The organism is Trinickia sp. Y13 (assembly GCF_029522115.1).
GTDB lineage: Bacteria > Pseudomonadota > Gammaproteobacteria > Burkholderiales > Burkholderiaceae > Trinickia.
In genome coordinates this window covers 402,471-460,141 of record NZ_JAKWFK010000001.1, presented here as the reverse complement: position 1 = coordinate 460,141, position 57,671 = coordinate 402,471, and the positions used below count along the sequence as shown (strand labels likewise).

General features: G+C 63.0%; 51 protein-coding genes (2 of these 51 cut by a window edge). 18 read left to right on the top strand and 33 right to left on the bottom strand.

The genetic code is table 11. The features are described 5' to 3' along the window. Both MMB74_RS01945 and MMB74_RS01940 read left to right on the top strand, forming a co-directional pair. Positions 1-543, top strand: the final stretch of a protein-coding gene (locus MMB74_RS01945) for a dihydrolipoamide acetyltransferase family protein (protein ID WP_277426902.1). The gene continues 603 nt to the left of window position 1, outside the view; 543 of the gene's 1,146 nt are visible here — the last part of the coding sequence; the start codon falls outside the window, past its left edge; it ends in the stop codon at positions 541-543. Then, entirely contained in the window at positions 540-806 is a 267-nt protein-coding gene (locus MMB74_RS01940) for an acyl carrier protein (RefSeq protein ID WP_277426901.1), read from the top strand. Before MMB74_RS01945 ends, MMB74_RS01940 begins: the two co-directional genes overlap by 4 nt. Here the strand turns inward: MMB74_RS01940 and MMB74_RS01935 are convergent. Then, on the bottom strand, positions 788-2,089 hold the full coding sequence (locus MMB74_RS01935; RefSeq protein ID WP_277426900.1) for a DUF3326 domain-containing protein: 1,302 nt from the start codon (positions 2,087-2,089) through the stop codon (positions 788-790). The two genes, MMB74_RS01940 and MMB74_RS01935, sit on opposite strands and share 19 nt — an antisense overlap. A 285-nt stretch (positions 2,090-2,374) precedes the next feature. On the opposite strand from MMB74_RS01935, the gene MMB74_RS01930 reads away from it, so the two are divergent. After that, a complete protein-coding gene (locus MMB74_RS01930; RefSeq protein ID WP_277426899.1) occupies positions 2,375-3,058 on the top strand; it encodes a phosphoribosyltransferase family protein in 684 nt (227 codons plus the stop codon). On the opposite strand, the gene polX is transcribed toward MMB74_RS01930, so the two are convergent. Further along, entirely contained in the window at positions 3,012-4,772 is a 1,761-nt protein-coding gene (polX, locus tag MMB74_RS01925; RefSeq protein WP_277426898.1) for a DNA polymerase/3'-5' exonuclease PolX, read from the bottom strand. The genes MMB74_RS01930 and polX overlap by 47 nt on opposite strands. A 415-nt stretch (positions 4,773-5,187) precedes the next feature. Here polX and MMB74_RS01920 point away from each other — a divergent pair, with 415 nt between their 5' ends. Next, on the top strand, positions 5,188-5,634 hold the full coding sequence (locus MMB74_RS01920; protein ID WP_277426897.1) for a TCP-1/cpn60 chaperonin family protein: 447 nt from the start codon (positions 5,188-5,190) through the stop codon (positions 5,632-5,634). Here the strand turns inward: MMB74_RS01920 and MMB74_RS01915 are convergent. The 4 genes from MMB74_RS01915 to MMB74_RS01900 form a co-directional block, all read right to left on the bottom strand. Further along, positions 5,561-6,448: an amidohydrolase gene (locus tag MMB74_RS01915; RefSeq protein ID WP_277427120.1), complete on the bottom strand. Its 888-nt coding sequence runs from the start codon at positions 6,446-6,448 to the stop codon at positions 5,561-5,563. The two genes, MMB74_RS01920 and MMB74_RS01915, sit on opposite strands and share 74 nt — an antisense overlap. Before the next feature lie 103 nt (positions 6,449-6,551). Continuing rightward, the gene (locus tag MMB74_RS01910; RefSeq protein ID WP_277426896.1) at positions 6,552-7,568 is read right to left on the bottom strand and encodes a substrate-binding domain-containing protein; all 1,017 of its coding nucleotides are present in this window, start codon (positions 7,566-7,568) and stop codon (positions 6,552-6,554) included. A 30-nt stretch (positions 7,569-7,598) separates the two neighbouring features. Beyond that, positions 7,599-8,594, bottom strand: a complete 996-nt coding sequence (locus MMB74_RS01905; RefSeq protein WP_277426895.1) for an ABC transporter permease — start codon at positions 8,592-8,594, stop codon at positions 7,599-7,601. Positions 8,595-8,625: 31 nt separating this feature from the next. Continuing rightward, complete coding sequence (locus MMB74_RS01900; RefSeq protein WP_277426894.1) at positions 8,626-10,152, bottom strand: sugar ABC transporter ATP-binding protein; 1,527 nt, start codon at positions 10,150-10,152, stop codon at positions 8,626-8,628. 319 nt (positions 10,153-10,471) lie between these two features. Here MMB74_RS01900 and MMB74_RS01895 point away from each other — a divergent pair, with 319 nt between their 5' ends. The 5 genes from MMB74_RS01895 to MMB74_RS01875 all read left to right on the top strand — a co-directional run bounded on the left by MMB74_RS01895 (position 10,472) and on the right by MMB74_RS01875 (position 15,577). Next, positions 10,472-11,359 (top strand): LysR substrate-binding domain-containing protein, encoded by an 888-nt coding sequence (locus MMB74_RS01895; protein ID WP_277426893.1) that lies wholly within the window; start codon positions 10,472-10,474, stop codon positions 11,357-11,359. Positions 11,360-11,473: 114 nt separating this feature from the next. Next, positions 11,474-12,223, top strand: coding sequence for an SDR family NAD(P)-dependent oxidoreductase (locus MMB74_RS01890; RefSeq protein ID WP_277426892.1), 750 nt, complete (start codon positions 11,474-11,476; stop codon positions 12,221-12,223). Between the two features lie 151 nt (positions 12,224-12,374). Further along, positions 12,375-13,700, top strand: coding sequence for an MFS transporter (locus tag MMB74_RS01885; RefSeq protein WP_277426891.1), 1,326 nt, complete (start codon positions 12,375-12,377; stop codon positions 13,698-13,700). 36 nt (positions 13,701-13,736) lie between these two features. Next, positions 13,737-14,582 (top strand): transketolase, encoded by an 846-nt coding sequence (locus MMB74_RS01880; RefSeq protein WP_277426890.1) that lies wholly within the window; start codon positions 13,737-13,739, stop codon positions 14,580-14,582. Then, entirely contained in the window at positions 14,579-15,577 is a 999-nt protein-coding gene (locus MMB74_RS01875; RefSeq protein WP_277426889.1) for a transketolase C-terminal domain-containing protein, read from the top strand. Before MMB74_RS01880 ends, MMB74_RS01875 begins: the two co-directional genes overlap by 4 nt. Positions 15,578-15,707: 130 nt before the next feature. Here MMB74_RS01875 and MMB74_RS01870 read toward each other — a convergent pair whose 3' ends face one another. From MMB74_RS01870 to MMB74_RS01850, 5 genes are all read right to left on the bottom strand, one after another. Then, positions 15,708-16,823 carry an alpha/beta fold hydrolase gene (locus MMB74_RS01870; protein WP_277426888.1) on the bottom strand — a complete coding sequence of 372 codons (1,116 nt, stop codon included), beginning with the start codon at positions 16,821-16,823 and terminating at the stop codon, positions 15,708-15,710. 220 nt (positions 16,824-17,043) lie between these two features. Further along, the gene (locus tag MMB74_RS01865; protein ID WP_277426887.1) at positions 17,044-17,964 is read right to left on the bottom strand and encodes a LysR family transcriptional regulator; all 921 of its coding nucleotides are present in this window, start codon (positions 17,962-17,964) and stop codon (positions 17,044-17,046) included. A 98-nt stretch (positions 17,965-18,062) separates the two neighbouring features. Continuing rightward, positions 18,063-19,523 carry an MFS transporter gene (locus MMB74_RS01860; RefSeq protein ID WP_346780661.1) on the bottom strand — a complete coding sequence of 487 codons (1,461 nt, stop codon included), beginning with the start codon at positions 19,521-19,523 and terminating at the stop codon, positions 18,063-18,065. A gap of 91 nt (positions 19,524-19,614) precedes the next feature. Further along, positions 19,615-20,556, bottom strand: coding sequence for a hydroxymethylglutaryl-CoA lyase (locus tag MMB74_RS01855; RefSeq protein ID WP_277426886.1), 942 nt, complete (start codon positions 20,554-20,556; stop codon positions 19,615-19,617). After that, complete coding sequence (locus MMB74_RS01850) at positions 20,553-21,746, bottom strand: CaiB/BaiF CoA-transferase family protein (protein WP_277426885.1); 1,194 nt, start codon at positions 21,744-21,746, stop codon at positions 20,553-20,555. The genes MMB74_RS01855 and MMB74_RS01850 overlap by 4 nt, the downstream gene beginning before the upstream one ends. A gap of 222 nt (positions 21,747-21,968) precedes the next feature. On the opposite strand from MMB74_RS01850, the gene MMB74_RS01845 reads away from it, so the two are divergent. Beyond that, positions 21,969-22,160 carry a hypothetical protein gene (locus MMB74_RS01845; RefSeq protein ID WP_277426884.1) on the top strand — a complete coding sequence of 64 codons (192 nt, stop codon included), beginning with the start codon at positions 21,969-21,971 and terminating at the stop codon, positions 22,158-22,160. 2 nt (positions 22,161-22,162) lie between these two features. Beyond that, positions 22,163-22,414 (top strand): DUF1488 domain-containing protein, encoded by a 252-nt coding sequence (locus tag MMB74_RS01840; protein WP_277426883.1) that lies wholly within the window; start codon positions 22,163-22,165, stop codon positions 22,412-22,414. A gap of 434 nt (positions 22,415-22,848) precedes the next feature. On the opposite strand, the gene arcC is transcribed toward MMB74_RS01840, so the two are convergent. From arcC to MMB74_RS01780, 12 genes are all read right to left on the bottom strand, one after another. Further along, positions 22,849-23,796: a carbamate kinase gene (gene arcC / locus MMB74_RS01835; protein ID WP_277426882.1), complete on the bottom strand. Its 948-nt coding sequence runs from the start codon at positions 23,794-23,796 to the stop codon at positions 22,849-22,851. Between the two features lie 12 nt (positions 23,797-23,808). Further along, positions 23,809-24,810, bottom strand: a complete 1,002-nt coding sequence (locus tag MMB74_RS01830; RefSeq protein WP_277426881.1) for an ornithine carbamoyltransferase — start codon at positions 24,808-24,810, stop codon at positions 23,809-23,811. A gap of 62 nt (positions 24,811-24,872) precedes the next feature. Beyond that, a complete protein-coding gene (locus MMB74_RS01825; RefSeq protein WP_277426880.1) occupies positions 24,873-26,096 on the bottom strand; it encodes an arginine deiminase in 1,224 nt (407 codons plus the stop codon). Positions 26,097-26,114: 18 nt separating this feature from the next. Then, positions 26,115-28,454 carry an ornithine decarboxylase gene (gene speC / locus MMB74_RS01820; RefSeq protein WP_277426879.1) on the bottom strand — a complete coding sequence of 780 codons (2,340 nt, stop codon included), beginning with the start codon at positions 28,452-28,454 and terminating at the stop codon, positions 26,115-26,117. 63 nt (positions 28,455-28,517) lie between these two features. Beyond that, complete coding sequence (locus MMB74_RS01815; protein WP_277426878.1) at positions 28,518-30,005, bottom strand: basic amino acid/polyamine antiporter; 1,488 nt, start codon at positions 30,003-30,005, stop codon at positions 28,518-28,520. Positions 30,006-30,376: 371 nt separating this feature from the next. Then, entirely contained in the window at positions 30,377-30,769 is a 393-nt protein-coding gene (locus MMB74_RS01810; protein WP_277426877.1) for a transcriptional regulator, read from the bottom strand. A 77-nt stretch (positions 30,770-30,846) separates the two neighbouring features. Continuing rightward, complete coding sequence (locus MMB74_RS01805; RefSeq protein ID WP_277426876.1) at positions 30,847-32,109, bottom strand: MFS transporter; 1,263 nt, start codon at positions 32,107-32,109, stop codon at positions 30,847-30,849. Between the two features lie 3 nt (positions 32,110-32,112). Next, entirely contained in the window at positions 32,113-34,023 is a 1,911-nt protein-coding gene (locus MMB74_RS01800; RefSeq protein WP_277426875.1) for an IucA/IucC family protein, read from the bottom strand. Beyond that, positions 34,020-35,201 carry an NAD/NADP octopine/nopaline dehydrogenase family protein gene (locus tag MMB74_RS01795; RefSeq protein WP_277426874.1) on the bottom strand — a complete coding sequence of 394 codons (1,182 nt, stop codon included), beginning with the start codon at positions 35,199-35,201 and terminating at the stop codon, positions 34,020-34,022. Before MMB74_RS01795 ends, MMB74_RS01800 begins: the two co-directional genes overlap by 4 nt. Next, entirely contained in the window at positions 35,198-36,247 is a 1,050-nt protein-coding gene (locus tag MMB74_RS01790) for a cysteine synthase family protein (protein WP_277426873.1), read from the bottom strand. The genes MMB74_RS01795 and MMB74_RS01790 overlap by 4 nt, the downstream gene beginning before the upstream one ends. Further along, entirely contained in the window at positions 36,234-37,676 is a 1,443-nt protein-coding gene (locus MMB74_RS01785) for a Y4yA family PLP-dependent enzyme (protein ID WP_277426872.1), read from the bottom strand. The genes MMB74_RS01790 and MMB74_RS01785 overlap by 14 nt, the downstream gene beginning before the upstream one ends. A 12-nt stretch (positions 37,677-37,688) precedes the next feature. Continuing rightward, positions 37,689-39,620, bottom strand: coding sequence for a TonB-dependent siderophore receptor (locus MMB74_RS01780; RefSeq protein ID WP_277426871.1), 1,932 nt, complete (start codon positions 39,618-39,620; stop codon positions 37,689-37,691). 620 nt (positions 39,621-40,240) lie between these two features. On the opposite strand from MMB74_RS01780, the gene MMB74_RS01775 reads away from it, so the two are divergent. Next, complete coding sequence (locus MMB74_RS01775) at positions 40,241-40,612, top strand: YciI family protein (RefSeq protein ID WP_277426870.1); 372 nt, start codon at positions 40,241-40,243, stop codon at positions 40,610-40,612. After that, positions 40,609-41,880, top strand: coding sequence for a DUF6596 domain-containing protein (locus MMB74_RS01770; RefSeq protein WP_277426869.1), 1,272 nt, complete (start codon positions 40,609-40,611; stop codon positions 41,878-41,880). The genes MMB74_RS01775 and MMB74_RS01770 overlap by 4 nt, the downstream gene beginning before the upstream one ends. A gap of 51 nt (positions 41,881-41,931) precedes the next feature. On the opposite strand, the gene MMB74_RS01765 is transcribed toward MMB74_RS01770, so the two are convergent. Beyond that, positions 41,932-42,318, bottom strand: a complete 387-nt coding sequence (locus MMB74_RS01765; protein ID WP_277426868.1) for a DUF302 domain-containing protein — start codon at positions 42,316-42,318, stop codon at positions 41,932-41,934. A gap of 553 nt (positions 42,319-42,871) precedes the next feature. On the opposite strand from MMB74_RS01765, the gene MMB74_RS01760 reads away from it, so the two are divergent. Next, positions 42,872-42,997, top strand: coding sequence for a hypothetical protein (locus tag MMB74_RS01760; protein WP_277426867.1), 126 nt, complete (start codon positions 42,872-42,874; stop codon positions 42,995-42,997). A gap of 223 nt (positions 42,998-43,220) precedes the next feature. Further along, positions 43,221-44,753, top strand: coding sequence for a PLP-dependent aminotransferase family protein (locus MMB74_RS01755; protein WP_277426866.1), 1,533 nt, complete (start codon positions 43,221-43,223; stop codon positions 44,751-44,753). Positions 44,754-44,852: 99 nt separating this feature from the next. Here MMB74_RS01755 and MMB74_RS01750 read toward each other — a convergent pair whose 3' ends face one another. From MMB74_RS01750 to MMB74_RS01725, 6 genes are all read right to left on the bottom strand, one after another. After that, the gene (locus MMB74_RS01750) at positions 44,853-45,803 is read right to left on the bottom strand and encodes a DmsC/YnfH family molybdoenzyme membrane anchor subunit (protein ID WP_277426865.1); all 951 of its coding nucleotides are present in this window, start codon (positions 45,801-45,803) and stop codon (positions 44,853-44,855) included. 45 nt (positions 45,804-45,848) lie between these two features. Beyond that, complete coding sequence (locus tag MMB74_RS01745; RefSeq protein ID WP_277426864.1) at positions 45,849-46,592, bottom strand: 4Fe-4S dicluster domain-containing protein; 744 nt, start codon at positions 46,590-46,592, stop codon at positions 45,849-45,851. Beyond that, a complete protein-coding gene (locus tag MMB74_RS01740) occupies positions 46,589-49,549 on the bottom strand; it encodes a molybdopterin oxidoreductase family protein (RefSeq protein WP_277426863.1) in 2,961 nt (986 codons plus the stop codon). The genes MMB74_RS01745 and MMB74_RS01740 overlap by 4 nt, the downstream gene beginning before the upstream one ends. A 137-nt stretch (positions 49,550-49,686) precedes the next feature. Further along, positions 49,687-51,114, bottom strand: a complete 1,428-nt coding sequence (locus MMB74_RS01735) for an amino acid permease (protein ID WP_277426862.1) — start codon at positions 51,112-51,114, stop codon at positions 49,687-49,689. A 217-nt stretch (positions 51,115-51,331) separates the two neighbouring features. Continuing rightward, the gene (locus MMB74_RS01730; protein WP_277426861.1) at positions 51,332-52,747 is read right to left on the bottom strand and encodes an FAD-binding oxidoreductase; all 1,416 of its coding nucleotides are present in this window, start codon (positions 52,745-52,747) and stop codon (positions 51,332-51,334) included. 11 nt (positions 52,748-52,758) lie between these two features. Next, positions 52,759-52,893: a hypothetical protein gene (locus MMB74_RS01725; RefSeq protein ID WP_277426860.1), complete on the bottom strand. Its 135-nt coding sequence runs from the start codon at positions 52,891-52,893 to the stop codon at positions 52,759-52,761. Positions 52,894-53,204: 311 nt separating this feature from the next. Here MMB74_RS01725 and MMB74_RS01720 point away from each other — a divergent pair, with 311 nt between their 5' ends. Continuing rightward, complete coding sequence (locus MMB74_RS01720) at positions 53,205-54,017, top strand: IclR family transcriptional regulator (protein WP_277426859.1); 813 nt, start codon at positions 53,205-53,207, stop codon at positions 54,015-54,017. A 62-nt stretch (positions 54,018-54,079) separates the two neighbouring features. On the opposite strand, the gene MMB74_RS01715 is transcribed toward MMB74_RS01720, so the two are convergent. From MMB74_RS01715 to MMB74_RS01705, 3 genes are read right to left on the bottom strand one after another with little or no spacing between them, the layout of a single operon-like run. Beyond that, on the bottom strand, positions 54,080-54,817 hold the full coding sequence (locus MMB74_RS01715) for an ABC transporter ATP-binding protein (protein WP_277426858.1): 738 nt from the start codon (positions 54,815-54,817) through the stop codon (positions 54,080-54,082). A 28-nt stretch (positions 54,818-54,845) separates the two neighbouring features. Beyond that, positions 54,846-55,865: an ABC transporter substrate-binding protein gene (locus tag MMB74_RS01710; RefSeq protein WP_277426857.1), complete on the bottom strand. Its 1,020-nt coding sequence runs from the start codon at positions 55,863-55,865 to the stop codon at positions 54,846-54,848. A 24-nt stretch (positions 55,866-55,889) separates the two neighbouring features. Then, the gene (locus MMB74_RS01705) at positions 55,890-56,750 is read right to left on the bottom strand and encodes an ABC transporter permease (protein ID WP_277426856.1); all 861 of its coding nucleotides are present in this window, start codon (positions 56,748-56,750) and stop codon (positions 55,890-55,892) included. A gap of 355 nt (positions 56,751-57,105) precedes the next feature. On the opposite strand from MMB74_RS01705, the gene MMB74_RS01700 reads away from it, so the two are divergent. Next, entirely contained in the window at positions 57,106-57,510 is a 405-nt protein-coding gene (locus MMB74_RS01700) for a nuclear transport factor 2 family protein (RefSeq protein ID WP_277426855.1), read from the top strand. Positions 57,511-57,670: 160 nt separating this feature from the next. After that, position 57,671, top strand: a 1-nt sliver of a protein-coding gene (gene xsc / locus MMB74_RS01695; protein ID WP_277426854.1) for a sulfoacetaldehyde acetyltransferase. 1,817 nt of this gene lie beyond the right edge of the window; a 1-nt sliver of its 1,818-nt coding sequence is all that appears in the window; the start codon is cut by the window's right edge — 1 of its three bases falls inside, at position 57,671; its stop codon lies off the right edge, out of view.

The window sequence follows — 57,671 nt, the reverse complement described above, 5'->3', positions numbered from 1 at the left end:
AAACGGTCGATCAGCGAGCGGGTGCTTCCGGTTGTGCTGCTGCTTAAGGCGGTGGCCGTGACCCTCAAGCGTTTCCCCGAATTGAACGGCTTCTATCGTGAGGGCGCTTTTACGGCGGCTCGGCAGGTTCACATTGGCGTAGCGATTTCGCTGCGCCAAGGCGGGCTGATCGCGCCGGCTCTGCTCGATACCGATATCAAGCCGATGACGAAAATCATGCACGAGTTGATGGACCTTACTGCGCGCTGCCGGGCGGGGTCGTTGAAGAGTTCGGAGCTCTCGGAACCCACCATCACGGTGACGAACCTAGGCGAACAGGGCGCCACCGAGGTCTTCGGCGTCATCTACCCGCCCCAGGTCGCACTGGTGGGATTCGGCCGCATCGCGGAGCGGCCGTGGGCGGAAAACGGCGGACTGAAGGTCATGCCCGCGGTGACCGCCAGCCTTTCGGCCGATCATCGCGTATCGGACGGGCACCGCGGCGCATTGTTCTTGCTCGAGCTCAGCGAAGCGCTGCAGCACCCCGAGGAGTTGAATCGATGAACGATACCGATGTCCGCACCATCGTGGTAGCGACCTTGAAATCCATCGCACCAGAACTCGAGGCGCCGTCGCTACGCGACGATCGCCCGCTTCGCCTTCAGGTCGACCTCGATTCGATCGACTGGCTCAACTTCCTGTTGAGACTGCATGAACGGCTCGACGTCGAGATCCCCGAAGCCGATTACCAGAAGCTCGTCACGCTCGCCGATATCGTGACTTACCTCGTGAACAAGGTGAACTCGCCTCACAAGTCGGGCAGATAGTCGGGCTCGGGCAGCGCTGCCCCAGGCCGCGTTGCGCGTTCCGGCGCGTGGGCCGGCCTGCCCACATGCAGCGCCGGTAGCGGCCGCCGTAATGTATCCGGCGCGATGCCGCCCTTCAATGCCGCGATCACCCCAGCCGCCTCCAGATAACTGTCGACTTCGTGGAGTTGGCCTCGCGCCCACGGCAAATCGGCCAGCCGGTTGTGCATCATGCTGGTATTGCCACGCACCGCGATCACCGGGATGCCCTGCTCGAGCGCTGCCAACGTCGGCAGTCCGATGCAGCCTTCCGGGATCACGAGGCAAGACACGTCCATCGAAGTGAGCACGCCGAGCGCACGCATGGAAGCCTTGTCCACAACGATCCGGGGACTGCGCTGCAGCCCCTTGAGCACGCACATGAAGAAGCCGATCGATATCGCTTCTGCCGCCATACGCGCGTCGACGACGCCCACGTCCTCGTGCGCGACGGCAACGGACTCGTACATCGGCGCGTGCGCGGCGGGGATATCCAGCAGCGTCGACACGGCGTGTGTCAGCAAGGCCTCGACCCCGCCCCAGGGATTGACCAGTTCGCCGTGGCTCCGGTAGTAGGCCGCACGGCAAGCGGCGTCCACCTCGATGCGCGTCGAGATGGCAAGCGCGTCGAATTGGCCGCGCCTTGCTCGCACCACATCGAGCAGGCGGTCCAGATGCAGAACGACCCCGCTCGCCCGCCCCGCTGGCGTCATACGCGACGCGAGCTTTAGCGCCGGATCGATCAGGACCACGCCCGTGGACGAGAGGCCAAAAGTGGCGACGGCCGCGGCAACCGAGTTGAGCGCCGCGTTCAGCACGGGGGCTTGCTCATGCGCTTCCACAGCGGCGAGCACGCGATTGGCGCGCGTGGGACGCAGCCCCGCCGTCCCCATCAAGAGCCGGGACAGCGTGCTGCCTTCCACGTAGAGCGCGTTGGCGGGCAATTCGTTCAGGTCCGACGCATTGACCGCGTTCGGGTGTGTAATGAGCGTGTCGCACACCGACGCCAACAGCTTCGCCACGGGATTCGCGTCGCCCGCGTGCCCGCCGATCGTGCAGGCGATGCCGGTTGGAATCACCAGCGCAACGTTGAATGCCTGCGTATTTTCCGCCTCGCGTTTCCTGAATTCAAAGAGGCAGTGCGAGCGCGCGGTCAACTCGGGCGCCACGCTCTCCACGACTGCAACGTCGCATCGCCACGACGTCTCACCGATAGCGTTGACGACGAATCTGACGGGGATCGAAGCGGCCCCGATCTGCGTCATTACCTTTTTTTCGAGCCAGGAAAGGGATGGCGCCGATGACGAGTCGACCGGAACGTCAAGTCCGAATTCTCGCACTTGCATGGCTGGCCTCCCGAGGGCAAACAAGGCGTCAAAATGGATTATGGGCGCGGGGAGAACCGTGGGATTGACACACATCAACACCACAGAACGCGCGGCGCATACGCTCGATGCAGTGGGCCATGCCGTTGTGCCTATGGCGGCGGACGCGTTCCACGCAGGCCGTCTGCCGGGCGAAGCGCGCGGCCACATCGAAGGAGAGCGTCCATGATATTCGCCGACCGCAAAGATGCCGCTGAACAGCTCGCGTTGAGCCTGGATCGATACCGCGGCCATCGCCCGTTGGTCCTCGCGATACCGCGCGGCGCGCTGGAGATGGGCAGCGTGCTTGCGGCGCGCTTGCAAGGCGAGCTCGACGTCGTTCTCGTACGCAAGCTGCGCGCGCCCTTTCAGCCCGAATTGGCGATCGGCGCGATCGACGAAACCGGTTGGACCTATTTATCTGAGCACATCGCCGATCTTGGCATCAGCGACCGCTATCTCGAAGCAGAAAAACAGCATCAACTCGAAGTGCTTCACATGCGCCGAAGCCAATACTCGGCAGTGCGTCCGCCGGCCGACCCAGCCGGGCGCATCGCCATCGTCGTGGACGATGGGCTAGCGACGGGCGCAACCATGATCGCCGCGCTTCACGCCGTTAGAGCGGCGAACCCGGCAACGCTCATATGCGCCGTACCGGTGGCGGCGCCGGAGAGCTTGGAGCACGTCAGGCGATTCGCCGATTTGGTCGTCTGTCTTCAGACCCCTCCCGCCTTCTACGCGGTTGGCGAGTTCTATCGCTCGTTCTCTCAGGTCGATGACGATGAAGCCATTCAAATGCTGAAACAGGCCGCGTTGCTCGAACTCAACCGCGCAGATTCGAAGCCGTCGCCATCGCCGGGCGTCGAATGAGCGGCCGCAGTTCATCGAGCGTTCGCGTGTTCAGCACGTCGCGCTTTTCGAGCCAACCACGCCGAGCTTCGTCGATGCCGTAGCGCAGGTTGTCGAAATCGATCCGGCCGTGCGCATCCGAATCGATCGACACCAGCACGCCTTCCGCCTTCGCCATCTGGCAATACGTGTCGGCCAAATCGAGCCGCTCCGGATGCGCGTTCAGCTCGAGATGACATCCGCATTCGCGTGCCTTGCGAATGACGCGCACGATATCGATGTCGCACGGCTCTCGCTCTTCGATCAATCGTCCCGTCGGGTGCGCAAGGATCGAACAACACGGATGCTCGAGCGCGCGCAGCACGCGCTCGGTCTGTTTCGCGCGAGGCAAGTCGAAGTGGCTATGGACCGCAACCACGACGACGTCCAGACGCATCAGGATCGCATCGGGCAAATCCAGGCTTCCGTCCTCCAGAATATCGACCTCGATGCCTTTGAGCAGGGTAATGCCGTCCAGCGTACGGTTGACCCGATCGATCTCTTCGATTTGTTTCGCGAGGCGCTTGGCATCGAGACCATGCGCGACTGCCAAGCGGCGCGAGTGGTCGGTGATCGCGAGATAGGACAGGCCGCGCTCGCGCGCCGCGAGCGCCATGTCGAGCACACTATCGTGCCCGTCGCTGGCGCTCGTATGCGCGTGAAGATCGCCCCGCAGGTCGCCGCGCTCGATGAGCGCCGGTAGACGATGCGCGCCGGCCGCTTGGAGTTCGCCGCGGTTTTCCCGCAATGGCGGAGGAATCCACGGCAGCCCGATTGCGTCGTACACCGATTCCTCGGTCTCGCCGGCGATACGTGTGTCTTTCCGAAATACCCCGTATTCGTTGATTTTCAACCCGCGCGCCTGAGCGATACGGCGCATGGCGATGTTATGCGCCTTCGAGCCCGTGAAATACACGAGCGCGGCGCCGAAGCTTGCGGGGGCGATCACGCGTAGATCCACCTGCATACCATTGCGCAACGTGACGCTCGCGCGCGTCTCGCCGCGCGACAACACCTCGGCGACCTCGTCGTAGCGCACGAAACGTCGCATGACGGCGGCCGCGGCAGCGGCATCATGCGCGGCGACGAGAATGTCCAGATCGCCCACCGTTGCGGCGCGGCGCCGAAAGCTTCCCGCAGCGACAACCTCGTCCGCGCCGGGCGTCGCGCTCAGATAAGCCATGAGCGGCTGCGCGTACTGCTCCGCCAGCGCCAGCTTGAAGCGGCGCGATTTGTGCAGATGCGCTTCTATCGTCTCGACGATGTGCGCCTCCGTTTTTTCGCCGAAGCCGGGCAGAACGCGAATTTTCCCTTCCTTCGCCGCACGGTATAGCGCATCGATCGTCTGCACGTGAAGCGCATCGTGAATGGAGCGGACGCGCTTCGGTCCCAGCCCCTGCACCTGCAGCAGCTCGGTGATCGCCGCCGGCATCTCGTGATGCAGCTGCTCGAGCAAATCGCACTTCCCGCTTGCGGCGATCTCTCGCATTTTGCTCTCCAGGTCGTCGCCGATGCCGGGGATCGCCTTGAGGTCTTCGTTCTGCTCGATCATCTCCGCCACGCTCTTGCCGAACTCGCCCACCGACCGCGCCGCGTTGCGGTAAGCCCGTATGCGAAACGGATTTTGCCCCTGGATTTCGAGCAGGTCTGCGATCTCTAGAAAGATCGAGGCAATGTCGGCGTTGTGAAGCGGCATGACGGCACGACCGCGCTAGCGTCGCGAGCCTGCGCTCAACCGATGGGCGCCGGGATCGTGTTCGTGTTCGGGATCGACGGGCACACGCTCGCCGCGTCCGAACGATCTCGTGCGAGCATTCATGGCGCGCCCCTCGCTAAAGTATGAACATCGCCGCACCGCCAGTGCCTTGCCGGCGGGCATTCGTGTTCAGCGTAGTCCCCATGTCCCGGTTCATATTGACGTGAGTCAACGAACGGCAGCCGCGCGATCGGACTCGCTCGCGCGCGCCCACGCTAGGTCTTGATCGTCGTGAAGCCTGGCCGCGCGCGATTGCGGAACAATGATCCGTCGACACGGCGTGATGTATCGGTTCGCGTCGATTCACTGAAGAAAGCCCAGTCAACGCCGACGCGCCATCCATCGGAGCGCGGTCATGCAGGGAAAAGCCATCGTCTTTCATCAGGAAGCGCGTCAACTTCTCCTCCGGGGCGTGAATACCCTGGCCGAAGCGGTCAAGGTGACCCTCGGCCCCGCCGGCCGCACTGTCATCGTCGAGCACGAGGGGCATTTGCCGACCGTTGCGAACTCGGGCGTCATCGTCGCCAACTCGGTCGACGCGCCGGATCCGTTCGAGAAGATGGGCGTGCAATTGTTGCGTGACGTGGCCGCCCGAACGAGCGAGGTGGCCGGCGACGGCACCACGACCGCCTCCACCCTTGAGCAAGCCATCATTGTCGAATCACGCTGCCGAGTTCGGCGGCTTTTTCCGAACCCGCTCCCCTTCGCGCGCCGCAGGGGCCATCTATTTACAACCGATACACGCGCTCGGCATTGTCATGAAATAACGCACGCCGCTCATCCGTGGAAAAATCCTTCGTGATCGCTTTGAACGCGTCGAACACATCGTCATAGCTGCTAAAGAGCTTGTCGACCGGAAAGTTACTCGCGAACATGCATCGCTCTACGCCGAACGCTTCGATCGCGTGCAGCACGAACGGGCGAATGCTATCGACGGTCCATGTCCAATCGCCCATACCCAGCCCCGAAATCTTGCAAGAGACGTTGGGTGCAGAGGCCAACAGTTTCATGCTCTTTTTCCATCCATCGATTTCCTCGGGGGCGCGATCGACGGGCATCCCCGTATGATTGAGCACCATCTGCGTATTGGGGAAATCGCGCGCGAGCGCGAGCGCCTCCTCCATCTGCGTGTAATAGAGCTGCAAATCGAACGATAGGCCGTAGCGCTCGAGAAGCGCATAGCCGCGACGCCAACGGCGCTCGCTCATGAGATGCCGATCGTCGATGAACGTCTTCACCGGATCGCGATGAAAGTTCAAGCATTGCCGAATGCCTCTCACATTGGAGTATTCGCAATGTGCCTCGAGCACGGACTGCACGCCGTCCGAAGCCAGATCGGCAAAAGCGACGATGCCGTGCGGGTAGCCATGACGATCCGCCACGCTTTGCAGCCAGCGTGTCTCGGCCACCGGGTCGTTGTGGTCGTACTCTACCTGCAAGTGCACGGTCTTCACCACGTTTTGGCGCTGGATATCCGCCAAGAAATCTTCGATTAGATAGTCTTTGCGAATCGCCGAATAGTCGCCGAACACGCGTTCGAGCATCGGCCCCTGCAGCCACGGGTAGTTCCCCGTGCGCAAATCGTAGAGGTGATGATGCGGGTCGATGATGGGCAAGCTTTCCATGACTTCTCCTGAACGTGTCGTTTCGCTGCGAACGAAGCGCCGCCGCGGCAGCGCGGCGGTCGCACATCGCGTGATCGATCAATCCGTCAATCGGTCAATAGCTCCCGGCCGAGGGCGGATAGACACGCTTGAGCTTGGCTTGCGCGTCGGATCGATCGATCGTGTCATGCGTCACGAGCGGCTCGTTCAATGCGACTTCTCGCGTCGTCGGCTTGTGGTTCAGTGCGTTATAGACCTGCGTGGTGGCGTCGATCCCTTGGCCGACTGCTTCTTGCAGAAACACGCCTTGGATCACACCCTCTCTCAACAGACGGATGGTCGTCGGGCTGCCGTCGGCGGTGACGACGGCAACCTTGCCCGCCAGCCCTCTCGTTTGCAGCGCTTTCGCCGCACCGATCGCGGCTTCGTCGTACATGCCGTAAATCGCTTTGATATCCGGGTGCGCCGTCAGCACGTCATTGGCCTGGGCGATCGCTTCATTGACGGTCAAGCCATGCGTCTGCAGCACCTGGACCAGGTCGCACCCATCCGCTTTGAACGATTCCTGCGCACCCTTCATGTACTTCTGTGCGTTTTCTCTGTCGAGTGGCAGCGACAACATCGCGATTTTGTTGCCGCCCCGTTCCTTCGCCAACTTGCAGACGTAAGCGCCCTGCGCCTTGCCGGTTTCATAGTTGTTGGCCGTGACGGCCGAGGTGAAGTCGGTCTGCCCTGCTGCTGGCCCGATACCGGCAAATGCGATCGGCACCGACTTTTCCTTCAGCACGCGTAGGACAGGCGGTGTGCTCGTCGAACTGACCGGCCCCATGACGATCGCGCTGACGCCGCGCGTGAGCGCCGTATGCACATTGTCCATTTGCTTCGCGGGCGAGTTCTCCGATGTGAGTTCGACGTAGTTCATCCCCAGTTCCTGGGCGCGCTGCTTGACGCCGTAGGCCACCCATTGCCAATACGAAATGTCCAACGACGGCGCAATGTAAGCAACGGTCGGCTTGCTTTGCGCGAACGCCGTTTGGGGTAGCGCGGCGCAGGCCAGCAACGCGGTTGCCGCTATCAGGCTCTTCAACGACTTTCCCGATCCACTACCGTTGTTCGAAAGAGTGAGGTTCACGCTTGTCTCCTTTAGCCTCGTTGATACGGCTTAGCGCCGCGCTTTGGTCATGCGGTCGACCAGCACCGCGATCAGAATGACGACGCCCGTCACGGCGCCCTGCCAGAAGCTGTTCACGCCGATCAGGTTGGCGCCGTTTTGGATGACCGTGATCATCAGCGAACCCAGCAGCGCCCCGATTGCGGAACCCGTCCCGCCGAATAGGCTCGCGCCGCCGATCACCACGGCGGCGATCGCCTGCAGCATCAGGCTCGAACCGGCCGTCGCCTCGGCATTGCTCACGTACGACACGCTGACGATGCCCGCGAACGATGCCAGCAGGCCCGATAGCAGATAAGCGGCGAGGCGCACGCGATCGACTGGGATGCCGATGACCCGCGCGGAGGAACTGCTGCTACCGACCGCATACAGCCAGCGACCGGCCACGACTTTGCGCAGGGACAGTTCGATCGCAACGAGCAGCAGCAAGCACCACAGCAGATAGTTCGGCACGCCCGGCACCAGCGCGCCGGCATCGAGCAGCCAATAGTCGGGATTGGAAATCGGCAGCGAATTGCCGTTCGTGACGATGAACGCCAGGCTCCCGGCAATGGCGTAGGTGCTCAAAGTCACGACGAATGGCGCAAGGCCCACGAACGTGACGAGCGCTCCGTTGATCGCCCCAATGAGCACGCCCACCGACAACCCCGCCAGGCTACTCGCGATTGCGCCGTACCCATGCGCCATGGCAAGGCCCGTCACCATGCCCGTCAACGAGAACACGGAGCCGACCGAAAGATCGATACCGCCCGTGATGATGACGAGCAGCACGCCGAAGGACATGATCGCGAGCGGCGCGCAGGCCTGCATGACGTTGGCGATATTGCCGCCGGACAGCGCGGCCGGCACGAGCGCGCCAACCGCCAATTCGACGATCGCGATGGCGATCGCTATCGCGATTTCCGTGCGGTACGTCGACAGCAAGCGCCGAGCGTATCGGCGTGGCTGGTCTCGCTCGCTGGCAAGGGCATGGGTGACCGACTTCATCGTTGTCTCCGATTGGAATAGCGAGGGGGCCCTAGGCCGCCATGCCTGTTGCGCGGGCCAGGTCCGTTTCGTTCACGCGGGCGTCGTTCAGCACACCCGTCGGGCGACCGTCCAAATCGAACGTCAGCACCGTCTCGCACAACTCGACGAGCTCGACGTATTCCGTCGACCACCAAAGCACCGAGGTCCCTTGCGCCATCAACTTGCGGATCAAGGCGTAAATCTCGCGTTTGGTGCGGATGTCGACGCCCCGCGTGGGCTCTTCCAGCACGAGCAATTTGGGTTTGAGCGGCAGCCAGCGCGCAATCAGCAGCTTCTGTTGCGTCCCGCCGCTCAATGTCGCGGGCAAATCCCACAGCGAACGCGCCCGGATATTCAGCGCTTCGATCAAGCGTGCACTGCGCTCGGCTTCCTCGCCGCGTGCGATACCGCGTCGCTCGACGATGCGCCGCGCAGCCATGAGGTTGTCGATGATCGGCAGCGTGGCGAGGATGCCCTTGTTCGCTCGGTCGCCCGAAACGAAGCCGATGCCGGCGCACGCCGCCGCGGCGCAACTCCCATATCTCATCGGTGCGCCGTTACGCGTGATCGACCATTCGCGGCGAACCGCTTGTCCGGTCAACGCTTCGATCAACGCAATCGGGCCGGTTGGCGCGCCGGCTAGTCCCACGATCGAACCGCCGGGAATCGTCAGCGTGATGTCCGAGCATGCGAGGGCGAACTCATCGCCCTGCGCCGCGTGTTGGACAGCGCCTGCGCCCGACGACGCACTCGATTGCGCTTGCGCTCGCGATCCCGAATGCGTTTCAGTCGCAACGCTCTGGCCCATGCGCTCGACGATTTCGCCGTCCGTGATCGCGCTCAGCGCTACCCGGTCTACGGAGGTCTTTCCGTCGCGAATGATCGTGCAGACGTCAGCAATCTGCCGAATCTCGCGCATCCTGTGCGAGACGAACAGCACCGAAAGGCCTCGCTCCTTCACGAGCCGCCGTATCACCGCAAACAGACGTCCCGTCTCCGCCGCCGTCAAATTCGCCGTGGGCTCGTCGAGCAGAAGAAGCTTCGCACCCGAGCCCAGCGCACGCGCGATCTCGACGAGTTGCCGCTCGTGCAACGTCAGATCGCCAACCAAACGGCCAGCCGCTTCGCGCGCAAAGTGCGGATCGATCAGCGCGAGCGCTTCGGTCGCGAGCGCTACCGACGCATGTTCGCTGTACTTTTGCGCCGCTCGCCTGAACCGCGGCATCGCGATGTTTTCCGCCACCGACAAATGCGGCAGCAGCGCGAGCTCCTGGTTCACGACGGAAATCGCGCCGTCCGCGACTTGCGTGGCGGCCGCTCTGCCAAACCGCTTTCCGTCGAATTCGAGCGTTCCGCCGTCGGGTTCATACTGACCCGAGACGATTTTGATGAAGGTCGACTTACCTGCGCCGTTGCCGCCGAGAAAGGCATGCACCTCGCCTGGCGCAATCGACAGATCGCACCCTTTCAGCACGCTCGTCGGGCCGAAGCGTTTTACGATCGAGCGCGCCGACAATACATACGGCAATTGCGCCATTCGAAGTCTCCCATCGCAGCGGATTGGCGGTGCGCGCGCGGCGCCATGCAGCGGGCGCGAATGATTCGAGCGGGGATCGGAACGACAAGCGGAACGCGAACCGCCCTCCTGTGCAAGCCGAGTCACACGATTGCTTGCCTACATGCTGGCGGGCGCCGGCGTTCGCGCAATGGAAGCGAAATGCGGATAATGCATCGAAGTCTCCTGCGCGGTTGTGCGCCGCGTCATTGGTGTCTGTTTGGTGTAGGCACAGAATGGCAGCGTCGACCGCGGGCAAGCAACGCGGTTTCGTTCAACTAAGGCTGAAAAATATTTCACGATGCGTATCCCACCGCTCAAAGCCATCATCGCGTTCGAGAGCGTCGCGAGAACCAAAAGCGTCAATCGCGCAGCCGAGGAGCTCGGCTTGACGGCCTCTGCCGTCAGCCACCAATTGAGCAACTTGGAATCGATCATCGGCCAACCGTTGTTCCAACGGTCGGGGCGCGGCCTCGCGCTGACGCCAACCGGGGAACGCTACCTTGCCGACGTGACGGGCTCCCTGGCCGATTTGAGCCGTGCCACCGAGCGGGCCTCGAGCCGCAGGGAGGTCGACATCTTGCGCGTGCATTCCAGCCCGAGCTTCGGGCTGATGTGGCTGCTGCCGCGACTTTCCTCGTTCCAAGAGGCGAACGGCGACATCCAACTGAATCTGGCGTGTTCGTATGAGGACATCTCGTTCTCGAACGGCTACTACGATGTCGATATCCGGCACGGTTACGGCAATTGGAGCAACCTCGAAGTGAGGACGATTCGAGGCGAGTACATCGCCCCGCTGGCTTCGCCCAGCTACCTCGAACGCAACCCCGTTCACACACCGGCCGATTTGCTCACGCATCGCCTGATCTATTCGGAGACGCCGCTCGTCCAGTGGAAGCAGTGGTTCGGCCGCACCGGCGTGCCCGCGGCGCAGAAGACTTTCGACTTCTCGTTCGACCGCTCGTATATGTCGATCGAAACGGCTGCGCTCGGCTTGGGCATTGCGCTCGAAAGCCTGATGCTTGCCTCCGTGAAGATGCGAGAAGGACTGTTGGTGCCTGTTTTCGACCAAGCGCAGGCGGTCGAAGTGGGCGCACATCACCTCGTTTACCCGAATCAAAACGCCGACCTACCGCGCGTCGAACGGTTTCTCGCTTGGATGGAGCGTGAGGCATCCGCGCGCTCGTAGGCATCGCGCATCGTCATCTGAATTTTTCTCAGCGATGGTTGAGCGTTTCCGCGTTGTTTCGGCCGGCCCTTCAGCGAAAACTACGGGCACCAATCAACACCCAGGAGACAATCTATGTTGCTCGAGAACAAAGTCGTCATGGTCACCGGCGCGGCCTCGCCGCGCGGGATCGGCAAGGCAACGGCGAAGGCGCTGGCCGAACAAGGCGCTCACGTGGTCGTGATCGATTTGCGCAAGGAAGACGCGCAAGCCGCCGCGGCCGATCTGGGCAAGACGCATCTCGGTCTCGCCTGTGACGTCACGGATAAAGCCGCGTGCGTTGCCGCGGTGCGCGCCACGCTGGAACGCTTCGGCCAAGTCGACGGCCTCGTCAACAACGCAGGCATCACGCAACCGGTGCGTACGCTCGAGATCGGCGCCAGGGATTTCGACGCCATCGTCGACGTCAATTTGCGCGGCACCCTCTACATGTCGCAAGCCGTGATCCCCGCAATGAAAGAGCGCAAGCGCGGCAGCATCGTTTGCATGTCCTCGGTCTCCGCGCAGCGCGGCGGCGGCATCTTCGGCGGCCCGCACTACAGCGCCGCGAAAGCCGGCGTGTTGGGATTGGCCAAAGCGATGGCGCGCGAATTCGGCCCGGACCATATCCGCATCAATTCGATCACGCCAGGGCTGATCCAGACCGACATCACGGGCGACAAACTCTCGCCTCAGATGCGCGAGGAAATCATCAAAGGGATTCCGTTAGGCCGGCTCGGCGATGCGGCCGATGTGGCCAATGCATGCGTCTTCCTCACGAGCGATCTGTCGACGTACCTGACAGGCATCACGCTGGACGTGAACGGCGGCATGCTGATCCATTGACAAGCCCGCCGCACCGATGCGGCTTTCGTGACTGACACCCGGGACAACACGGGAATCGGGTAGCCGACGCACCGCGCCTGGCTGCGTGCTACGCCGCAGCGAGCGATCACAGATCGACAGCGCCCGGGGCTCGGCCCACAGGAGACAAAAGATGAAATCCACTTACGCGGCATCACCCGCCGCCGATGCGGCTGCCGATAGCGAGTCGGCGACATTCGAGGCTAGAACCTACGCGAAGGTCAGCCGTAGAATCATTCCGTTCCTCATGCTCTGCTATCTCGGCGCGTACCTCGACCGCGTCAACGTAGGCTTCGCGAAACTGCAGATGCTCAGCGATTTGCGGTTTAGCGAAACGATCTACGGCATGGGCGCGGGGGTGTTCTTTCTCGGTTACTTCCTGTTCGAAGTGCCGAGCAACGTCATTCTTCATAAAGTTGGCGCACGCAAGTGGCTCGCTCGCATCATGCTGACCTGGGCCGTCATTTCCGCCAGCTTCATCTTCGTGAAATCGCCGACGGCCTTCTACGCGCTTCGCTTTCTGCTAGGCGTTGCCGAAGCGGGTTTCGCGCCGGGCGTCATTCTCTATCTCACCTATTGGTACCCGAGCGCACGCCGCGCGAAGGCGCTCTCGATCTTCTTCATGGCGATCCCGCTCGCGGGCATTCTCGGCGGGCCCCTCTCGGGATGGATCATGCATTCGCTGCAGGGCGTGATGGCGCTCACCGGGTGGAAATGGCTGTTTCTACTCGAAGCACTGCCTTCCCTCGTGCTCGGCGTCGTGATCCTGCTCTATCTCGACGATGGCATTGCAAGCGCGAAGTGGCTCACCGAAGCGGAAAAGCATCTGCTAGCCCGCAACGTCGCAGGCGATAACGCACACAAAACCGCCCACGCTTCGATCAAAGCGTTCATCGGCGACCGCCGCTTGTGGCTGCTGGCGGCGATCTATTTCTGCGTCGTGCTCGGTCAATACGGACTGACGTTTTGGCTGCCCACCATCATTCGCAAGACAGGCGTCTCGGATCCGTTGTGGGTTGGCCTGTTCACCGCCATTCCGTATCTGTGCGCCATCGTCGCACTGCCGCTCGTCGGCATGAGCGCCGACCGGCTACGCGAGCGGCGCTTTCATCTGGCCGTGCCGATGCTCGTTTCGGTCGCGGGCTTCGCCGCCCTGCCCTTGCTTGGAAGTGTCGGCGCATCGATCGTTTGCCTGAGCATCGCATCGGCTGGGATTCTCGCCGCATCGTCTCAGTTCTGGTCGCTGCCGACCGCCCTGCTCGGGGGCGTATCGGCCGCGGCAGGAATCGCCGCCGTCAACTGCTTCGCCAATCTCGCAGGCTTCTTTTCCCCGGCCATCGTCGGCTGGCTCAACGATCTGACGGGCAAATCGACCGCGGGCCTGATCTTCATCTCGCTCTCCGTCACGCTGGGCGCACTGCTCGTGTTCCTCGTCCCGGCGAAGTCGGTCAATCATTGAAAAGCCGCGAATCTTTCGATATCACAGGAGTCATGGATGGATAACACAGCAATCGCGCCGGAGGTTTCGCTTGCCGAGCGCGCATACAGGATCCGAAGAAACGCGTTGTTGATGGGCGAAGTGCAAGGACAGGGCTATATCGGTCAGGCGCTCGACATCGCCGATGTATTGGCCGTCGCCTACTTCGGCGCCATGCGCTACCGGCCCGAAGATCCCGAATGGGAACGCCGCGACCGCTTCCTGCTCTCGAACGGGCACTACGCGATCGCGCTCTATGCGGCGCTGTTCGAAGCGGGTATTTTGCCGGCCGATGAACTCGAAACCTACGGCAGCGACGATAGCCGCCTGCCGATGTCCGGCATGGCCAGCTACACCCCGGGCATGGAAATGTCGGGCGGCTCGCTGGGACAGGGGCTGACCATCGCCGTCGGGCGCTGTCTGGGCCTCAAGCGCAAAGGCTCCGACGCATTCGTCTATACGCTGCTCTCCGACGGCGAGCTCGACGAAGGCGCGGTGTGGGAAGGCCTGATGTCCGCATCGCACTGGAAGCTCGACAATCTCATCGCGGTGGTCGACGTCAACAATCAGCAAGCCGACGGCCCGTCCACGCATATCATGGCGTTCGAGCCGCTGGTTCCGAAGCTCGAAGCATTCGGTTGGTACGTGCAACGCGTCGATGGCAACGACCTCGATGCCGTTGCGCGCGCATTCGAGCGCGCACGCCAGTACGACGAACCGCAACCGCGCATCATCGTCTGCGACACGAAGATGGGATGCGGCGTCCCCTTCCTCGAACAACGAGAGAAGAACCATTTCATTCGAGTCGATGCGCATGAGTGGCAACTCGCGCTCGAAGCACTCGAAGCCGGGAGACAAGCATGAGCACGATCGCAAAAGCACCTCGCCTCAAAACTTCCGCGATGATCGCTTCGATCGCGGCGGAAGGCCAGGCTACCCGTTCCGCCCCGTTCGGTCACGCGCTGGTAGAGTTGGCGCGCACGAAGGCCAGCGTCATCGGCATGACCGCCGATCTAGGCAAGTACACGGATCTTCACATCTTCGCCAAAGCGTTTCCCGATCGGTATTACCAGATGGGCATGGCGGAACAATTGCTGATGGGCGCAGCGGCGGGTTTCGCGCACGAGGGCGCTCAGCCGTTCGTCACGACCTATGCCGTCTTCGGGACGCGGCGCGCATACGACTTCATCCATCAAACCATTGCCGAGGATAACCTCGACGTGAAGCTCGTGTGCGCGCTGCCGGGCTTGACGACGGGCTACGGGCCGAGTCACCAGGCGGCGGAAGACCTAGCGTTGATGCGCGCGATGCCGAACATGACCGTAATCGACCCGTGCGATGCCCTCGATATCGAGCAGATGGTGCCGGCGATCGCCGCGCACCCGGGGCCCGTCTACGCACGGCTGCTGCGCGGCAACGTGCCCGCGGTGCTGGACGAGTACGACTACCGGTTCGAGCTCGGCAAGGCCAAGCTTCTGCGCGACGGCAAAGACGTGCTCCTGATTTCGTCGGGCATCATGACGATGCGCTCGGTCGAAGTCGCGAAGGCGCTGCAAGCCGATCATGTCGATGTCGCCGTGCTGCATGTGCCGACCATCAAGCCACTCGATACGGACACGATCGTGCGCGAAGCCAAACGCAGCGGCCGCATGGTGGTGGTGGCGGAAAACCATACGGTGATTGGCGGGCTCGGCGAGGCCGTCGCATGCGAGCTCGTGAAGGCAGGCTTCACCGGCACCTTCCGGCAGATCGCGCTGCCCGATGCCTTTCTCGATGCGGGCGCGCTGCCCACGCTCCACGCGCGCTACGGCATCTCGACCGAAGTCATGGCCAAAAACATCAAGGGATGGCTCGGCTGATCGATCGGCACGGTTGCCGTTGACGGGTACCGTCGACCCAATTGCTTTCCGCGCCGGTCGCGCGGCCCGTCATCGCATCCGATTCAGCGCTATGGCAATCGCGCGTATCGCCCGGGCGCGTCGATATTGACTACGAGTGACTCACCCATTGCGCGATTTGCGGCCAATATTGCGCAAGCGTGCGCTGCCCCATGAACAATCCGATATGGCCGCCCGGCACGGTTTTCTTGACGATGCGCTCTTTCGGCGCACCGAGGTATTTCTCCGCATCGAGAACCTGTGCAGGCGGCGTAATATCGTCGGCCGCACCCGCCAGAAGATAGACCGGACACGTGATGTTGCGTAGATCGAGCTTGCGCCCGAGCCCGACGAACTGCCCCTTTGCGAATCGATTCTCCTTGAAGAGTTGGCCAATGACTTGCAAGTACCAACGTCCCGGCAAATCGATCGGGTTCTCGTACCAGCTTTCGAACGCCTCTTCCTTCGCAACGTAGGCAGGATCGTCGATGTGCTCGTAAAGATCGATCTGTTCCTGCACGTAATGCTGCTCGGGATGCATGTTCTTCCAACCCTGCAGCATGAACTTGCCCTTCATGAGCCCGCCGCCGAGCGCGACCAACTCTTCATAGAAGGACAACGGCGACTCATGCACCATCCGGGTAATCGGCGCATCGCCGACATCCGTATCGATGGGCGCGCCGGCCAGCACGAGCGAATTGACTTTCTCAGGAAAGCGGGCCGCGATCATCGCCGACACCCAGCCGCCCTGACACAACCCAATGAGATTGACGCGGCCGCCCAAATCGTCGATCGCCACGACGATTTCGGCCAGATAATTGTCGATCTCCAAATCCTTCATGTCGTACGTCGCGCTCTTCCAGTCGGTCAGTGCGACATGACCCACGCCATTCGACAAAAGCGTCTGCACCAAGCTCTGCCCGTCCCTGTAATCGGCGATCATCGCGGTGTGGCCCGCATAAGGCGCGTTGACGAGCGTGGGTATTCCTCCAGGCGTTCCATACTCGCGTAGAACCATGGTCCGCAGATCGAGGCGCACGCGATTAGGTGTCGCCATCGACGGCCTCAGTTCCTCGTTGATCTTGATTTCCTCGTCGACGAACTTCAGATTCTTCGCGTACAACTGCACGCCCTGCTCGAATAACGCGGCCGCCATCGCCATTGGCCAGAACGCCGGCACGCTCGATAGCGCGAAATCCTTGGATTTGATCGATCGTTGTTTCGGCATAACGGTTCCTTTCATATGCACGCAGCCGGCTAGGCGCTTGCGCCGCAACGCTCGGATCGGGTTGGGCGCGCGGCACGCGTATGGCACTGCGGGATTCGACGCGGGCGGCAGACAACGCACGGCATTCGAGCGTAGTGCGTGGACGCAGACGATGGCTTGATCGATATCAACCATCGTCGCAAGACGCATTGGTTCGGATCTGTGTGCGTCGCCTTTAAGCTCAGCCCTGCGCGGCCTGCGCGCAACGCAGGTGATCGAAGAGCAAGCGGCTGACGGGCGACAAAGCATCGACATCGCGCACTACGAGCATCAGCTCGCGCCGCGCCCAATCGTCTTCGAGTGCGACCGCGGCGAGGCCAAGCGGGCGGCCCATGATTTGATAGACCTTCAGCGGCAGCACGCCGACACCCATGCCCGCCTGCACCATCCGACATACCGCATCGAAGCCCGGCACGTGGATGCGCAGCTTCAAAGGCCGGCCCGCCTGTTGCGCGGCGAGGTGCGTGCGCGCATTGATGGAGCTGGCCGAATGCAAGCCGACGTGATCGCCGTCGAGCGTCTGTGCGAAACCCACGCTCTCGCGCAAGGCCAGCGGATGGTCGTCTCGCACGACCACCACGAGCTCATCGTTACGATAATGCGTGGTCTGCAGGCCGTGCGGGTCGGCGTCGCCCGAGCAGATGCCGACGTCGGCGAGATGATCTTGCACCGCTTGAACCACGCCACCGCTCGGCCGTTCTTCGAGATCGATCTTGACGCGCTCGTGGTTTGCCTGAAACGCACGCAGATCTTCTGGAAGGAATTCGACGATCGCCGACAGGTTCGCGACCATCCGGACATAGCCGCGCACACCGCTCGCGTGCCCGGCCAGCTCGACGCCGATACTCTCGATATCGCGCATGACGCGACGCGCGTAATGCAGCAGCGTCTCGCCTGCTGGGGTCAACGTCATGCCGCGTGCGTTTCGGCGAAAAAGCGACGCACCGACCGCTTGCTCCAACTCGAGCAGCCGCTTGCTCGCGGCGGACACGGCAATCGCCTCGCGCTCGGCGGCGCGCGTGAGCGTGCCCTCCTCGTGTACCGTCAGGAAGAGCTTGAGTGTCGTGAGGTCGAGCCGTCGCAACAGGTTTTTCGGAACCATGGCCAAGTCGTGCCGGACATCGGCGAAAGCCGCCATGAGGCGGCAAAGCATTCTGGAGGAAGCGCCCCCCGCGCGCAATACGGGCGCCCCCTCAGCCGTCAACGACTGATTGCTTCAAGCGAGCGGCCTCGGGTCGACGGTCCCAGGAGGACCATGCAAACGCCGACAAGCATCGAGACGGCGATGAAGCCCGCCACGCCCGGCACGCCGTATCCATGCAGCAAGATGCCGATGGCGAGCCCGGCGAACGCGGCGGAAATCCGGCTCCACGAATAGACGAAGCCGATGGCCCGAGCGCGGATGCGCGTGGGATAGAGTTCGGCCTGGTACCCGTGGAAGGCGTACGACATGATGTTCGCTGCCAGCGTGAAGAGGACGCCGAGCACGATCAGCAACCACGGCGCGGATGCCTGAGAAAAGATGGCGATCACGACACCCATCGTGATTAGACTGCCGCAAATCTGAGTCTTACGTTCGAGCTTATCGGCGAACCAAACACCGAGCAGCGGACCGAACGGGTTCGCGATCGCAATGATGAACGCATACCCGAGGCTGGCCGTGACATGAATGCCTCGGTTGATCAGGAGCGTCGGCACCCAAGCCGCAAAGCCGTAAAAACCAATCACTTGCGCGATATTGAAGATCGACAGGATGATCGTGCGAGCACGGTATTGCGGCCCGAAGATTTCCTTGTACGACCCTTTGCCCTGCTGCTCGAGCGAAGCCGATCGCGGCGCGGGCAGCAATATGCCCTTCTCCGCAATCACCCGGCGTTCGATGTCCGCCACGATGCGCTCGGCTTCCTCGATGCATCCGTGACGCGCAAGCCAGCGCGGGCTTTCGGGAATCTTGTGACGCAAAATCCAGACGATCACAGCGCCGACCGAACCGATCAGCATGACAACACGCCAGTAGTCCAAGCCGAAGGGCTGCGTGCCTTTGAGCACATACGCGAGAAACGCGACGAACGGCACGACCGAGAACGTGATGAACTGATTGACGGCGTAGGCTCGGCCCCGCTCGCCGCTCGGAATCAGCTCGGAAATATACGTATCGATCGTCACGAGTTCGACGCCGATCCCGATCCCCGCGATGAGGCGCCAAATATCGAGCGCGAAGCCGGACGTTTGAAACGCCATGATCGCCGTGCAGACCATGTACCACAGCAGCGATCCGGTGAAGACGAAACGGCGGCCGAAGCGATCCGCGACGAAACCGAATACGAGCGTGCCGATCCAAAGGCCGGCGAACGTAGCAAAGACGAACGTGCCGAAGCCAGCGACGGCAAGCGGCTGCAGCGCCGCGAAAAAGCCCAGCGATTCGGGCTTGAACAGCCCCGATGCGATCATTCCGGGCGCGACATAGCCGGTGAAGAACAGGTCGTAGAATTCGAATACACCGCCAAGCGAAATCAGGATCACCATCGTCCAAACGGTGCGCGAGGGCGGCAATCGATCGAATCGCGCCGCGATCTCGGCTGCCTTGCGCATCGATAGGCTCGCGTGGGCCTCCTGCGCGCGTTCCTGTTCGCCTACCGTGGCGACTGCTGGCTTACTCATCATCGTCTCCAAGCCGAACTGGGCGATGCCGTCCGGTCCAATATCGTTGTAGAAGGTCAAAAAGGGGAAGCGGTAAAACGGCGAACGCCGGTCAAAGGTTGCGAACGTATTCGGGCACCGGATGCAGATCACAGTTGCGTCCGGCTTTTGCGACTTGCCCGGGAACGTCATGCCCGAGCAACGCCGGCAGCCCGCGCGATAACGCGATCAGTTGCTGGAGATCGATCCCGGTGGGGATGCCCATTTCCTCGCATAAGTTGACGAGGTCCTCGGTGCAGATGTTTCCCGATGCGCCCGGGGCGAACGGACAGCCGCCGAGCCCACCCAATGCGGCGTCGAAACGGCGTGCTCCGGCGTCGTAGGCGGCGAGCACGTTGGCAAGCCCCAACCCTCGGGTGTTGTGAAAGTGCAGCGTGAGCGAACCTACGGGCACGCGCTCGAGCACGCGAGACACGAGCCGCAAGACTTGCCGCGGGTTCGCCATCCCGGTCGTATCGGCAAGCGTGACGTTCGCAATGCCCCTCTCTTGGTACGCCGCTACGATACCCATCACGCGGCTCTCGTCGATCGGGCCTTCGAAGGGGCAACCGAATGCGGTCGCCACCGTTGCGTTCAAGCCGACGCCCGACCCGGCGACGCATCGCACGATATCGGCGAAGCCGTCGAGCGATGCGCTGCAGCTCATCCGCATGTTGGCGCGGTTATGTGTTTCGCTCGCCGACATGACGAGGTTCAGCTCATCGGCGCGCGCAGCCAGTGCACGCTCGGCGCCCTTCAGGTTCGGCACGAGCGCCACGTAGACGACACCCGGCTGGCGTGCGATCTGGCGAAACACCGCTTCGCCGTCGCGCAACGCGGGAATCGCCTTAGGCGAAACGAAAGAACCTGCCTCGATGCGAGAGAAGCCGGCCTTCGACAATCGATCGATCAGGGCGACTTTGTCGCGCGTCTCCACCCACGTGGGCTCGATCTGCAAGCCGTCGCGAGGCGCCACTTCCTGCACGATCAGCGGTTCGTACGTGCGGGGGCTCATTGCACCGCTCCTTCGCTGCGCAAGCGCTCGAAGTCGTCGCGATCGAATCCGAGTTCGCCGAGCACGCTCTCCGTGTGCTCGCCGAGCGCCGGTCCTTGCCAACGCACGGCGCCTGGCGTTTGCGACAACTTCGGCACGATGCCGGGCATTTTCACCGATACGCCCCCCGGCAAGTGCGCCTGCAGCAGCATGTCGCGCGCCTGGTAGTGGGGATCGGCGACGATGTCGGCCACCGAGTAAATGCGGCCCGCGGGCACCTGCGCGCGCTCGAGCGCGGCCAGAATATCGTCGATCGCATGAAGCCGCGCCCACTCGCCAATCGCCTTGTCGAGCAGCGCGCTTTGCTTCACGCGTCCGTCGTTGTGCGCCAGCGCAGGATCGTCGGCCAAATCGGCCCGGCCGATGGTTTGCATCAACCGCAGGAAAATCGGATCGCTATTGCCCGCGATCACGACGAAGCGGCCATCCTTCGTGCGGTAGGTATTGGACGGCGCAATGCCAGGCAGCGCGCCTCCGCTGCGCTCGCGCACATGCCCCAGCAGATCGTATTCGGGCACGAGGCTTTCCATGAGATTGAACACGCTTTCCACGAGCGAGACGTCCACGACTTGTCCTTCGCCCTGTCCCGTCTTCACACGCAGCAACGACATCAAGGCGCCGATCACGCCATGGAGCGATGCGAGCGAATCGCCCAAGCTCACGCCCGCGCGTGTGGGCACGCCGTCCATCTCACCCGTGGTATAGCGGATGCCGCCCATCGCTTCGCCGATCGCGCCGAAACCCGGCCGGTCGCGGTAGGGACCTGACTGGCCATACCCTGAAATGCGAACCATCGTCAGTTTTGGGTTGATCGAATGCAGCGCGTCCCAGCCCAAGCCGAGCGCTTCGAGCGCGCCGGGGCGCAGATTTTCGATGAGGACATCGGCGTCGGCAGCCAGTTGCTTGACGATTTCAATTCCGGCGGCCGATTTTAAATTGACACAAATGGATTTCTTGTTGCGCGACTGCAAATACCACCAGAGCGAGGTGCCCTCATGCAGCTTGCGCCATTTACGTAACGGATCGCCCGTTTGGGGCGGTTCGATTTTGATGACTTCTGCGCCGAATTCGGCCATGAGGCGCGCGGCAAATGGCGCCGCGATGAGCGTTCCGATCTCGATGACGCGGATACCCTTAAGGGGTCCACTCATTATGCTGTCTCCAAACCAAGTTTTCTGTTGGGAGACAAGTTACCAGCGAGGGATCGGGCCGGTCCAACCGCAATTTGCCAAGGACCGTTCGCGAATATCGAACGTTCCGACATATGTCTGGAGAATCGCCGCCGCCGATAATAAAACGCGCCAACGCCGACAAAGGGTGTACAGTCGGACTAGGCTGGTCGCGCGTTGTGGCCTCCGTTACCAGGACACATCATGCGATCACCCACAAAACAAACCGCCACCCTTGCCGCCCGCGTGAGCGAATACACCCAGGATCGTAGGAAACAGGCGCTCATCCTCGAAACCGCCGACGCATTGCGCGCCGAGCAGCGGCGCGTCAACGATGCCTCCATCGATTCGAACGCCAGCAAATGGCGTTATTCGGTCGTGCGCGCCAAAGGCTGATCGTGGCACTCGAATTCCCCAATCCCAGCCGCAGTTACGATGCCACTAGGCATTGCGTCTATTTTTGGGGATACGATAACTCGCGCGAAATCACCTTCCAGGTGGACGGCGCGATGATCAAAAGCCTGCGCCCCGACGCAGGCACCGACGAGCGCTCGTTGCTGGGCGCCTTCGATGAATGCCGTGAAAGGCTCCTCGAAATCGCCAGAAAGCAATACGTCGCCGGCCCACAGAATCGATATTCGATTTCGTGAGCGGCGACGTTTTCGCTAAAACGCATCGGGATCTGTCAGCGGCACAGGCTTGAATCCTTCCAAGTCACCCGCCGCCACGGCGTTGCCATCCTCCATCGCACTCATGCCGAGCGATATCTCGAGGGAATGCACCTTCGCATCCGACTGCGATGAACGGGCGGCACGAGCGCTATGAAGCCGCCCATCGCCCTCTGCTATTTTTTTCTCGGGGGAGCGCTGGTCGCTGCGGCTTTCGCGCCATTGGCGAGCGATGCGCTATCTGCAGGAGGGGCCACTTTTTTAGGCTGTTTAGGCTTTTTCGCCTCGCGATTACCCCGCGTCGTGCCTTTTGACATCATGACTCTCCAGATTGGACGACCGCGAAAGCAACCGCCATGAGCGCAGTCTGGGCGCTTTTGGCGATGCTGTCGCGATTTATATTTTTCCGATCCGTTTCATCCCTGCCCTTTGACTTCCTCCTCCACCGATTCCGCATATGCGCAATCGACCGACGTGCCGGCCGTGCCGGCGATCAATGCATCGATTTGCCCCAGCGCACCGATCACGGCGCGACGCCCGGAATGTTTGGCGAACTCGCATGCGGCCTTGACTTTGGGCGCCATCGATCCCGCGGCGAAGGCTTGTGCCCCGAGTGCATCGGGACTCACGCGCCGAACCAGGCGCGCCGACGGTGTACCCCAATCTCTGAAAACGCCGGGCACGTCGGTGGCGATCACGAGCAGGTCCGCGTCGATTGCCGCGGCAAGGAGCGCCGCGCTCGCATCTTTGTCGACCACGGCTTCGGCGCCGCAATAACGGCCGTCCTGCGCCTCGACGACGGGGATACCCCCACCGCCCGCACAAATCACGACGGCGCCTTTTTCGAGCAGCCATCGTACGGCCTGCATTTCGAGCAAGCGGACCGGCTTGGGACTCGGCACCACACGCCGGTACGAATCGCCGTCGCGCGCCATCGTCCAGCCCTTCTCGGCAATCATGGCTTGCGCTTGCGCGAGGGTGTACACGGCGCCGATCGGCTTGGTGGGGTGCGCGAAAGCCGGATCCGCGGCGCTGACCTCCACCATCGTCAGCAGGGTCGCGCAGGCTCGCTCGGAAGGAAGCTCGTTTCCGAGTTCCTGCTCGATCGTGTAGCCGATCATCCCTTCCGATTCCGCATCCAAGACATCGAGCGGAAAATGCTCGGCCTGCGGCATCGTCGCCTGTTCGAGCGCGAGCAATCCCACCTGCGGTCCGTTTCCATGCACGATCACGAGCTCGTTGCCCGCGGCGACCTTGGCCAGTTGAACTGCGGCCAGCCGAACGTTGCGGCGCTGCGCATCCGCGCTGACCGGCTCACCGCGTTTGAGCAGTGCATTCCCGCCTAATGCCACGACCAATCGCATGGTTCGCTCCACTCACCCGGCCAGCGTTGCGACCAATACGGCTTTGATCGTATGCAAGCGGTTCTCGGCCTGCTCGAATACGACCGACGCGTCCGATTCGAAGACCTCATCGGTGATTTCAATGCCGTTTTCAAGGCCGTATTGCGCTGCGATCTGCTTGCCCACATGCGTTGCCGTGTCGTGGAGCGCCGGCAGGCAATGCATGACCTTCACGCGCGGGTTTCCGGTGGCCGCGACGAGTTCCGCATTCACCTGATACGGCAAAAGCGCGTGGATTCTTTCGCCCCACTTTTCCACCGGCTCTCCCATCGACACCCAGACATCCGTGTAAATGAAGTCGGCGCCTTTCACCGCTTCGTCGGGTGTTTCCGTCAACGTAAGGCGCGCTCCCGTCTGCGCCGCGATCGCGCGGCATTGTGCGATCAATTCGTCGTGCGGCCACAATGCGCGCGGCGCGCACAAGCGCACGTCCATTCCCAGCTTCGCGCCGACCACCATCAGCGAGTTGCCGCTGTTGTTGTGCGCATCGCCGATGTAGCAATAAGCGATATCGTGAAGCGGTTTATCGCTGAACTCCGTCATCGTCAGGACATCGGCCAGCATTTGCGTCGGGTGAAATTCGTCCGTCAAGCCGTTATACACGGGCACACCGGCGTATTGCGCCAACTCCTCGACCGTCTCCTGAGCAAAACCCCGGTATTCGATCGCGTCGAACATGCGGCCCAAGACACGCGCCGTGTCTTTGATCGATTCCTTGTGCCCGATCTGCGACCCGGCCGGATCGAGGTATGTCACATGCGCGCCCTGATCGTGCGCCGCTACTTCGAACGCGCAGCGCGTGCGCGTCGACGACTTCTCGAAGATCAAGGCGATGTTTTTGCCACTCAAGCGCGGCACTTCCGTTCCGGCGTATTTGGCGCGCTTCAGGTCTCGCGACAGATCCAGGAGATAGCGAATCTGGCGCGGCGTGTATTCGATCAGCGTCAGATAGCTTCGATTGTGTACGTTGAACATGGGGCATCCGTTGAGCAAAGAGTAATGAGCAGCCTTCCGATGTTTCAGCTATTTCAGCCATTTCAGATGTCGATCGGATCGCGCGCGATCGGACAACTGAGGCAATGGCTGCCGCCGCGCCCCCGGCCGAGCTCGCCGCCTGGGATTTCGATCACCTCCACGCCCGCTTGCCGCATCTTTCGGTTCGTATAGGTGTTGCGGTCGTAGGCGAGCACGACGCGTCGATCCAGCGCGAGCACGTTGTTGCCGTCGTCCCACTGCTCGCGTTCGGTCTCGTACGCGTCGCCGCCCGTCGTCAGTACGCGCAGCGAGCCCACGCCCAGCGCATTGGCCACGACAGCGAGAAACGCCTCGTCGTGCCGCTCGTATCGAACTTCGCCCAGTTTGTCGCCGGGGTACAGGCTCGTGCAGCGTATGCCGTCGGCCACGCCGGGATAGATGCTGACGAAGTCGACGTCGATGAAGGAGAACACCGTGTCCAGATGCATCGACGCACGCGCCTTCGGCATCTCGCACGCGATGACTCGGTTCGCGCCATTGCCGGAGAACAGATGCCGCGCGACTTGCGTCACCGCTTGCGGGCTCGTGCGCTCGCCCATGCCGATCAGCACCACGCCGTTGCCGATCGGCATCACGTCGCCGCCTTCCAGGGTGGCAGCGCCGTAGTTGCGGTCGGGATCGCCCCACCACGTCTTGACCTTGCCTGCGAAGCGCGGATGGAAGCGGTAGACGGCGGCGAGCAGCAGCGCCTCCTTGCGCCGCGCCGGCCAGAACATCGGATGCAAGGTGACACCGCCATAGATCCACGCGCTCGGATCGCGCTGGAAGATCAGATTGGCGAGCGGCGGCATCACGAAATCGGAACGTTCGAGATGACCGCCGAACAACCCGCGTGCATCGAATGGCAAGTCGGCCTTCGCAATGCCACCGACGAGCGCGTCGGTCAGTTGCTGCGCAGGCATCTCTTCGAGCCAGAGCCGCAACTCGCGCAGCATGCCCGTGCCGACCTCCTCCTCCACGATGCGCCGATCGAGAATCCAGTCCCGCGCCGCTGGGTCGAGGCACACTTGCGCGAGCAAATGCTGAAACTCGAGCACCTCGATTCCACGCTCGCGCATGACGTCGATGAAGAAATCGTGGTCCTCGATCGCCTTGTCTACCCAGATCACATCGTCGAACAGCAGGGCCTCGCGGTTGGCCGGCGTGAGCCGCCGATGGGCCAGTCCCGGCCGGCACACCATCACCGTGCGAAGCTTGCCCGCTTCGGAATGAACACCTAATGTCATCGCAGCTTCTCCCAGCGTTTACCGCTCAGTGAGGACGTACGTATAGAGCCGCACGGTTCCGTCTTCTTCCGCCTTGCGGTAAATCCCTTGAATTTCGTTTTCAAAGCCCGGAAAGCGGTTGCCGCCTTCCTCGAACATCCGGAAATAGTCCAGCATGGGCTGAGCGCGTTCGTCGTATCGCTCTCCCGGCACCACCACGCCGATGCCGGGCGGATAAACGAGCGCGAGCGTGGCGGCGATGCGTCCGCCGATCCGATCGATCGGCAGCAGCTCGACGTTGTTGCGCACGAGTTCGTGCATCGCCTGCTGCGGCGTCAACGCCGCTTGCGGAAAATGCCCCGCCCGGAACTGCTCTCGCTGCAACCGGCACACGTCACGCTCACGATAGAACCGATGCATCTGCCCGCACAAGTCGCGCAGGCCAAGGCCCGCGTAGCGCGCGCGATGCGCCGCCACGAACGCGGGGATCACCTCGTCTAGCAAAGCATTGTCATCGTGCAATTGCTTGAAGCGCACCAGCGCCGATAAGAGCGTGCCCGCTTTCGTGGATTCGAGCCCCGGCGTCAGCAAAAAGAGGATGCTGTTCAGATCGTTCTTTTCCGGCACGATTTGCCGCTCCCGCAGAAATTGCGCGAGCACCGCGGCCGGAATGCCGTGTTCTGCGTAGTGGCCCGTCTCGCGGTCGAACCCTGGCGTGAGCAGGGTCAACTTGTTCGGATCCGTCATCGCATAGCCGGGAGCCAGTTCCGTAAAGCCGTGCCAGCGCTCGCCCGGGGCCAGTTCCCAACAGCGAGCGTCCCGCGCCAGCACATCGGTGGGCGTGTCCTCCCATCGCTGCGTGCGGCCATCGAGCGCCACGAAGTCCGGCACGAACGGATCGAAGAACCAGCGTCGAGCGGGGTCTTCTTGCGTCGCTTCGTATTCGCGGCGCAGCTCGCGGATCTTCTTGCGCAGCTCGATGCCGAGCCGGATCGTGTCGTCCCATAGCACTTGCCCGGAACGGCCCCTCATCATCTGGGCGCCGACATCGAGCGAGGCGAACAGCGGATAAAACGGCGACGTCGACGAATGTTGCATGAACATCTCGTTAAAGCGCCGATGGCTGACCTGGCGGCGCTGGCCTTCGAGGTGAGCGTCCTTGACGTGGATTTGCGACGCTTGCGAGAAACCCGCCAATTGCTTATGCGTGGACTGCGTAGCAATGATGCCGGGCGCCTGCGCGTCGAGTCCCTCGACCCCCATCGCGAAGTGTCCTTCGAACAGCGGATGGAATTTCATGAACCCCGCCCACGCTTCGTCGAACAGGATGTAGTCGCACAAAGGCCCGAGCTTTTCCACGATCATTCGTGCGTTGTAGATCGTCCCGTCATAGGTGCATTGCTCGATGACCGCCACCCGAAATGGCCGCACGCGCTGCCAGGCTTGCGGATCGTCGACGAGCGGATTGCACCGGATGCTCTCGCGAATGCGCCGTTCGTCGAGCGACTCGAAGTCGATGGGGCCGATCATGCCGTAGGTGTTGCGGCCGGTCTGCAGGTAGATCGGAATGCCGCCGCCCAGCAGCAGCGCGCCATGATGCGCTGCCTTGTGGTTGTTGCGGTCGAACAGGACGAGATCGCCGGGCGCCACGAGCGCCGTCAACGCGATCTTGTTGGAAGTCGATGTGCCGTTCAGCACGAAATAGGTTCGCTCCGCGCCGAAGATCTGCGCTGCGGCCTTTTGCGCGGCCAGTGCGGGGCCTTCGTGAACCAGCAAATCGCCCAGTTCGACGACCGAATTGTCCAAATCGTTGCGAAAGACCTGCTCGCCCAGATGCTTCACGAACGCCCGGCCGATGGGGCTCTTTTGGTAAAAGACACCGCCGTTGTGCCCCGGGCAGGTCCACATTTGGTTGCCCTGCTCCGCATAATCGACCATCGCGCCGAAGAACGGCGTCTTCAGCGAATCCGCGTAATTGCGCAGGTGGCTCACGAGATTGCGGGCAACGAACTGCGGCGTATCTTCTTCGATGAACACGTACCCGGTGACCTGGCCGAGCACGGCGACCGGTATTTCTTCCAGCAGATGGCGCTCGACCAAGATGAAGATCGGCACCTCCAGGCCCCGCTCGCGCACGAATCGAACGAACGCTTCGACGTCGCTTTCGGAATCGATCTGCGACCACTCGACGACCAAGCACCCCACGCTGGCATCGCTGCGCACTGCGCAACGGGCATCCTCTAGCGTGGCGGCAACCGTCGTCGCATAGCCGAGCCGGCCAACTTCCTCGACGATGGAATGCGCCCGTTGCGAAGGAAACGTCGGCGGCACCGGCATGGCGCAACAAAACAAGAAGCCGAACATCTGGTCGTACAACATCGCGTTCCTCACTGTCCGATTCGCCGCCGGCGCCGACCTAGGCACGCGCCGGTCACGCTACGTTCAACCTATCGTCACGACGCCTCGCGCGAACAGCACGACTGCGACGACCGCCACCAGGACCAACGCCGCCGCTACAACGGCTTCGCGGCGCGAGAAGGCAGCCTCGCCGGGCGCATGCTCGCGCCGAGCCCACCAATACACGGGCACGCCGATCGCGAAGAGCACCGTCGACATGAGCAGGAATTGCGGACCGGCGGCATAGAGCAGCCACAACGCATAGAGGGTCCCGAAAATGCCGGTTAGCATGGATTGCCGTGCGGTTTCGCCCTCGCTCGCTCGATACGTCGGCTGCGAGGCGAACTTGCAAAGGAAGACGGTGCTCGCGAGGTAGGGAGGCAAAATCATGACCCCGGTGATCGAGATGAGCCAAGTCCACGCGTTATGCGCAAACAGCACGACGAACACGGCGCACTGCATTGCCATGCTGGAGATCCAAAGCGAAGGCGCAGCGGCATGATGGCGGTTCTCGCGCGCGAGGAATTTCGGAAACACGCCGCCCTTCGCGCCTTCGTGCGGCAATTCCGCCACGAGAATGGTCCATGCCAGCCAGCAACTGAGGATGGACATCATGAGTGCGACGGAGATGAACGCGGCGCCCCAATTACCCACCGCCGCCTTGAGCACGTACGCCGCGGACGGCGACGGCAAGGCCGCGAGTTGGGCCTGATGCATCAAGCCGAACGGCAGCGCCGAAAGCAGGAAATACAGCACCGTGCATACGATCAGACCGAGAAAAGTCGCGATGCCCACTTGCGACGTCTTGGCGGCGCGATCGGAGACGACGACGGCGCCTTCTATGCCGATGAATACCCACAGCGTCACGAGCATCGTGCTCTTGACCTGGCCGACCAGGCTGCCCAAATGCTGTTGTTGCCCCCAGAAGTCGAAGGAGAACATGCCGCCTTTCATGGCCACGGCCATGGCGCTCAGCGCCACCGTGATCGTGCCGATGTTGAGCACGCTCGAGATGACGTTGAGCATTGCCGCACGCCTCACGCCGGAGAGCACAACGAAGTTCATGATCCAGATCAGCAGCGATGCGCCCGCGATCGCCGGCCAATTGCTGCCGCTCCTGAATTCGGGGAAGAAGTAGCCGAGCGTCTGCATGAACAACAACGCGAATGCGACGTTGCCGAATGCCGCCGACAGCCAATACCCCCAAGCCATTTCGAAACCGGCCAATGGGCCGAATCCCTCTTTCGCGTAGGAATAAATGCCCGCCTTCAAATCGGGCCTTTTATCGGCAAGCGTGCGAAACGTATTCGACAGAAAAAACATGCCGACGAGCGTAATGACCCAGGCCACGATGACCGCGCCAAGGCCCGCGCCCTGCGCCATGTTTTGCGGGAGATTGAAGGCGCCGCCGCCGATCATCGATGCGATGACGACGCCGGTCAGAAGCGGCAAGCCCAACGTACGCGTCTTCGGTTGCTTCGAGCCCGCAAGCTCGCTTGCGGCTGGCCTGGACGGTTCGTGCGGTATGTCCATTGTTTTTCTCCGATTCGCTCGTTCGTAGGGTCCGGCAGCAAGACGACGCGCAATTGCGGGGGAGCGCGTAATCGAATTGCAATGTGCCGATGCCCACGTTTGGGAAAAGTACCTCGACAGCGTACGCAAGCTCGCACGGGTATCGGTTGATTCTCGTCAAGTGATGGGGAGATGCGCGGATTCGCGGAAACCGTGCAGCAGCGACGCGTTTGACGATTCGTTTCCCGCTATGTGGCGCGGTGATTGTCCGATTCGGGATCGGCTATCGGCCAAGATGACCAACTGGCTATTGGAATTAGAGTCGGCACTCCAATGGGGCCGCCCATGCGGCGCGCCCGCACTTGGCCATCGCCGCACGTGGCGGTCAGTGCTTACGGCGCGGTCAACAGGCTCAGAGCAATTTCAGTGGTGGGCAGAATCGGCGCGAAGCGGTGCCGCGTCGTCTTATACGGGAAGAGATCCTTATCTTCGAGGATTCGCTTGGCGATCGCCGCCACGCAAAACGGTTCACCTGTTTTCCAATGCGTGACACGGATTCGCGGATCGACATAATCGAGCGCAACGCAAGGCAAAAACCGCAAACCGAGCACGGCAGCGGCTCGCAGCCGATGATTGCCGTCCATCACGATGCCGGTGCTCGTTTCGACGGGGAGAGGCGCCGTCCACTTCCCCGCTCGTCGAATCGTGGCTGCGAGCCTGTGCACGTGGTCCTCGTCGACCATTTCCGATTGCGCAGAGACGAAATCGGCTTGACGCAGACGCAATAAGGCAGATCAACAGACATCCGGACACCGTATCGAAAATGGTCGCCCTGTGCCGACAGGCGTCGCTCGCACTAGACTCACCGCCCCGGAGAAACGGCAGCGCGTGCCAAGCCGCCGCGCTCGCGCCGAAGCACCAAGATGAGGAGCGCCGCCAGCCCATAAGACACCGCGACGTAAAAGTACAAGTATTGCAAGCCGACGCCGCCGCAGAGCCAGCCGCCGAGCGCGATGCCCAATACCGAGGCCAGCTGGGTGGTGCTCTGGGCCACGCCCAAGACATAACCTTGACGCACCCCGCTGGCAGCTTTCGAGATCAAAGACATCAGCACCGGGGTCGTGGCGCCGAGCAGTGCGCCCCACACGAAATGGATCGCGACGAACACGCCGACGTGCCGCGTGAGCGCGGCGCCGAGCGTGAGGGCGGCGCAACCAGCCGCGATGCCCGTCATGCGCTGCAACGCGTCGGCAAAGCCACGGCGTTCGAAATAGCGCGCCCATAGCGAAGCCGAAACGGCAAAACCGAGCGAGAGCATGCCGTAACACAGCCCCACGACCCAATTGCCGACGGCGAACGTCGATCCGACATAGAGCGAAAACGGCGTCTGCGCGATCATGCGGCTCACGAGCAGAAGGCCGACGATGCCGAGCAAGCTCGGAATGGGTGGCGACCGCCACGTGAACGACGACGTGGACGACGGCGTCGAACCTTCGACAATGCCCGACGTCGCTTCGACCGCGGGCGCAGGCTTTCGCACCTGGACGTTCGGTAGCACGAGCGCGACCGCGATCGCGCAGACCGCGCACAGCAAAGCGGCCGCGATGTTGATCCAAAAAAACGTCGCATGATCGAGAATCAACCCGCCCGAGATAGCGCCTGCAATCGAGCCGAAATTGGTCGACACTTGCAAGTACGCGAATAGGCGCGCGCGGCGCGACGGCGGTACGATGTTCACCCCGTAGGTCTGTGCGGGGGCAATATAGCCGGCACACGATCCTTGGACGAACCGCAATGCCAGGACCGTCCAGACGTCGCCGGCCCACGCGAGCGCGAACTGAGTGAGCGACAATCCGATCAACGCACGGATCATCATCAGCTTATGTCCCGTGCGGTCGCCGACGCGCCCCCAAAACGCGCTCGTCAACATCATGCCGACCATCGGCCCGACATAAACGGCAACGCCTGCCACCGCGAACTGCAGCGCGGACGTGCTCAGCGCCTTCAGATGAAGCGGCCAGAACGGGCCGCTCATCTCCATCGCGCCCATGGAGACGAGCTGAATGGCGAACAGCACGTGAATGAGCCGCGTCCCACGATCGGCGCCGGTCACGACGGAGGTCATCGGTCAGCCCTCGTCCCCGGTCTGTCGCAAGGGATTCGGCAGGGCGTGCTGGAGCCGGTAGTCCGAATACTCGAGCAAATGCATCCGCAACACGGAACGCGTCGGCCACGGTTGCTCCAAGAACGCGGCCCGCTCATCGCGCCAAAGGTCGCCGCAAACGCGCGGGGCGAAGGCATCGAACGCGCGCTGCGTCTCTTCCCGCAAAATCTCCCATAGCAGGGTTCGCGACAAATCGTATTCGCGTGTGAGCAACAGCGCAACCTCATGCAGATGGCAAACGAAACACGCGTCGAGCACGAACGCGCGAACCGGCTCGATGTCGTCATGAAACACCGTCGGCAAGATGCCCGGGTGGACGTAGGGCTCGAGTTCGATCCCTCGCTTCTCCAGCAGCGGCGCGTAAGTTCGGCCGTCGCCGAAATCCCGTATGAGCAAGCGCTTGGGCATGCCGTCGGGTGCGAACAACACCGAGGTGTTTTGCTGATGCGCCTCTAGCGCGATGCCGTACAGCAGATAGATGCCGAGCACCGGGTGCGTCACGACACGTGCGTACGCCCGAAACCATGCCTCGACAATCGCTTGCGTTGCAGGCGCCCCACCCTGCTTCTCGATCAGTTCCGTGACGAGCGGACGGTCGTCGACGGGCGAGCCGGTCAGCAATGCCGCCACCGTGATCGGCAGCAAACCGTCGTTGCGCTCGAACGCCTCCTTGCTCGCGCGAAATGCCACCGACAGATGACGACCCGCGCGGTCCTCCTGCCGGACCGCATGCTTGTAATGAAATGCAAGCTCTTCGGGGAAAATCTCGAGCGTGCCGTCAAAGCCTTTCTCGTCGGCGAGGATGCGCTGAATCACCGTGCTGATGCGCGGCCCCATATGAATCGACTTCGCCTGAAGGCTGCGCTGCTCGCTCGTCAGCCACAACGCCACCGGTAACTTGATGAACGGCACGGGCCCCGGCAATCGTGGCATCATCGTGCGAAACGACATGGTCGGCCACGTCTCGACGTCGGGACCTTCCAAAATCAGAATTCCTTCCGCAATCTCTGCCGCGTACTCGGCACTCACGAAGTGCTCCAAATGCCATGCGTGAATCGGCAGCGGCAACCAGGCCGATTCGTCTAGGCCCTTTTCGTTCAAGCTGTCGCGCCAGCGAACCCACAACTGCGGGAAGTTCCAAGCGAACCATGTATGCGCGCTTTCGATGTGCGGCATGCGCTCGACGTACGCCATATCGGCGCGCAATGCCGCAATGCGCACGGGCACCTTCGCATTGAACTCGGGTGAGAGCGCGGCAACCTGCGTGGGGTCGAGGTCGGGCTTGCTCTTCCAAGTCGGGTAAAACGGATGGCCTTCGAGCGCGCCCCATTGATCGAGCAGCACCGCCGCATCGCGAATGCTCATCTGCCGTTGGAGGTAGCCTGCGAAGCCATCGGCTTCGGCCACCTCGATGCGCGTGCGTAGCGCCGCATTCCATGCATCGCGATAGATGCGGGCGAGAACATCGTTCTCGATGCTATTTTCAATGTCCGCCTTCAATCGGGTGACGCCTCGATCGCTTGGCGCGAAGTCGAACGACGGACGCAGCACGTCCATCAAGTGCTGCGGGCGCTCGATCGGCACACGTGTTCCATCCGCCTCGATCAGCGTCAGGGGTCCGCGATTGATGTACGTATTGGCGGGCGCCGCTTCGAGCTCGCCAAAGAGCAGCAGTGCGTGTCGACTCCAAAGCGGCAGCCATGCCGCGCGGCCGCCGGGCATGAAGATGAGCGCGTTGGGATCGACGATGCCTTCGGCAAACAGACATCGGATCAAGCGGCGCAATGCATTGCGGTTCGCCGCCTCGATGGCGCTGCGCTGCCGCTGTGCGTAGAACGCATGATCGGGCCGTAAGAGCGAAAGAGTGTGGTTCATAAGCGTGCGGATCGAGCCGGCCAAGTTTCGGGAAAGTAATCGAGTGCGGAGCCGCGCAAACCGCCCATGTAGGACACGCTCCAATGAAAGATTTCTTCGATGTGAGGCAAGCGCGCGCCGAGGCGCCGTCCCATCTCCACCAACAGCGACAGACCATAAGCGACGTCTTCGCGAAAAGCTCGATGCGTCTTGTCGATGACGTAACCTGCGCCGTCGCAAGTGGGGACCATCGGCGCCTCGATGTCGTCATAGGCTTGGTTCGTGCGCAGCACCGACAACATCGTGCGGCGGTCGCGAATTTGCGTGCCGTAGGCCTCGACGATTTCCTGCTTTAGCGGCTTGATCGATGCGAGGCTCACACCCATGCGTGCTTCGACGAGCTTGCATAGCAACCGGCTTTCCTCGTCGCTGCGCTCGAGAAAATAGGCGCCGAGTTCAGGGCAATCGGTCCACCAACGAACCGGCGCGGCAAACGCCCTGTCGTGCCATTGCGCGTAAGGGCCGATCAAGCCGTAAATCACCGAGCTATGCATGATCGGATTGCCGGGCGTGAGCGTGATTTCCAGATAGTGGTCGAGCAATTCGACCGGCGCCTCGTAGAGCCTGCGCAAGGTTGCGAGCAAGGCGGCGCGCGAGGCTCCGCTTTCGCGATCGTGGGTGGCGACGAACAGCATGCCCTTCGCGCCGCCCATTCGCACCGATTGCCCTGGCTTCAGATCGAAGGCGATATGCGAGACATCCTTCATCCCCCAAATGACGACGTTCGGGCGTGCGGAGAACGCGCGCTCGGCCAGCCAGTCGAAGCCGCAAAAGCCGGGAATCGCCCCGACATAGACGGGCTTATCCGTCGGCACATGCGCGGCGATCTGCGCGAGCAGCGACGGCCTCGCGTGCGCGGGCACCGTCACGATGACGATGTCGGCATCGGCGAGTGCGGCGTCGGCCTCGCTCGCCACCGCGTCGAGCCGAGCCGAGCGCGTCGTGCCGTCCGGCAGGATCGCCTCGATGCGGCTGTCGCCGCGGCGATGGCGGGCGATCACGTCGCGGTTGCTCGTGAGCAGCGACACATGCACGCCCTCGACCTGCTTGAACAAGACGGCCGCAAGATGCCCCGTGCGGCCCGCCCCGCAAATCGCCACGTTCAGCGCGGGCGTCGAGCGCCGGTTGCGCGCGCTCATGCCGCTTCCACCGCATATAGGCGCGGGATGTCGCGCGGGGCTTCGGCGATCGCCTCCCGGCCGAACCAGCGGTCCAGTTGCACGGCGATCTGCGGATCGAGCAGGTTGCGCTCGCGCAGCCAACTCTCGTTGAAAACCGTGTGCAGATATTTTTCGCCGCCGTCGGCGACCGCCGCGACCACGTTGCCAGCGATCAAGCCGCTATGAATGAATTCGAGCGCTTTGTAAATCACGCCGCCCGTCGACCCGCCAACGAGCATGCCCGTGCGGCGGGCCATGTAGCGCGCCGTTTCGAAAGCCTGGGAGTCCGACACCTGCACGCCCATATCGATGCAGCTGTAATCGAGCACGAGCCCGACCGTATCGCCCGCCGGCGTGCCTGTGCCCGACTGATAGTACGGATGCCCGGGCCGCCCGAACACGATCGAGCCGTCGGGCTCGACGGCGATCGTCTTGGTTTGGGGATTGTGAACTTTCAGGCCGCGTGCGATGCCCGTCATCGAGCCGCCCGTTCCCACACAGCCGACATAAGCATCCACCCCGCCGATTTCATTGACGACTTCTCGAACGAACTCGGAGTAGCCGCCCGCGTTGGCGGCGTTGTCCGACTGATTCATGAAGACCGCGCCGGGAATCTCGCCGGCCAATTCTGCAGCCATGCGCTGACGCTCGACCACAGCCACCTCGTCTTCGCGATAGTCGCCTTCGACGTAGCGGATTTCAGCGCCGAGTGCGCGCATGACCGCGATCTTGTCCGGCGCCGCATGGTGATCGACCACTGCGATGAAGCGCAAGCCGAACTCGACGGCCGCAATGGCAAGGCCGATCCCGGTATTGCCGGAGGACGACTCGACGATGACGCCGCCGGGACTCAACCGTCCCGACTTGAGCGCGGCGACGACCATATTGCGCGCCATGCGGTCTTTGATGCTGCCTCCCGGATTGTTCTTCTCGATCTTGAGCAGCAATTGCGAATGCTTTTCGGGAATGGAAATACTGAGAATCGGGGTATTGCCGATCAGCTCGGTGACTTTAGTCAAAATCATTCCACTTCTCCATTCGATCGTCGGGTGTGATGTCGAAACCACCGGCCGCGTCGTACGTGACCGCGATTCGTCGCGGAACCGGGTGGCGGTGAAACTCGTTTTCGAGCAAATCCATTTGGTAGCCCGCGGTGTTGGCGTACACGAGCAAGTCGCCGGCTTCCGGCCTTGCCGCGAACGCAAGCCAGCGATTCGTGACGACGTCTTCGTCGAGGCAACTGTGTCCCGCAATCCAGCCGCGTGCCGGCACGGCATCGCGCTCACTGCTGCGGCTCGCGCGGATGTGAATCGGGTCGACCAAGAACTCCGAGGCGAACCAGGTCTCGCACGCGCTGAAACTGCTGCCCTCGACGAAGATCACGACTTCGCCGGGGGCCATCGCCTTCACGCGTGTAACGCGAAAAATCGAGATTGCCGTTTGGTCGGCAAGGCTGCGCCCAGGCTCGATCGCGAGCGTCAATCCTTGCGCCTTGAGATATCCCGCAACCGATCGACCGCCCTCGCATGGCGAGCCGAGCAATCGGTCCAACCACGCGTCGGGCTCGATCGGCCCGCCGTATGGATAGAACGACGCCGGCACTTTGCCATTGCGGTAGTGGCCGGCGCTCTGCGCGCCGAGAAACGCGTCGTAGGCATCGCGCTCGACATAGCGAACCGGCAACCCGCCGCCGATATCGACGACTTTCGGATCGAGCCCCATCGCCCGGGCCATATCCACAAAGCGAGCGAGTTCGCACACGGCCGTCACACGCGCTTCGTGGCGATAACCGCCCAAGTGAAAATGAAATCCTTCGAATGAAAACGTTTGCCTTTTCAGCGCCAACCGATCGAGACACGCATGCAGTTCACCTTCTGCCATGCCGAACCGGCTTAGGCCTGAAGCGCTCGGCCGGTAGCGCAACAGCACCCTAACCGGCCGAGCCGGATCGACCTCGCGAGCGACGGCTTCCAGATCGCCGAACTCCTCGAGCGAATCGACCGAAATCAATGCGCCGTTGGCCACGAGCGCCATATGAAACACGCGTGTTTTCGCAGGCCCCGTCGCGCACAGCCGCGCAGGATCGATTCCCGCGCATAGCGCATCGCGCATTTCGCCGAGGCTGGAGACATCGACGCCAATATCCGCAGCCACCGCGGCACGCACGAGCCCCGGCGATTTATTCACTTTGGCGCCGTAATACAAGCGGTATTGCACTTCGTGCCGGCGCAGCACCGCACGCAAACGCTCGACGTTCTCTGGCAACACTTGCGGCAACACGACGTTCAGCGGCGACCCGTAGGTGCGCGCCATGTCGATCAACGCTTGCGGCGAACGAATCAATCGATCGATGGCAGGACCCGCTATCGGCGGTAGCGCCGCGGGCGTCGCGCCGTGCCTAGCTTGGGTTTTCGCTGACAGCTCGGACGACACGTCACGTAGCATGGGCGTCATGAGCGGCCCCGTTCAGAAATCGATGGTGGCCGACGCGAACAGCGTGCGTGGCGCACCAAGCGAGAGGGTCCCGTACGAAGCAACGCCCGACCAATAGTTGCGATCGAATGCGTTTAGCACTCCAGCGCGGAACGTGGTCGATTTGCCATACATCACCGTCGTGTAACGTGCGCCGAAATCGAACGTCGTCCACGACGGCACCGACTGCGTGTTCGCTTGATCGACGTACGTCTGCCCCGTGAAGTTGACGCCGCCCGTCAACGTGAGGCCTCGCAGCCAGGGCAGATCCCACTGCGCGCCCACGTTCGCCATCCACTTGGGCACGCCTACAGGCCGGTTGCCGCGCGTCGCGGCGCTGTTGGTATGGGTCAACGCCGCATCGAGCAACGTGACGCCGCCAAGCACGCGAACGCCCTTGAGCGGCTCGCCCGCCACCGTCAACTCGAGCCCTTGATTGCGTTGCTCGCTGTCCACCGTGTAGACGGCGCCGTAAAGCTGCCCGCTCGGCTTGGTGATTCGGAAGGCCGCCAGCGTCGCCATCACGGTTTCGAGATCCAGTTTGACGCCGACCTCTTCCTGTCTCGTCTTGTACGGCGCGAACACTTGACCTGCATTGGAGGCGCTCGCGGGCGCGATATCCCCGCGGCTCAGCCCTTCGATGTAATTCGCGTAGAGGGACACCGCCTGCACCGGCCGGAACACCACGCCCGCCAGCGGTGTTACCGCGCCTTTGTCGTAAGACGATGCGCTCGCACCGGTGGCCGTGTTGAAGTTCTCCGACTTCACTTGCTGCTGCCGCACACCCGCGGTCAGTTGCACGCGCTCGTTCAGCACGCTCATCGTATCGGCGAGCGCGATGCCGGTCAGTTGCGAGGACGAGACCTTCGGCACGCGCGACGGCGTGGCAATAGCCTGAGCCGGACTTTCCACCGGCGAATAAAGGTTCGAGAGCACCGCGGCGCCCGAATTGCTCGCCTGCGCGAGGCGATCGCGGTAGAAGCTCGCTTGCAGTGCGACGCGGTGCGTAACCGGCCCGGTATCGAAACGCGTTCGCACGCCGGTATCGGCGCTCCACCGGTTGATCTGAAACGCCCAGTTCTGCGGGATCGAACGCGTATCGCCCGATGCGTCCAGGATCGTGGGCGTTTGGTCCGACAGCCGCGCGACATCGGTCTTGGCGCCGCCCGCATCGGCGAAGACGGTCACGTTGTGCGCCACGTCGTATTCCGCGCGCAGCAACGCCGACTGATCGTACGATTTCCACCAAGACCACGATTGCGTCACGTTGCGGCGGCCATCGGCCGCGGATGGCACGGCAATGCCCGAGGCGACGACGAAGGGGCGTGTCGGGGCGTCCACCCATTGATACTGTTCGATGAGATCGAGCGTGGCGCGCAGCTTCTCGCCGCGATAGTCGAGCGCCAATGCGCCGACGTCCGCGCGCGAGGTCTGGTTATCGAGCGGCGTGCCGCCCTGGCGGTGCAGCCCGTTGAATCGAACGCCGAACTGGCGATCGCTGCCGAACCGGCGACTGAGATCGACGTGTCCGCCAACCTGCGAATCCGAACCGTAATCCGCGGTGAAGCGGGTAAGATCTTTGCCGTACGCGCGCTTGGGCACGACGTTGACCACGCCGCCCACGCCGCTATTGGGCGACATGCCGTACAAGAGCGCAGCGGGCCCTTTGAGCACCTCGACGCGTTCGACGTATTCCGGAAACACGTGGTAGTTGGGCACGACGCCGTACACGCCGTCGAACGCGAATTCGCTGAGATTGCCTTCGTTGATGGGAAAACCGCGAATGTAGAAGGAATCGGTCACGCCGCCCGTCTGCCCCGTGAAGCGAATCGACGGATCGCGATTCAAGACATCGGCGAGCGTGACCGCCTCCTGGTCCTGCATGCGCTTGGAGGTGTAGTGGGTGACGCTGAACGGCGTGTCCATGACGCTCTCGTTGCCAAGCATGCCGAGACGCCCGCCCGTCGCGACTTGGCCGCCGGCGTACGCTTTGGGCAAGGCCCGAGGCGAGGCATCGCCCTGTACGACGACGGCAGGCAACGTTTTTGGCGTTTCGCCGGGTTGCGGCATCGGTGCGGCGGCGCTGCTTTCTTGTGCAAACGCGCAGGGAGTGGCGCTCGAAACGAGCGCGCCAGCCAATGCTAGCCGCACGGCCAACGTCAACGGCGCGAAGGAAGGAGGACAAAATGTTGGATGAGAAGCCCGCGGAACCGTCGAATGGCTTGGCCGAGATGACATGTCGGTTAAAGGATGAAAGAGTGTTCTTGTTGATGAAGAATTGATCGGACTACAACCTTACGTCTTGTTAACACTAATGCAAATGAGAATGATTTGCAATACGTAATAGGGTTGGTTGTTAGATCTCGCAAGGGATCTCGACGAGGCAAACGCGGCCACGATCCTTACCGCGCGCCCCTCGCCGTGACAAACCGCGCGCCGCGAGCGCACTATTTCCGGCGTCGATGTCCTTCGCCGGCCCCCTTGCACGTCATGGTCATGGCGGCTCGATGCATGGCAGCCGCCACCACCCAACAACGGAGGCTCATATGCAATATCTGCTGCTGATCTACTCGGCCGAAGGCCACTGGGACCAGATGTCCGACAGCGAGCGTCAACAAGGCGCTGCGGCGTATCAGGCGTACACGGAATCGTTGAGGAAAGCGGACGCGATCCTCGGTTCGAACCGATTGCAGGCCTCGAATACGGCCACGACCGTGCGGCTCGTCGACGGCAAGCCACAAGTGCTCGATGGCCCCTACTCCGATTCCAAGGAGCAATTGGCCGGCTACTACCTGATCGAGGCGGCCAACCTCGATGCCGCGATCGCATGGGCGGCACGCTGTCCCGGCGCGAGCCACGGCATCATGGAAGTGCGCCCGATCTGGACTCTGCCCCACGAAGCAAAGAGCGGCGCATGACACGCGCCGACCGCGATCGCGACGGCGACGCGAACGACACCGCTCGTTCGATCGCGGAAGCGGTGGCGCGGCGCAGCTACGGCAAGCTCGTTGCGCTGCTCGCGATGCGCACGCGCGACGTGGCTGCGGCCGAAGACGCGCTCGCCGATGCGTTCGCGGCCGCGTTGGCCGACTGGCCCGTGCGCGGCTGCCCAGCCAATCCCGAGGCGTGGTTGATGACGGTCGCGCGGCGCCGCGCGATCGACGTGGTGCGCCATCGCGTCGTGCGCGATGAATTTGCGCATCAGTTGCTGCTGCTCGCCGACGAAATCGACGAGCATGACCCAACCGCCCTGCCCGATCGCCGCCTCGCGCTCCTGTTCGCCTGCACGCACCCGGCGCTTGAAGCGGGCGTCCGCACGCCGTTGATGCTGCAGGTCGTGCTCGGGATCGATGCGAAAACGATCGCGTCGGCGTTCTTGACTTCGCCCGCCGCCATGGCCAAACGCTTGGCGCGCGCGAAGAACAAAATTCGCGATGCCGGCGTGCCGTTCACGGTGCCCGAACGCGAAGAGTTGGGCGAGCGCCTCTCGGCTGTGCTCGAAGCGGTCTATGCCGTGTTCGCCGAAGGCTGGACGGACCCGATCGGCGGCGACGCCGTCCGGCAGGACCTCGCGGGCGAAGCGCTGTTTCTCGGGCACTTGCTGGTCGAATTGTTGCCGGGCGAACCCGAAGCATTGGGCTTGCTCGCACTGATGCTCTATTCGCACGCGCGGCGCGATGCGCGCCGGGACGAGGCGGGCAACTACGTGCCGTTGTCCGCGCAGGACCCGGCCAAGTGGCATGCCGCGATGATCGATGCAGCCGATGTTTTGCTGCGGCGCGCGAGCGCCTGCAACACGATCGGACGCTTTCAGCTCGAAGCTGCGCTGCAGTCGGCGCATATCCATCGTTGTCGAACGCGGCGGTCCAACTGGGCCGAAGTGGTCCAGCTCTACGATGCGCTGCTTGCGATCGCCCCATCGCCGGTCGTCGCAGTCAATCGCGCGCTTGCGCTGGCCGAGCGCGATAGCCCGCAAGCGGCGCTCGATGCACTCGCCGTCTTTGCCGACGATGCACGGCTCGCCGACTATCAGCCTTATTGGGCGGCGCGCGCCGATTTGCTCGCGCGCGCAGGCGCCCAGGCCGAGGCGCTCGCGTCGTACGACATTGCGATCGGTCTCTCGAGCGATCCCGCCGTGCGTAGCTATTTGCAGGACAGGCGCGCTCGATCGTCTCCGGCAAAATGAGCGCTCCCGGCGTGGAGCCGGGCGCACGGCTCTAGGTTGAGCACGCCCGCTCTACAGACTGGCGATTACGCTTTTCAACTTGGCTTGCACCTGCTCCGCGATCGGCGCCAACTGTGGATTGTCGATGCCTTGCATCGATGCTACGGGATCGACGGCGGCGACTTCGGTCTGGCCGTCCGCCGTCTCCTGAACGATGACATTGCAAGGCAGCATCGTGCCGATCTTGTCTTCAACTTCGAGCGCCCGATGCGCGGACACGGGATTGCATGCGCCCAGGATGCGATAGCGGCGAAAGTCTACGCCAATCTTCGCCTTCAACGTGCTCTGCACATCGATATCCGTCAGAACGCCGAACCCCTCCTGCTTCAATGCGTCGACGACACGCTGAACTGCAGCGTCGAAAGGAATGGTCAGCGTCTTCGCAAAGTAATAACTCATGGGCTAGCCTCCGAATGGTATGCGGTATCGCACGCAAGTGCCGACGCCTTCCAGCATCCGCCAGATGCGCGTTGTGCAGCTTGATCCGCCTCAATAAACGACGACGGCGAGCGCTGGCGAGGAGACGGCCAACACAGCTTCGCTGCTCAGCGAATGCCAGACGCCGTTACCTTCCCGGCCGGACATTTCGAACTCCACGTTTCATTCTTGTGACGCTTTTGCGCGCTGCCAAGTAAACCCCGGCCGACCGGACCAACCGCTCTGGAGCGCGAGCCGCCCCTTCATCGCGTTGCGCCGCGCGCAAAGCCGCGTGCAATACGTCGCCCGATGCGCCGCCTCAGCCTTCCCGCGCGCAATCGCCTGCACGCCCGATGTTTCGACGCCGCAACGCTCAGGCGAGCGAATCGCTCATTCGAAGCGGCGCCATCGCCTAGACGCCATATTGCACGCGGGCTTCGCGCACATGGCATAGGACCTGCTGTTTGCCATCGACAAACGATAGGCGGTCGGCTACTGGCCCGCCTCACGACACCCCCACCGTGAGGAGGCGTAAATGAAATATCTGGTGATTGCACTGCTGAGCGGCCCGGTGCTGCTGGCCTATCAACTCAGGCCGGAACAGATGCAGCACGCGCTAGGTCAGCTCTTGCACTTGTTGCTTCAGCAAATCGCACGTTGACGCGTAACGCGGCCGCTGCCCGCGCCGCGCGGAATGCGCAACCTCGAGCGGGTGCCTTGCGCCACGGATGTTTCTCCCGATCGCCGACACGCACCTGAGTTCAGTATGATTCGAGCAATCATCGCGCGATGCGCGCACCGCCAATTCGGATGGCTCCGCGAACCCATGTGCGCCCTGCACGCCTCGCGCGCCGCTTGCCATCCCGACGCCCCCAGGAGAGAGCATGCCGAGCCGCACCCCGACCGCGTTATGGGCCCAGCAGTTTCAGCGGTCGTCGGGATCGAAGCAGAGTCTGCAGGATCAAATCCGGCAAATGCTCGTCGCCGCGATCCTCGACGGCCAACTCGCGTCCAACGTAGCCCTGCCGTCGAGCCGCGAGCTCGCCGAGCAATTGGGCGTCGCGCGCAATACAGTCGTGCTCGCCTATCAAATGCTCGTCGAAGAAGGCTATCTGATCTCGAGAGAGCGCAGCGGACACTTCGTCAATCCCGAGATGCTGCGCAGCCTCCCACGAATCGACACCGCAGCGCGTGCCGCATCGAGCGCAGCCGACGGCGAAGCGGCCGGACGCCCCGTTTGGCGGCAACGCATCGCGCATCCGCCTTCGGCGCAACGCAATATCGTCAAACCGGCGAATTGGCAGCATTACGAGTTTCCGTTCATCTACGGACAGTTCGACCAGTCGCTGTTTCCGACCAACGATTGGCGCGAGTGCTGCATGAAAGCGCTGTCGATCATGGAGATTCGCAATTGGGCGCCCGATTTGATCGAGCGCGACGACGAGTCGCTGATCCAGCAAATCCGCACGCGCGTGCTGCCGCGGCGCGGCGTATTCGCGGCGCCCGAGGAAATCATCATCACGAACGGTTGCCAGCAGGCCCTGTACCTGGTGGCCGATTTGCTCTGCGGCAAAGAGACGACCGTCGGTTTCGAGAACCCCGGCTATCCCGACGCGCGTAACATCTTCGAAAACCGCAACGCGCAACTCCTGCCGCTGCGCGTGGACGGTTACGGCATCGCGCCCGATGCGCTCGCCGCCTCGCTTGCCCGCTGCGACTACGTCTATGTCACGCCGAGCCATCAATGCCCCACGACCGCGACGATGCCGATCGAGCGGCGGCGTGCCCTGCTCGAGTTGGCGCGGCAGCATGACTTCGTCATCGTCGAAGACGACTACGAGAGCGAGAACACGTTCTCGGGTACGCCGCACCCCGCGTTGAAGAGCCTCGATACCGCCGATCGCGTCATCTACGTCGGCAGCCTTTCCAAGACCTTCGCGCCGGGCTTGCGGCTGGGCTATGTCGTCGGCCCGCGCGAGCTGATCCGCGAATTGCGTGCGTTGCGGCGTTTGATGGTGCGGCATCCGGTCGGCTACGTTCAACGCGCGTTCGCGACGTTTCTCGCCCTCGGCCATCACGATGCGCTGTTGCGGCGGCTCGCGCATGCGTACCGGGAACGCTCGCAAGCGCTGATGGCCGCGCTCGACGCGCATCTGCCCGAAGCGCGCTACGTGCCGATTACGGGCGGTGCATCGTCGTGGGTCGAAGGGCCGCAATGGCTCGACGCCGAGCGGCTGGCCGCCGATGCGCAAGCCGTCGGCGTATTGATCGAGCCGGGCAACGTCTTCTTCATGAGCGACGATCAGGATGCGCGGCGCTATTTCCGCATGGGCTTCTCGGCGATTGCGCTCGATCGGATCGAGCCGGGCGTGCGAGCGCTCGCGCAATGCGTGCGCACGCAGCGGCCTGGTGTGTAGCCGGGCCTAGCCCGACGGTTGGCGTTGGGCGTGCGGCGACCAGCAACCAGTCCACCACACAATGCGATCGGAGACGCGCGCCCTTACCTGCGCGCTCCGTTACGACGCGCGCTGATAGTAGATGTTCTGCGGATGAGCCGCATCGGCGAAGAAGAACCAGCGTTCGGCGATGAGCCCCAGATACTGAATCACGAACGCGGCGCCCAACACGAGCGCCGCCGCGCTCGATCTCGGCGCGAGCGCGCCCGCGCCGATCAGCACGAACGGCGCGGCGAATGCAGCCGTCACGAACCCGGCCTTGATCGCGCGCAGCGCGCCGGCGCTCTGTCCATGAAAGAACTCGCGCGTATTGAACGCGCTGGCCGTGAAGCCGCGCGACTTTTGCTCGACTTTGACGTGACGAATACCGGTCGCGCTCTGCACGGTCGATTTTGGCTTCAGGCGCGCATTACGCATGAGCGAGGCCAAGCGGCTCGCGCAACCGGCGAGCGTCAACAAACATGCGCACGGCGCGAGCACGACGACGAGCGTCGGCGCGAGCCAAGCCGCACACGCCGTCGCGAGCGTGCAGCCGGAAGCGCAGCCGAGCAGGATGAAGTTCACGAGCGTGAGCGGGCTTGCCCATTCCTGCAGGAAGCGCAAGCAGGCATAGATCATCGCCGTGCAAACGAACAAGACGACGCTCGCCGCGGCGGCGATCGAACCGATTGCAAGCGTATCGCCCCATCCTAGCCAATGCGCGAGTCCGTACGCCGCCGTAAGCGATAGAAACGCCGGTAGCGCGAGGCATTCGCGCGAGAGCCACGACGTGCGCCACATGGCGATCGCGCGCCAAGCCCGCTCGGGGTGTCCGAGGTGAAAAAACGAGGCGAGCAGGCCGAGGGCGCCCAGTACGACCGCGAGCGCAGCGCCTGCGACATAGAACGCCGAAGGCACGGCCACGCCCGCGACGACATGTGCGGTGGCTTCGAGCGCCACGAGGGTAAGCAGCAGGCCTTGCGCCGCACCGCAAAGCGTCGTGAGGAAAATGACTGAAAAGGCGGGCCGCATGGGGCGCTCCGTCGATGCTGTTTGAATGGAATGAAAACGTGAACGTCAACGCTGCACGGCCAGTGCGGCAAGCGCGATTTCACCGCGTTCGAGTTTCGCTTCGAGCGAGGACTGTTGCGCGCCGGACGCCGCGCCGCCACAAGTGCTGCCGCTGCCGCAACCGCAAGAAGGCGCGGTGGTGACGCGTGGCAAGTAGTGGTTCGACGGCTTCGTATCCCATTCCGGCATGAGTTGATACCCGCCGCGCTCGCTGATCGCGCGTGAAACCTCCGACTGAGGATCGTGGATATCGCCGAACAAGCGCGCCGAAGTCGGGCAGGCCAGCACGCACGCGGGCTTGCGATCGCGCTCCGGCAATGCTTCGTTGTCGATGCGATCCGCGCACAAGGTGCATTTGGTCATCTCCTTGCGACCCTCGTCGAGCTCGCGCGCGCCATACGGACAAGCCCATGCGCAGTACTTGCAGCCGATGCACTTGTCGTAGTCGACCAGCACGATGCCGTCGGACTTGCGCTTGTAGCTCGCGCCCGTCGGGCAGACGGGCACGCACGGGGGATCCTCGCAATGCAGGCACGATTTAGGAAGATGAATCGTATCGGTCATCGGGAACACGCCTGCTTCATACGTCTGCACGCGATTGAAGAACGTCCCGGACGGATCGTCGTCATAGGGGCGAGCATCGGCAAGACTGCCCGCCTCGCCGGACGTATTCCACTCTTTGCAACTCGTCACGCAAGCGTGGCACCCCACGCAAACGTTCAGGTCGATGACAAGCGCCATCTGCGTCATGATCGATCTCCTTCTCGATGCGCGGCCTCGTGCGGCGATCCGCCGGTTGCCCCCTTGCTGCGCAGTCTCGCCGCGAACTCGCCCTTCCCGGCGAAATACGCCTGCATGCGTTGCAACACGTTCGTCGAACCGGGAAACGGCTGCATCGGCTCGAATTGCGGCAGCGTCGTCGCGGCATCGCCTTCGGCGCGATAGATGCGCACGCGCACGTCGTACCAACCGGCCTGCCCGGTGATGGGATCGGAGTTCGAGATCCTTTCCCCGCCTCGCCTATCGCTCGGCAACTCGTCGGTGATCACGTGGTTCAGCAAAAAGCCGCGTTGCGATTCCCCCGCACTAGGCCCCAAATTCCACGCGCCGGCCGCCTTGCCGATCGCATTCCAGGTCCAGACGGTGCCGGGTTCCACCGCCTCGCTATAACGCGCGCGGCAACGCACCTTGCCCCACGGCGATTCGACATAAATCCAGCCGTCGTCGTCGATCCCCGCTGCGGCGGCCGTCGCCGGATTGACGAACAAATGGTTCTCGCCGTGAATCTGCCGCAGCCACGCATTCTGCGAATCCCACGAGTGATACATCGCCATCGGCCGCTGCGTGATCGCCGCTAGCGGATAGCGTTTCAAATCGGTCGCATCCAATTCGAGCGGCGGATACCAGAACGGCAGCGGATCGAAATGACGCACGATCCGCTCGCGCAAATGATCGGGCGGCTGCCGCCCGCTCGTCTTGCCCTGCGCCGCCAGGCGAAAGGTCTGCATCACTTCCGAATAAAGTTGGATGACGATCGGCAAACCGAACTTGCGCATGCCGTTATCGACGGCCCACTGCATATACGGGCCGTTGCAATTGCGCATGTACTGCAGCGATTCGGGCAGCCTGTGGTGATACACGCAGTTGTTGCTCGCGTACTGCTCCCATTGCTTCGGATTGGGCTCGCCGACCACCGCCTTCTCGCCATCTTTGCCGCGCCAGCCGATCAGAAAACCCGTGCCCGAATCGGGCGCCGTCTGGAAATTGACGATGAAGTCGGGATAATCGCGGAACTTACGCTTGCCCTCCGCCGTCGTGAACGCGGGAAGTTTCAAACGGCTCGCCAGCTCGATCAGCACTTCCTGGAACGGCTTGCATTCGCCCGTCGGCGGCACGACCGGCACGCGCACCGAATCGACGGGCCCGTCGAACTCCGAGATCGGGCGATCGAGCATCGACATCACATCGTGCCGCTCGAGATAAGTCGTGTCGGGCAGAATCAAATCGGCAAACGCGGTCATCTCCGACTGAAACGCATCGCACACCACGAGAAACGGAATCTTGTATTGGCCGTCCTCGCGCTTGTCGACCAGCATCTTGCGCACTTGGCCCGGATTCATCGACGAATTCCACGCCATGTTCGCCATGAAGATCAGCAACGTGTCGATTGGATAAGGATCGCCGCGCCAAGCGTTCGTGATGACCGAATGCATGAGCCCGTGCACGGCCAGCGGGTACTCCCAGGAAAATGCTTTGTCGATGCGCGCGGGCGAACCGTCCTCGTGCACGAACAGATCCGCGGGCGAAGCGGGCCAGCCGAGCGGCCCCGCTGCCAATGGGGTATTGGGCTTGATCGAGGCGGGATCGTTGGGCGGTTTCGCCGAAGGGGGCGCCGCACGCGGATACGGCGACTTGTGCCGGAAGCCGCCCGGCCGGTCGATGGTGCCGAGCAGCGACATCAACACGGCCATCGCGCGAATCGTTTGAAACCCGTTCGAATGCGCCGCGAGGCCCCGCATGGCATGAAACGCCACCGGTGCGCCCTCCACCGTATCGTGCGTCTTGCCCCAAGAATCGGTCCACTGCACCGGCAACGCGATGCGCTGCTCGCGCGCGACCGTCGCCATTTCACGCGCGATACGCACGATCGTCGCAGCCGAGATGCCAGTGATGCGCTCCGCCCATTGCGGGGTGCAGTGCGCAACCTGCTCGCGCAGCAACGTGAACGACGGTGCGACGGGCGTGCCGTCCTCGAGCAGATAACGGCCCTCGAGCGCGGGCTGCGCGCCGTCGGTGTGATGCAGCACGGCGCGATCGGTGCGCGTATCCCACCATAGATGATTCTGCGGATAGAGCGCGTTGACTTCGGGCGCGCTCGGGTGGCGCACGAACAACCCGAAGGTATCGCGGTCCTCGCGCAGATCGACGAGTTCGGCTGCATTCGAGAACCGTTCGACGAACGCGCGATCGTAAGCGTCGTGCTCGATCAATTCGCGGATCAACGCCATGAACAACGCACCGTCGGTGCCCGGGCGAATCGGGACCCATTCGTCCGCGATCGCGGCGTAGCCCGTGCGCACGGGATTGATGGCGATGAAGCGCCCCCCTGCCCGCTTGAACTTCGACAACGCGATCTTCAACGGATTCGAATGATGATCTTCGGCAGTGCCGATCATGAAGAAAAGCTTGGCGCGATCGAGATCGGGGCCGCCGAACTCCCAAAACGAACCGCCCATCGTGTAGATCATCCCGGCCGCCATATTGGCCGAGCAAAAGCCGCCATGGGCCGCGTAATTGGGCGTGCCGAACTGCTTGGCGAACAAGCCCGTGAGCGCTTGCATCTGGTCGCGGCCGGTGAAGAGCGCGAAACGTTTCGGATCGGTCGCGCGCAAATGCGAAAGACGTTGCTCGAGCACGTCGAACGCGACCTCCCACGAGACCGGCTCGAACCGGGCTTCGCCGCGCTCCGCGCCCGCCTTGCGCATCAACGGCTGCGTGAGCCGCGCGGGCGAATACTGCTTCATGATGCCCGAAGCGCCCTTGGCGCAAATCACGCCCTGGTTCAGCGGGTGCTCGGGGTTGCCGTCGATGTAACGCACTTCGCCGTCGCGCAGATGCACGCGAATGCCGCAACGGCAGGCGCACATGTAGCACGTCGTCGTCTTGAACTCCAGCTTCTCGTTTTGCGTACGGGCGTGATGATCCATCGTGCTCCCTCGTTTGCGCAACGCGGCGCGCGGCCTCGACGAGGCCGCGCCCGCAGTGGGATATGGCTATGGTAGGTGCGTCCGCGGCCGGCAAAAAGTTGTATTCGATGATCGAAACTATCGGCCGAAGCGATAATTCAGCGGGGAGGATAGGAGGCCAACTCGTGCTCGTCGACGGCACGCTCGCGGCGGCGCCGCACGAACAGCGCGTAGGCAAGCAGCAGCATGCCGAGGCTCGCGACGCCGAGCCAGAGCGGCTTACGCTGATCGGGAATGAACGCCATCGCGATCAGGATGCCGATCATGCCTGCGATCGAGAGCCAGGTCAGATACGGGAAGCCCCACATCTTCACGCGAAGCCGGTCCGCTTGCGCGCGGTCGAGCCGGCTGCGCAAGCGCAATTGGGAAAACGCGATCAACACGTAGACGAAGATCGCAACGGTCCCGTACGAATCGACGAGAAATGCGAATACGGTATCGGGAGAGACGTACGACATGACGACCGATGCGTAGCCGAACAGCGTGCCGAGCAAAATCGCGCGCACCGGCACGCCGCGCCGATTGACCTTCGCGAGCGAGGCCGGCGCGTCGCCGTTGCGCGTCAACGCAAACAGCATGCGCGATGCGGCATAGAGTCCGGAATTGAGCGCCGAGAGCACGGCAGTCAGCACGATCGCATTCATGACGTGCGCGGCGGCGGGCAATCCCATCACCTGCAACGCGCTGACATATGGCGTTGCCATGCTCGCCGAATTCCACGGCACCAGCGCGACGACGAGCGCGACCGAACCCACGTAGAAGACGAGCACGCGCGTGATCACCGAGTTCGTGGCCTTGGCCACCGCCCGCGCCGGCTCTTGCGCCTCGGCCGCTGCGATGGTCACGATCTCCGCCCCGAAGTAGAAACCCGTGGCCGCCACCGCGCCGCTCAATACCGGCCCGACGCCGAGCGGCATAAAGCCGCCATGACCGAGCAACGTCGGCAGCACGGCGCTCGTGTGCAACGACGCCGGCCATAAACCGAGCACATACAGGCCCCCGAGGAATAGGAAGACGATGATTGCCCCGACTTTGATCGACGAAAACCAAAACTCGAACTCGCCGTAGCTGCCGACCGAAATCAGGTTCGTCGCCGTGAGGACGACGAGCAGGACGAGGCTGATGACCCACGCGGGCGTGTCGGGCAACCAGAACTGCACGAGCTTGGCGCCCGCCACTGCCTCGAGGGCCACTACGATGACCCAGAAGTACCAGTACATCCAACCGGTCAAAAACCCGGCGAGCCTGCCCGGCCCGCGCCGGTTCGCGAAGGCGAGCCGCGCATATTCGTAGAAGGACCCGACGGCGGGCATGGCGCACGCCATCTCGCCGAGCATGCGCATCACGAGCACGACGAGCACGCCCGTGATCAAGAACGAGAGAATCGCGGCAGGGCCCGTTTGCTGAATGACGACCCCGCTGCCCACGAAGAGCCCTGCCCCAATCACGCCGCCAAGCGCAATCATCGTCATGTGACGCTGCTTGAGCCCGCATTTCAGTGTGCCGTTATCCATCGAGGGTTGCATGTCTTCTCCATATCTAGTGATTTAACCGCTGTCGAGGCGAAAACGCCAATCGGCCATTGCGAGCGCAATGGCGAGCGCCTTCGAACCCACACGCCAAGGCGTCTGCGCGCCCCGCCGCATGGATGGGTTTCATTGCTGTCGTAATGGGTGATGCGATGCCCGGCCTGCCATCGGCCGGGCGTGCATGACGGCGATCGCGGCATAAGCCGCGCCCGGACTACGGCCGTTCGTCGCGCCTGAAGTATTGAAAATAGAGCATGCGTTGGCCGATTCGGCGGAACGGCGCGAACGGGTGGCCCGGCAGCGGGCTCGTGAAAATCGGCAGCGTCTGGTGCGCGCTCTTGCCCGCGATGCGCTCGGCCAGCCTTCGCCCGGCTTGCTGCGAATACGAAACGCCGTTGCCGCCGTAGCCGAGCGCATAGTAGACCGACTGCTTCGGATCGGGCTGGCACACGCGCGGCATCATGTCGTGGCTCACGTCCACCCAGCCCCACCACGAATAGTCGATATCGACGCCGCGCAATGCCGGAAACTTGCGCGCCATGCCTTCTTTGAGCAGATCCAGATGGCGCGGGTTCGGCGCGTCCTCGCCCGTGATTGCGCTGCGGCTGCCGATCTGCAAGCGCCGATCGGGCAGAAAACGGTAATAGAACCGCAGTGTGCGCGTATCGGTGAGCACCTGCGTCGTGCGAAAGCCGCACGCGGCGATTTCGGCGTCGGTCAATACGCGCGTGACCATCGAGTTCGATAGAATCGGCATCACCTTGCTGCGCAGCGCCGGGTGCAACGTCTGCGCCGTGTACGCGCCCGTTGCGATGCCGACGGAGCGGGCGTGCACCACGCCGCCCGGCGTATGCAGGTGATGCACGCCGCCGATCGTCTCCCAACCGGTCACGGGGCTGCTCGTATGCACGCGTGCGCCCGCCGCTCGCGCAAGCCGCAGGTACCCGAACGCAAGCTTGAGCGCGTGAATGCCGATCCCTTCGGGCTCGTGCAGTGCGCCGGCCGCCTCGTGATCGTCGACGAATTCGCGGCGGAAGGTTTGCGCGCTCAGCAGTTCCGACGGATAGCCGAATACGTCCTTCCAGACTTTCGCTTCGGCGGCGAGCTTTTCCATGAGGCGGGGACGATGCGCGATGAGAAAGTGCCCGCCCGGCTGCGGATCGCAATCGATCTCGGCAACAAGCGACTTGAAGTGCTCGAAGCCTTCGAGAATCTCTTCATGCATCTTGATCGCGACGCCCTTTCCCCAGCGCTCGATCCATTGCGAGCGCGACAGGCGGCCCGATGCGTTTTGGGCCTGCCCGCCGTTGCGGCTGCTGCAGCCCCAACTCGTGCGGTTGGCTTCGAGCACGACCGCCTTGATGCCATGCTCGCGCGCGAGGCACAACGCCGTGGCGAGGCCGGTATAGCCGCCGCCGATGATCGCGACATCGACGTCGATGTCCTTGACGATCGGGCCATCGTCTGGCGGCGCCGTGCCGGCGGTCGCGACCCAGTACGTCGGCGCATAGTCCTTGCCGTGCCCGGGCCCCGGAGATACGAGCGGATCGTACTTCGGATCGTAGCGCCGGTCGGTCGCCGCGTCCGGGGTAAAGCCGCTCGCCGCTCGCTCGACTGAGCTGTATTCCATGATGAGGACTCCTAAGGATTGACCCGTACGACGCGCGCCGGCGCCCGCTTCGCGTGCGCGGCCGCAGTGCTCGGGCCGCCTTCGTGATCGTTCGCGCCGGGCAGGCTTGCCGCGCCCTCGAGCCGTGCGAAATGACTGCTGTCCATCTCTATCTCCTGGTCGTTCTTTTCACTCGTTCGCGCGCAACGCTTTCGATGCGGCGATCCGTCGAAGAAAGTGTAGGTAGGTCAATTTCGCGCAGGTAGAACCAGTGGCGTAGATTCGCTTGGACCAGGGCGCCAAGCGTGCACGCCACGCCATGCCATGCGAGCGAGGCGGCGCACGTGATCGTGATCGCCGAACGTGCCGCATGCCGTATCGGCATAAACCAGCATAGGCAGCCGCACTTTCATGCCGCACGCTATGAAGTGGTACAAAACGGTTCATTTATCTCGTCGTCCTCGACGAACCGATACGTATGTCCGACATCGCCTTCACATCACCCGACGCCACACCCGCCGACGAGGCACGCGTGCTACGTGCGCTCGCTGTGCTCGAAGCGCTCGCGGCTGCGGGGCAGCCCTATACGCTGTCGCAACTGTCCGCACGCCTGCATATCCCCAAGGCCACGCTGCTGCGGATGATCGAAGCCTTGGAGTCGCGCGGCTACGTCATGCACATGCCCGATTCGCGCGGCCACGATCGCGCGATCGCGCTCGGTCCGCGCGCGGCGCAGTTCGCATTGGCTGCCCTATCGAACAACACCTTCACGCGTGGCTGCAGGTCGGTGTTGCGTGCGCTCGTCGAAGCGCTCGGCGAAACCTGTAATTTGACCGCGCTCGATAACGACGCGGTGCTGTACGTCGAGCGCGTTGAAACCACCGAACCGCTACGGCTCGAAATGCGTCCCGGCATGCGCGTGCCGTTGCATTGCACGGCGAGCGGCAAGCTGTTTCTTTCGCAAATGACGCTGCTCGAGCGCAACGCCATGCTCGCGCGCCTGACGCTCAAGAAGATGACGCATCGCACGCTCACCGATCCGAAAACGCTCGCCGCCGAACTCGATCGGCTCGGCGCACGCGGCGTCGGCATCGACAACGAGGAGTTCGTGCGCGGCATGGTGGCGGTCGCGGTGCCCGTCCGAGATGCGGACGATGGCCGCGTGCTGGCGTCGCTGGCCGTTCATGCGCCGACCGCGCGCGCGACGCTCGACGATCTGCTCAAAGCCGTGCCGCAAATGAAGCAAGCGGCCAGCGGACTTGCACCGCTGCTCCATGTGAGCCGGGCGTAGGGGCTCGACGCGGCTCGGGCTCGGTGCCCGGCCTACGCCCCCTACTTCTCCCGCCTTGCCGGTCAATGCGCCAAGATGTCCATCGCCCGCTTTTTGAGCGCTAGGAAATGCGGCTCGAAAGCGGTTTGCGGCGTGCGCGGTCGATCCAACTCGATCGGCACGTCGAGCGCTACGCGCCCCGGCCGCGACGACAACACCACGAGGCGCGTGCCGAGAAAGACCGCTTCGTCGATATCGTGCGTGATGAACACGATCGTGCAATGCAACTGCTCCCACAGCTGCGTCAGGAACCGCTGCATGGCCGTGCGCGTTTGCGCGTCCAACGCGCCGAAGGGCTCGTCCATCAACAAGACTTTGGGCTTCATCACGAGCGCACGCGCGATTGCCACGCGTTGCTGCATGCCGCCCGATAGCTCGTAGGTCTTGTGATGCCCGAACGCTTCGAGGCCGATCGTGCGCAGAATCTCGGCGGAGGCCTGCCGCCGTTGCGCCTTCGGCACGCCGTGCAAGGAAAGACCGAATTCGATGTTCTCTTCCACGCTCAGCCAGGGCAGCAATCCGGCCTGCTGGAAAACGACGACGCGGTCGGCCCCTGGTGCGCTCTTGGCCTCGCCGTCGATGTAGATGTTGCCGCTCGAGGGAGACGTGAGTCCGGCGAGCAAATGCAGCAAGGTCGTCTTGCCGCAGCCCGAGGCGCCGAGCACGGTGACGAATTCGCCGCCCTGAAACTGCAGATTGATGTTCTCGAGCGCCGAGGTCGCGCCGAACGTCTTGTACAGCGAATCGATGACGATGTTCACGTCGATCTCCTACAGCGCTGCGTTGCGCTCAATGAGCCAGCGATTGCGAATACTGCGGCGCAACGTTCGCATCGAAGGTGGCCGGCACGGACTGAATGCGGCCGATCGTGTTGAGCACCTTCGCGGTGTTGACCAAGGTCTGGTAAGTCGCCGATGTCTTCGTGCCCGCGCCGGAGCCCATCACCTTCGCCGTGGTCTGATCCGCACCGGAAAAGAGCTCATAGCCGGCCAATTCGCTTTGCGCGACCGCGACGGTCACCCCCGTTTGCCGCGCCATCTCGGCGAGCGCGCGATCGCGATGCGTCTGCGTCACCTGATAGCCTTCGTCGAGCGCCGCGACGAAGCCAGCCGTCAGCTCGGGATGGGCCTTGGCCCACTCGGCGTTCGCGATGCACACGTTGTAGCTGGACGCCTCGCGCGGTAGATCGCCGTCGGTCTTGATCGCCTTTCCGCCCGCCGCGCGCAGTGCGCTGAATACGGGGTCCCACACGATGGCCGCGTCGATCGCGCCCGTCACCCAGGACGTGCGCATTTGCGGCGGCGCCATGTTGATTTGTGTCACGGCCGAATACGGCACGTGCGCTTGGGCGAGAAACGTCGCCAATTCGAACGACGCCTGCGAGCCCGCGACGATCGCGATCTTCTTGCCCTGCAGGCCTGCCACATCGCGAATCCCGCTTTCGGGCTTGACGACGATCCCGGCCGCGTTGGTGTAGCGCTCCTGGTTATAGACGATCGTCATCGGCAAGCCTTGCGCGATCGCCGTCACGAGCGGCGGAATGCCGATGCCGCACATGAACGTCAGACTGTTGGACGCCAGCGCGCTCATGGCCGCGGGACCCGAACTGAAGAGCTTGTACTGCACGTCGGCGTTCATATGTCGTTCGAACAGATGCTCGGCCATCGACACCATATATGGATCGGCGCCGTTGTCTTCATAGCCGATGACGACCTCGGGCTTGCTTTGCGCGTGAGCCACGCCGCCCGCCAAATAGCTGGCCGCCAGTAACGCCGCGGCAACCGCTGCCATGCCATGTTTCGTTTTCATGTTTCGTCTCCTCGATGAGTGGAATCAGTCATGCCCGCGCCAAGGCACGACCCAGTTCTCGACTTTGCGTATGACCAATTCCATGGCATAGCCGATCACCCCGATGATGACGATGCCCACGATGACCACACTCACTTGCAACGCTTGCCCCGCGAACTGCACGAGCCAGCCAAGGCCGCTGCTGGCGGCGATCAGTTCGGCCGCAACGAGGCAGGTCCAGGCGACGCCGATCCCGACGCGCATGGCGGTGAAAATCTCCGGCAATGCCGAGGGCAGCACGATTCTTCGGAAGATTTGCGCATTGGTTGCGCCCAGCGTGCGCGCGACCGCGATGCGCAGCGGCGGCGTGCTTTTGACGCCGGACATGGTGCCGATGATGATGACCGGGATCGTGCCGACGAGGATCAGAATCGCCTTGGGCAACTCGCCGATGCCGAACCAGACGACGAGCAGCGGGATGTAGGCGAGCGGCGGCACGGGCCGCACGAATTGCAGCAACGGATCGATGATGTCGTTCACGATCTTGTTGCGCGACATCAAGAGACCCACGGGCACGCCGATCGCTACCGCGCCGACGAAACCGATGACGATGCGAAAACAACTGACCAAAATGTCGCCGACGAGCGACTGCCCGCCGTAACCGTCGCGCACGATGTCGACGAACGCGCGCCATACGGCGACCGGTGAAGGCAGTGCGAAGGCGGGAAACACACCGGCCATCGAGACCGCCTGCCACAGCAGGACCGCTATCGCCAGCACGGCAGCCGTCAGTCCATACGATTTCATACTCGCATGCACGAGGCGAAGCTTGATGCGCGGCTCGCGCGGCGGCCCTGCGGGCCGTTTTATCGTCTTGCCCTGTTCGGGTAGTGCTCTCGCTCTCACTGCCGTCTCCTTCGGTTCTACATAGGGCGCTTACGGCGCGCGCAGCCATCCGGCACGCAACCTCGCTGCAGCAAATCGCATCGGCGTCTCGATGCGCGTACGACAAACAGGAGATAGCTCGCCCGTTTAGTCAAGCATTGTCAATCAATAAGCGCGCCGGTAGTGCCAGGCGAAGGGTTCCGATGGGTCCAGCGCGAAGGCCCGCCAACCCTTCGCGATCGCTGCCCCTCTGGCCCAAGCGAAACCCGGAAACTGGCGCTACCGGCCCCTGCGCGCGCCCGATAACGTGTCGATAAACCATGCCGCGGCTTGCCTTCCAGCGAGGCGCGGCCCGCTCATTGTTCAGGAGACATGCATGACAGACACGCCTCTCGCCCCTTGCGTCGTGACGGCCGACACGCTCGCCGCGTTTTCCGACGCGTTCAACCGCCACGATGCCAACGCGCTAATGGGATTCATGACCGAGGACTGCGTGTTCGACGCCGCCGCAGGCCCCGACGTGCACGGGATGCGCTTCGTGGGCCGCGACGCGGTGCGCGTCGCATTCGAAGCGGTATTCAGCGCCTTTCCCGATGCGCATTGGGGCCACGGCCGGCATTACGTCGCCGGCGAACGCGGCGTGTCCGAATGGGTGTTTACCGGCACCCACACGGACGGCTGGCGCATCGAAGCCGAAGGTTGCGACTTGTTCGAATTCCGCGATGGGCTGATCGCGGTCAAACGGGCATTCCGCAAGGAACGCCCGAAGCAGCCCGCATGAACCGCAGGACGTGCGTTGCCCGCGCATCGCGCGTCTTTTGAAACGAATCATTTCATTCCATTCCAAATTCGTCGTCGGCAGACGGAATGGCTTGACCCGACTTGACCGCTGAATAGCATCGGAAACCAAGCGTTTCGTTAACCGAGCACCGGAGACACTGA

What these genes read in the sequence shown, in the direction of transcription:
- MMB74_RS01940 (WP_277426901.1), top strand. Translation starts at nt 540, where the DNA reads ATGAACGATACCGATGTCCGCACCATCGTGGTAGCGACCTTGAAATCC.
- MMB74_RS01935 (WP_277426900.1), bottom strand. Translation starts at nt 2,089, where the DNA reads ATGACGCAGATCGGGGCCGCTTCGATCCCCGTCAGATTCGTCGTCAAC.
- MMB74_RS01930 (WP_277426899.1), top strand. Translation starts at nt 2,375, where the DNA reads ATGATATTCGCCGACCGCAAAGATGCCGCTGAACAGCTCGCGTTGAGC.
- polX (WP_277426898.1), bottom strand. Translation starts at nt 4,772, where the DNA reads ATGCCGCTTCACAACGCCGACATTGCCTCGATCTTTCTAGAGATCGCA.
- MMB74_RS01920 (WP_277426897.1), top strand. Translation starts at nt 5,188, where the DNA reads ATGCAGGGAAAAGCCATCGTCTTTCATCAGGAAGCGCGTCAACTTCTC.
- MMB74_RS01905 (WP_277426895.1), bottom strand. Translation starts at nt 8,594, where the DNA reads ATGAAGTCGGTCACCCATGCCCTTGCCAGCGAGCGAGACCAGCCACGC.
- MMB74_RS01900 (WP_277426894.1), bottom strand. Translation starts at nt 10,152, where the DNA reads ATGGCGCAATTGCCGTATGTATTGTCGGCGCGCTCGATCGTAAAACGC.
- MMB74_RS01895 (WP_277426893.1), top strand. Translation starts at nt 10,472, where the DNA reads ATGCGTATCCCACCGCTCAAAGCCATCATCGCGTTCGAGAGCGTCGCG.
- MMB74_RS01890 (WP_277426892.1), top strand. Translation starts at nt 11,474, where the DNA reads ATGTTGCTCGAGAACAAAGTCGTCATGGTCACCGGCGCGGCCTCGCCG.
- MMB74_RS01885 (WP_277426891.1), top strand. Translation starts at nt 12,375, where the DNA reads ATGAAATCCACTTACGCGGCATCACCCGCCGCCGATGCGGCTGCCGAT.
- MMB74_RS01880 (WP_277426890.1), top strand. Translation starts at nt 13,737, where the DNA reads ATGGATAACACAGCAATCGCGCCGGAGGTTTCGCTTGCCGAGCGCGCA.
- MMB74_RS01875 (WP_277426889.1), top strand. Translation starts at nt 14,579, where the DNA reads ATGAGCACGATCGCAAAAGCACCTCGCCTCAAAACTTCCGCGATGATC.
- MMB74_RS01870 (WP_277426888.1), bottom strand. Translation starts at nt 16,823, where the DNA reads ATGCCGAAACAACGATCGATCAAATCCAAGGATTTCGCGCTATCGAGC.
- MMB74_RS01865 (WP_277426887.1), bottom strand. Translation starts at nt 17,964, where the DNA reads ATGGTTCCGAAAAACCTGTTGCGACGGCTCGACCTCACGACACTCAAG.
- MMB74_RS01860 (WP_346780661.1), bottom strand. Translation starts at nt 19,523, where the DNA reads ATGAGTAAGCCAGCAGTCGCCACGGTAGGCGAACAGGAACGCGCGCAG.
- MMB74_RS01855 (WP_277426886.1), bottom strand. Translation starts at nt 20,556, where the DNA reads ATGAGCCCCCGCACGTACGAACCGCTGATCGTGCAGGAAGTGGCGCCT.
- MMB74_RS01850 (WP_277426885.1), bottom strand. Translation starts at nt 21,746, where the DNA reads ATGAGTGGACCCCTTAAGGGTATCCGCGTCATCGAGATCGGAACGCTC.
- MMB74_RS01845 (WP_277426884.1), top strand. Translation starts at nt 21,969, where the DNA reads ATGCGATCACCCACAAAACAAACCGCCACCCTTGCCGCCCGCGTGAGC.
- arcC (WP_277426882.1), bottom strand. Translation starts at nt 23,796, where the DNA reads ATGCGATTGGTCGTGGCATTAGGCGGGAATGCACTGCTCAAACGCGGT.
- MMB74_RS01830 (WP_277426881.1), bottom strand. Translation starts at nt 24,810, where the DNA reads ATGTTCAACGTACACAATCGAAGCTATCTGACGCTGATCGAATACACG.
- MMB74_RS01825 (WP_277426880.1), bottom strand. Translation starts at nt 26,096, where the DNA reads ATGACATTAGGTGTTCATTCCGAAGCGGGCAAGCTTCGCACGGTGATG.
- speC (WP_277426879.1), bottom strand. Translation starts at nt 28,454, where the DNA reads ATGTTGTACGACCAGATGTTCGGCTTCTTGTTTTGTTGCGCCATGCCG.
- MMB74_RS01815 (WP_277426878.1), bottom strand. Translation starts at nt 30,005, where the DNA reads ATGGACATACCGCACGAACCGTCCAGGCCAGCCGCAAGCGAGCTTGCG.
- MMB74_RS01805 (WP_277426876.1), bottom strand. Translation starts at nt 32,109, where the DNA reads ATGACCTCCGTCGTGACCGGCGCCGATCGTGGGACGCGGCTCATTCAC.
- MMB74_RS01800 (WP_277426875.1), bottom strand. Translation starts at nt 34,023, where the DNA reads ATGAACCACACTCTTTCGCTCTTACGGCCCGATCATGCGTTCTACGCA.
- MMB74_RS01795 (WP_277426874.1), bottom strand. Translation starts at nt 35,201, where the DNA reads ATGAGCGCGCGCAACCGGCGCTCGACGCCCGCGCTGAACGTGGCGATT.
- MMB74_RS01790 (WP_277426873.1), bottom strand. Translation starts at nt 36,247, where the DNA reads ATGATTTTGACTAAAGTCACCGAGCTGATCGGCAATACCCCGATTCTC.
- MMB74_RS01785 (WP_277426872.1), bottom strand. Translation starts at nt 37,676, where the DNA reads ATGACGCCCATGCTACGTGACGTGTCGTCCGAGCTGTCAGCGAAAACC.
- MMB74_RS01780 (WP_277426871.1), bottom strand. Translation starts at nt 39,620, where the DNA reads ATGGACACGCCGTTCAGCGTCACCCACTACACCTCCAAGCGCATGCAG.
- MMB74_RS01775 (WP_277426870.1), top strand. Translation starts at nt 40,241, where the DNA reads ATGCAATATCTGCTGCTGATCTACTCGGCCGAAGGCCACTGGGACCAG.
- MMB74_RS01770 (WP_277426869.1), top strand. Translation starts at nt 40,609, where the DNA reads ATGACACGCGCCGACCGCGATCGCGACGGCGACGCGAACGACACCGCT.
- MMB74_RS01765 (WP_277426868.1), bottom strand. Translation starts at nt 42,318, where the DNA reads ATGAGTTATTACTTTGCGAAGACGCTGACCATTCCTTTCGACGCTGCA.
- MMB74_RS01760 (WP_277426867.1), top strand. Translation starts at nt 42,872, where the DNA reads ATGAAATATCTGGTGATTGCACTGCTGAGCGGCCCGGTGCTGCTGGCC.
- MMB74_RS01755 (WP_277426866.1), top strand. Translation starts at nt 43,221, where the DNA reads ATGCCGAGCCGCACCCCGACCGCGTTATGGGCCCAGCAGTTTCAGCGG.
- MMB74_RS01750 (WP_277426865.1), bottom strand. Translation starts at nt 45,803, where the DNA reads ATGCGGCCCGCCTTTTCAGTCATTTTCCTCACGACGCTTTGCGGTGCG.
- MMB74_RS01745 (WP_277426864.1), bottom strand. Translation starts at nt 46,592, where the DNA reads ATGACGCAGATGGCGCTTGTCATCGACCTGAACGTTTGCGTGGGGTGC.
- MMB74_RS01740 (WP_277426863.1), bottom strand. Translation starts at nt 49,549, where the DNA reads ATGGATCATCACGCCCGTACGCAAAACGAGAAGCTGGAGTTCAAGACG.
- MMB74_RS01735 (WP_277426862.1), bottom strand. Translation starts at nt 51,114, where the DNA reads ATGCAACCCTCGATGGATAACGGCACACTGAAATGCGGGCTCAAGCAG.
- MMB74_RS01730 (WP_277426861.1), bottom strand. Translation starts at nt 52,747, where the DNA reads ATGGAATACAGCTCAGTCGAGCGAGCGGCGAGCGGCTTTACCCCGGAC.
- MMB74_RS01725 (WP_277426860.1), bottom strand. Translation starts at nt 52,893, where the DNA reads ATGGACAGCAGTCATTTCGCACGGCTCGAGGGCGCGGCAAGCCTGCCC.
- MMB74_RS01720 (WP_277426859.1), top strand. Translation starts at nt 53,205, where the DNA reads ATGTCCGACATCGCCTTCACATCACCCGACGCCACACCCGCCGACGAG.
- MMB74_RS01710 (WP_277426857.1), bottom strand. Translation starts at nt 55,865, where the DNA reads ATGAAAACGAAACATGGCATGGCAGCGGTTGCCGCGGCGTTACTGGCG.
- MMB74_RS01700 (WP_277426855.1), top strand. Translation starts at nt 57,106, where the DNA reads ATGACAGACACGCCTCTCGCCCCTTGCGTCGTGACGGCCGACACGCTC.